Below are 43,851 nucleotides of genomic sequence, written 5' to 3' on the forward strand. Positions count from 1 at the left end.
GAACTGCTCCGCACGGATACGCTGCATACCGACACGGAGAAGAACGATGTGGTAATTTACAAAAATGATAAGAACGGGAACCGGCTTGCTACCGTGAACCGCTCTGAAATTCCGACAGAAGCAAAGGATACGTCTTACATCGATGTCGATGTGACGCTGGGAGACAATCAATTGAACGATAATGTAGTAAACCATTATAATGCTTTGAATCAGCTGACCGAGACGCTTACGAAAAACTACAAAGTAAGCTTTACTTATGATGCCGAAGGACTTCGTACCGGAAAGACGGTAAACGGAGAAAAAACGGTTTATGTCTGGGACGGAGACCAGGTGGTAATGGAACTGTCAAAGGGAGGAGCCGTACAGAAACGTTACATCCGTGGAAATGATTTAGTGTATGCCGATAAAGGGGAGAATACGGAGAAAACGTATTATGTCACAGATATGCACGGCAATGTAGTGCAGCTTTTGGATGAATCCGGAAATGTCACAAAGACATATGAGTATGATTCCTTTGGAAACGAAGTAAAACCGGAGAAAAAGGATGAGAACCCGTACCGTTATTGTGGGGAATACTACGATAAAGAGACGGAGGAAGTCTATCTGCGGGCAAGATACTATGAGCCGGGAGTAGGAAGATTTATCACAAGAGATACCTATACCGGGGAAAGTGATGAGCCGCTTAGTCTGCATTTATATACCTATTGTGAGAATGATGGGGTGAATATGGTGGACCCGAGTGGGCATTGGGGAAGACGAGCAAGTGGTTCATATGTTCATCAGGAATTAACGAGAGAGGCTATTAGAAAATATGATAATGATGGTTTGCGGTTTAGACAAATTCATGATTGTAGCATGATGCAAAACATAATTATGGATGGTGTTATTTTGCCTGATTATCTTCAGTCTAAGCACAAAAAGAGTTATGGGCAACAATATATACATACATACAAGAAATATTTAAATAAAAAATTGTGTGGAATTACGCTTTATGTAAAAGGGAAAAAAGGTGAAAGAATAAAAGATAAATTACATGGAAAAAGTAAAAATAAAATGCTTAAGTTCAGAGATACAGTTTTAAAAAAAATAAAAAAATATGGATTGTGTAAAAAAACGTATTTGCTTATCGGATGTTATCTTCACTCTGTGCAGGACTATTCAGCACATAGTTATTGTGCAGCTGTAAAAAACGTTGATTTAGCAAAATATAAAGCAACCTCCAAAACAGAAAGAAAAAAATATTCAGATGCTGTAAATGGATTCCATAAAGATTGGGAAGACAAGGATAATCAAGAGAAATTGCATAAAAAATTTAAAGATAATCCTTCAGCAGTATTTGATAAGAATATTAGGACTGGAAAGTATCAATGGAGAATGCTTTTTGATTCTAAGGAAAAAAATCCGCGCTGTGAAAAAGCAATTAATGATTCGATTGTTTTTTTAAGAAAAGCATTTAGCTATATGCAGTAAGGGGGGAAAATCGATTTATGAAGGGAATTATGGTAGAATGGATATGTCTGTTAGGAATTGTATTACTTTGCTCGTGCAGCAATACGTCGGTATCCGTAGCGCCGAGAAGCGAAGAAACACCTCGTGCGACGGAAGAAAAATCAAAATCACATGAAACGAAAACGGAAAATGTTAATACCGATAAAATGCAAGGGGTTTATCTACGCAGCTGCAAACCGGTTTGGCAATATTCTCAGGTGTATGACGGAGATTACTATTATTTAGTAACGGATGGTAATTGGAACTATACGGTAATGAAAAATAAAGAACCCATTGGAAAGTTTTCAATTCCCAAAGGCGGAATCATGGGGACTTTTGCGGTAGAAGGCGATAAGGCGTATGCTATCATATATTCAAATGATGAGGATGAATTATACCCTACATATTTAGCGCAGATAGATTATAAGAAATCCAGTATTAAGAAAATAGATATTGATTTTACTATATTAGACCGTGTGTATGGTGATGATAGGTTTGATTACATGCAGATACAAGATGAAAAAATATTTTTTGATAATCGTGAGAAGTATCCGGACGATATTTATCATTTGAATCCATATAAAAGTGGACAGTTTAGCATGTATGATATAAAAAAAGAAAAAATGACAGCACTCAATATACCAAAAGAGATGCAGAAGGCATTGCCCCATGTAAATTTAGTTGGAAATGCTTTTTGGTATGCAAATGAAATCAAGGGGAAAGTTGCTATCTATACTTATAATTGGAAGACAGGGGAGCAAAAGAAAGCAGCATCGAGTAAAATAGACAAAAAAGCAAAAGGAAATTTGATGATATATGTGGATGAGGATTACATATATTGTAGTGAGCTGGCAATTCCAAGACATGGTGGAAAAGCGAAAAGGCTTTTGAAAAATGCAGTAGTGTGTCCCGAGTATTGGTATGGCAATAGGTCGGGCAGCAGGTTTTTTTCGTCAAATTCTAAATATCTTTACTATTTAGATAAAAACTATCATTTGAAGAGATATGACAAAAGAACCGGATCGGTGAAAGGGTATGGGAAAGAGAAGTACATGAGTGTGGATTGTACAGAAAATGGAGTGTATGTAAAAAAATATAAAAAAGTTATGTTTCCGGGCTATACCGGGTCGGGGTGGTATTACGATGATGATATCGAGGATCCTGATGTAAAAGAAAGAACAAAACTAAGATTCTTTAAGGAATAAACAAGGAGAGTTAAACATGCTTTGATGCTAATAGAGGAAGATATTGCAACATTTTTGAAGGGTGAATCGTTGTATTATATAAAAGGGAAAGAGTTGACAGAACAAAAAGACTGCTAAAAGAAAGGGAGGAACAAAAGGGATGGCAATTCGGTACAATAAAAAGTTAGTTATAATAATGATTATGTTAATATTGTTTAGTTGTACAAGCTGCGGTGTGAAGCAAAATACGGATAAACAAGAGGTAAAGAAAAAGATAACGTGGGAGGGGGATTATCCCTATGCAAATTCTACGGATATATTTTGTGTGGAGAAAAATAATTTATTTTCATATGACATAAACGGAGAAAATAAGAGAAAGCTAAAGGCAACAATGGGGGAAGGGTGCTTGATTCGAGTAACGGATGAATGGTTGTATTTTAAGAAGGAGATTAAAAAAAATACCCAATATGGGATAGAAATTGAAGCAGTATGCCGCATTCCTTTAAAGAAGGGGAGAGGTGGGAGAAGTGTATTAGCAGGCAAAGAGCAAAAAGTTGTAGATCATTTGGATGGAGTAACTGAAGCAATAGTCGTAGATAAGTATCTTGTTTATTTACGCTCTGCATCATGTGTAAACTATAATAATTCTTTAGTGGGGAGTTATATTATACAACAAGAAGATGAGATTTTTTTAGTTGATCTGAAAAATAATAAAACAAAAAAGTGCATCGTTCCAAAAGAAATAACAAGTCTAAAAATACTGGAGTGGCAAGTGTTTGGAAGTTCGTCGAAAGGAATTGTATGGGGAGAAGAGGCTTTGTTTTATTATGATATTAAACAAAACAAAGTTAGTTTAATTAACGAAAAACAGACAAGTAATGTGGCATTTGACCCATTAAAGGATGAAGTTTATTATTGCAAAGAAAATCGCCCTCAAATAATAGAGAAATATAGTATTAAAACGGGTGAAAAGAGTGCGATAATAACCAAAAAAGAAGTTTTACCGGTGCTTGTTAATTGCCTGTGTGTTTCTATGGATGATATAAAAAAATTTAGCATAGAGGAATTGTATTATAGTAAAGAAAAGATTTATTTTTCGGTAAAAACAAAAGTGAAGGGCGGTTACAATAGAGAGGTATTGTTATCCTATCAAGTAAATAAAAATTTAGTGCTTTATGAGCCGGAATTGGATAATGCAAAACATTTATATTTGTCGTGGAATGAGAAAAATGTATTTATGATATTGTTAGGTTGTGTTCAAGGCAAGTGGTTTTGGCAGGACGAAAATGGGTTGCTAAAATATGATAGCAAAACAGGAGCTGTCCGGTTATGTGATAGAGATGGAATGGATAATGAAATTTATGCAATTAAGAGTATGAAAGAGTTGAGAAAGTGGGATGAGTAAGATTAAAAAAATTGGTTTGGCAGGAGTGGTACTTGCAATTGTTTTTGTAGTAGCTTTTATCTGCTTTAATAGAAAAGAGAAAAATAAAATAGAAGAAAAGGAAACAAAGAAAAATGAATGTGCAGAAATGCAGTTGTTTGAGTATCCAACACAAATTCCGGATATCAATGCACAATCAGAGGGTTTAAAGATGATTTGTGCAGATAGAACGGCAAAGTATTGGCAGGTTAGCGAAGGAAAATGTTATACGATGCAGTCCGATGGTGATAGAAATTATATAGTTCTTTGCAATGGAAATACAATTGGCGGTTTTTCTTTGTCTGATGGTTATATAGCAGGACTTGTAAGATACAAAAAAGAGTTTTATGCACTGCGAATATGTGCCAGTGAATATACGGATAAAGACACCAAATTTGAGGAGGCCGTTTATAAATGGAGTATTGGAAAAATAGATTTTAAGAACAATGCATTTGTAGAAATCTTTAATGCTAGTGAAAGCAGGTCGGACTCCCAGATACCGGATGTTTATGATGTGTGTGTTTATAAGGATAAAGTTATTCTTTATTACCAAGAGAAAATACATATTTGGAACATGACAGGAAAGAAAAACAAAGCCGTTATAAATGCGCCACATCTACCGCAAGGGGATTCGGATTATACGGTATATGATAATAAGATATTTTATGGTATCCACGATGAAAATAAGATAAATTTGTACTATTTTGATATGCAGAATAATATGGAAAAGAAATTTTATTCATATGTTAGCAAAAATGCAGTTAAAAATTGTTCTGTCAGTATTAAATTTGATAATGAAAATTTGTACGTGTCAAATTGCATGGTAAATAGAGAGGACGGAACAAAAAAACAAATCTTTAACAACTCTGTCAAAGATGGCGAAGATGTATTGTTTTCATACACAAATAAAAATATATATTATTTGGATAAAGACCATAAGGTGCATAAAATAAACAAGGCGAGTTTAGCGGATACAATCGTATATAAGAAAAAGGCGTCCGATGTACAGACATCAAAAGATTGTTTGTTTATTAAGAAATATGACGAAGAACTGGAACCTGATTATGAGACTGATTATGGTGAAATACAAAATTGGGATGTGCCGGACAAATGTAGAGTTGTTCAGATGTCAGAGCGTGGGGGAAAAGCAGTGCAGGTGGGAAAAATCAATGAAAATATGGCGGACTGTCCGGATGTGAATGCGAATAATTATTTCCAAAGTGTTTGTGATGCTTCGCAGTATTCACAGGTAGTAAATGGGAACTACTATTACCTCCGTATGGACAAAACGAAAAATAAGTATTTTGTGTATAAAAATAGGAAAAAGATTTTGACGTTTACATTGGGAAATCAAGAAAGACTAATTGCCTTTGTAAGATATAAGAATGCATTTTATTTTGTGAAACAGCGCGACGATGATTGGGAGGACTTATTTAACATATATTCTGCAACTATATACAGGATTTCTGAAGAAAGCCAAAGACCGGAAGTTTGCTTTGAATGGAAAACGAGAATTGGATTTTTGGTCACTTTGGACGAACAATCATCATTTTTTAATAAATGTTTTCTTAGTGGTGGAAAATTTTGTTTTGTAAGACGAAATTTCCTTTATGGAATTCGGTTGACAGATGGAAAACTGGTTGATTTTAATAACGTATCGAAAGGCACGAAAAAGAGACTTGGTATCTCTTATAAAACTAAAGTACAGTATAGTTCAGTGCTTCGTGTAAAAAAACGTATGTTAAAAAGTGCATATATTCAAACAAGAACTTTATATGATTTTAGCAGTAAATATTTGCTTTACATAGATAAAAAGTTTAATCTGTGCAGATATGATATGAGTAATCAAAGTGAAACGGTAATTGCAAAAAAATGTGTTGGAGTGGCCTGTATAAAAGGGAATATATGTGTACGAAAATACAAGGCTAATATGGCATATTTGAAATGTGATGAAGATGATGAGGCAGAGAGCATATATGACAGTGATTGTCCAATTTATCAAATGACGATGGATGGAAAGGGCATTTGTACATTACGTTAAGCTGATTCGGCTGAAGTAATTTAATTATGACGATTCTCGTGGTGGAATTTTTTGATTACCGAAGCGTTATTGATTAATACGGAGGATGTAAATGAAAAAGAGGAAAATAAAACAGAAGAAAAGAAAATGGCTTTATGTTAGGGGCTATTCAAAAGAATGGGAATTTCTTGAAGATAGCGATAAGAAAGTATCCGATGAATGGAGTGATGCACTGTATCGAATTCGCTGCATGGATGGAAAAGTTGAGAAACTGGAAGAAAATAACCCGGTAGAATAAACAGAAATGAGATGAATTGTAGCTGTGGAAAATAAATATATCCAATACGATGCAACATATTGAGGGCTAAATTGTTGTATTTGAGGAAAACATAAATTGACAAAATCTGTGCTTGTTAATATAATAAATATAGTTTTTATATTGCTAAAGCGTTATATATCAAATGATATGAATTAATGAGGAGGGTGTGTATTATGAAAAAAATAAAAACTAAAAATATTCTAGTTACGGTAGGAATTGTAATTTTACTTGCGGTGATAGTCTATGTTCGTAGCAGGATTTCTCCATTGTTTGGTAATTATAGTGTTGAAAAGAATGAAAAAAAGGTCGAAGCAAAACCAACGATGGACACAAAATCACAAGAAACAAAAAAGTCTCAGGAGAAAACGGAGACTTTATCAACAGGCATCAATTCGTATTGGAATATGCAAGGAAGTGGTAAAGTTAAATTTGATGTGAGTGCAGGTTTTTATGATGAATGGGGAGATATTCCGGCTTTGAAGTATAAAACAAAAATGAATTTTATAAAGATTGCAAAACTAAAAAAAGGTATTCTGTATCACTTGAAGATTGAACAGGCATCAGAGCTTAAGATTCCAACAAAAAGGCTTAGCCTTGGTTATTTTTATGTGCAAAAAAATAGGATAATGCGTATATGGGAAAATAACGATTATGAGGCACAAGGAAATGTTTGGACGCTGTCGAAGAAAACGTTAAATAGAATCATAAAGACCAGTGAGATTCCAAAGTATAGTACAATTGTTTGGCAGAAAAAGACATATAAAGATACATTAAAACACGATAAGATAGACTGGCATCAGTACTTAAAAAAGATTCAAGATTCGCCTAAAAAGAGACTGCGTTATGGTGGCTACTATCAATATCCACAGCATTCAGGATATTGGGAGACTTTTATTTGGGAAGAAGGAACTGGGTTGATTTTTTACCAGAGTGGATATAGAGATGGGGTGGAATGTATTAGGTTGAAAAGAAAAGGAGTGAAACTTCCAAGTGATGTATGGTATGATTGAGGTGATTTTACTGCAACATTCCGAAAAGGCGAATCGTTGTATTTGAGAAAGTGTTGATTTATATGAGGGGGTATCCGAATGAAAAAAATATTGTTTTGCCTGTTTTTGGGCATCAGTTTACTTGTTAATGTTGTTTTGAGTATATTTGTATTAAATAAAGAAAAAACATATGTGCAATTATCGCAGGACAAAGTAGTTTCTGTAGATAATGCTAATCCGATTGACAGCTATTTTGATAAGGTGATGAAACAAGATATGACATACGCTGAAATCAGGGGCAAGCAAAGATTATACGGGAAATTATGGAAAACGGAATATGAAAATGTGATACACTGGTTGAATGAACGGTGTAAATATGAGGATGATAAAAAAAGCATAGAAAAATTTGATTATCAGGTGAAAAAATACATAAAAGAGGCACAAGCTGTTTTGCAAATAAGTAAAGCAGAAACAAATTCGTTGAATAAATCACCGAGTGAAAGAGTAAAATCCTTGGGTGAAACAGCAGAAACTTTACGTGATGAAGGAGAACTTTACCGAGATATTTGTTTACAAATAATAGAGAAGTCCGGTAACAAGTATAGTTTTTTGAAAAGAGATTACGATAAAGTAATTATAGAATAGTTGGTGCACAAGTAAATGCTGTACCTGAGTTTATGAAAGATTACAATTTGGGTGGCATAAATTACAGTGAGCCATTTTCAAAATTAAGTGTGGAGGGATAAAATGGAGGAACTGCGTTACAGCAAAAAAAGAATAAGGATTTATATTGGTACTTTATTGGGAGTTATTCTGGCAATAGGTTTGATAATAGTATGTAATCACTGTGTATCTGAAAAGAAAAGTGATAGCAAATATAATGAAAGCATAGAAACTAATGGGAGTATTTTAAACAATATTGTTTTTGGTGGAGAACTGGCAGAAGAAAGTGGAAAAATCTATTATTCAAATGCAAACGATAATTGGAGTTTATATCGTAAAAATTTAAAAGGAGAAACAGAACAAAAACTGCATGATAATAGATGTGACAATATAAATATAGGAAAGGGATGGTTATTTTGCAGAGATGTTAAAAATCATCAAATTATTAAAATGAGATTGGATGGTAGTAAAAAACAGGTTATTTATAAGGGAATAATTGACAATTTGGCTTATTATGGAGATTACCTATATTTTTTAGAGGAAAGAGAGGGAATACAACATATAGCCAAAATTCGATGTGATGGAAGTGAAAAAACATACATTTATTCCAATCGTGAAGATAGAATTTGCAATCTTATTTTAGTACAGGACTGGATTTATTATTACAGCATGAATGATAAAATGATAGAAAAGGTAAACATTGATGGTTCATCTAATACAAATGTTGTGAAAGCGGAAATGGATTTTTTTATAGCGGACAAAAAAGGAATTTATTTTGCCGACAAAGAGAAACAAAAAGTTTGTTATGTGGATTATGACGGAAAGTACTTATCTGTAATCAGTAATAGTTGTCCAAGGTATATGTACATTTTTGAAGGACAGCTATATTATTGCAATGGAAATGATAGTATATGGAAAGAAGAACTTCGAGAAGATAAATCCGAAAAATATGTTGATAAAAAAGTGTTACGTTTTTACAAAACCGACAATGTATTGTTATATTATTATATAGAAAAAAGCGGTAGAGAGGAAAAAATATGTCAACAAATTTTAAGCCGTGAGAGTATACAGCCTGTTAAGGTTACAGATGAAACGGGAAAAAAATGCACGTTGAAACTTGCTAAATTAAATGAAAAAGATACGGGAGTATATTTTAGAGAGGCTGATCCCACGAGTGTGTTCGGGCAGATTGATAATGGGCATTACTATTATTTGAAATCAAATAGCAAAAGGGACTATGAAATTTTTAGAGATGAAGATGTTTTTGTGGGAGAATTTACGCTGGAATATGGCTACATATCCAGTTTTGCTAAATATCAAAATGATTTTTATGCTTTTATAACAATAGAAGAAGGAGAAGCAGAGGTGGAGACAACGAGACAAGCGCTTGTTCGTGTCGATTTGAAAAACAAAAAAGTTCAGTCAATTATAGATGATTATGAAAAAACAGAAAATGCGGATTCACAGGACAATTATTTTTGGGATGATCATTTATATGATTATTCAGCACTTTATCAGCAATACATATATCATGATTCAAGAGATGAAGTGATAGACAAAAAGTTGGATTATCAACCATATAAATCCGGCAAATCATTACAAAGATTTAGTATTAATAATAAGAAAAGGACAGAGAAGATTTTATCTACATCGAATATGAACGAGGCTAAGCCGTACCTGACTTTTGTTGATGGACAGATTTTGTATGGAAGGCAGAAAGGGAAAAAAGTATATTTATATGCTTATGATTTAAATACAAAAAAGAAAGTGAAATATTATGTTATAAAAGAAAAAAGACATATAAATGTTATGGAGTGCCCCCCTTTCATCCAACTAACTACGATTGTGTTTTTGTGACAATGGATGAAACATATATTTATTGTCAGGAGTTCGCAATTCCCCGCAAAGGTGGGAAAATGCGGCCATTATTGAGAAATGCTGGAGAATATTGGGGAGGTCAATTTGCATTTTCTACTAATAGAAAAAATATTTTTTATTTGGACAAGAAGTATCGGCTTCATCGAGTTGATAAAAAGACAAGAAAGGATGTTAAATTATCAAAGAAAAAATGGATGTCAGTGTATGCCACAGATGAAAAGATATATCTAGTGGAGTACGATGAAGATATAGTGGGAGCATATTGGCAGGAAGATGAGGGGGATGTAGTACAGGACCATGATTATCCGGGTGAAAATGCTTTATATTGCATGGATTTCCAAGGTGATATGAAGAAAGTAGGATGAAACATTTATGAAGGGAGATAAAATGAGAAAAAAGGGGAAATTAATAATTATTTGCTGTATTTTATTTGGAATTATGTTATTTATAGGATTGGCATATTGGATATTGATTTTTATTCCAAGAGAGAGGATGAAAGGATGCTATTTTGGTTATGAACAAATGCCAATAATGTCAAACGAAAAATATACTGGTAAAATTGATGCAAAAATGGAACATATTCTAATTGAAGATCATGCCGGAACAAAAGTTACAGAGCTTGATTTATTAGGTAATAGCCCAGATCAAGTGGTGTTAGGGGAGAAGACCTTTTTTTTACTATATCGATGGGATGACCAAAAAGGAACTGGAAAAATTGTTCAATATGATTACAAGTCAAATAAATTAAAAGAATGTAGGGTGTCTAATGTTGCAACAATCGCATGGAAAGACAACTATTTATTTTTTGGAAATTGGGATTTAAAGGATGATTACCGTTATTATTTTGAATCTTATTATAAAGGATTTTATGCAAATTGTTATATAGAGGAAGAGAAATTTGGAAAACAGCCGAAAAAAATAATAAAGAATCATGACTGGGGATGCAAAATTGGAAATACCAAGATGTATTATCATGAAGAGGGCTTTTTTTCAACAGAACCTTCATGGTTAGATTATGCAGGAACCTCAACGGGAAATTTTACGTTGGATGATGTGAAATCTAATTATCAGGCAGAAACAAAGCAAGAGAAGATTAATCGAACTTTACTTGTGAAGGAAATAGGGCAATGTGGTATTTCAAACCCTAATTATTTAATAGTCGAATACCAAATGGGAGATAAGATTTATGGTGTTTGTAATGTGTTACGAGAGTATATTCCAGCATATCCGATTGAGTCAAAGGATGTGGTTATGGCGTGCTGTTATAAAATTAGTAAAAAAAATAATAAGTTGAAGATATTAAAAAAGCAAAGTTCCAGTATTGCAATAATAGCAGAAAATGATGAATTTGTTTATCAAACTGACAATAAAATTATCAAGAAAAATTTAAAAACAGGAGATACACAAACAATATTTACATTTAGCAAGTATTTTTCTGCAAATATAGATGTGCAAGGGGATTATTTGCATATTTATGAGGGAGATAGGAGCAGCTACATAAAGTGGACGTAGAAGGAGGTAGATTGTTGTCAATGAAAACAATGAGAATGTGGCGGAAACGTATGGCTATAATCTTTTGTTGTGTAAAATCAAAAAAGAACTTTCGCAGAACAATACAGATGGCAGTGCTAGTTACCAGATCGTAGTAAACGAATATGATAAGTCTGGCAAACTCGTGGAAACAAAAAGCAAACAGTCTGTATTGGTGTGAAGGAGAGGAGAAATTAATGCAAAGTATTTTAGTTCAATTATTAATGAATAAAGAATTGTTATTAATATATGAGATAGCATCATTTGCTATTGGAATTATACTTCTTTATGTAACAGAGAAAACACAAATATACTATGATATATGCATTTTTCTTGTTGTTGCGTTTGATTGTTTTATGATAGGGTCCTTTTTGGGGGAACAATTATTTTATAATGAGGTCTCTTTTTTTGTAGGAGGACTTATTGGGATGTTTCTTTTGATATATATACATTTTAAAAGCAAAAGTGTCATTAGAGAGATTTTTTCAATGTTGACAATAGCGAAAATTTTGATAATTATAAAAAATTTTACGACGCCTCATGAGTTGCCGGAGCAGGAATTAGAAGTTTTTAAGATATCTTTTATAGGTGCTCTTTTGGCAATTATAGTTATTGTAATTATAAGAGAAGTTATTAAGCGGCGCGGAATGTATGACTTCAAAACAAATGATAGTTACTATAAAATATTGTGTGTGCATTAGACTGGAATGAAAATTCAAGTGGCTTATTTTTTATCCTTAATACCATATTAAATATAAGAGAATTTTGGTATGTGATATTGTAGCCGTTACCGTTGTTTGTGGTGTTGGTACTGTTTATTGCAAGTAAATTGTCAGTAAAAGCGGTAGTTGGAATGTGTATTGCAGACTATGTTTTATTCGTAGGAAAAGAACTTTTTTATGCAAATCATGGGGGACTATGTTTTTTTGAAGTTTATGGCGTGGTAGAAATTAATCTTTTGAGAATTGCATTGTGTGTTATGTTTAGTCTTATAGTAATGACATACAGAATTTTGTTACAGCAGTTGACAAACTCCCCAAATTAGACTAACATAACAAGTGTTATGATGAAAAACAAAGAAGAAACCATTGAAAAAATCAAACAGGCAGCATTAGAAGAGTTTTACGCCAATGGATATGCAAAAGCAAGTCTTAGGACAATCTGCCGCAGGGCGGGTGTTACGAAGGATTCCGAGAGCGTGTTGAAAAAATGATGGAGCAGTCATTTCTTACATATTACCGGAGCAAACTTAAGACAGTGCCGGATAAAGGCTTGATAAAAATATTGGCAGGGTAGCGATTAGACAGTTGTTTGCAGATTGTAAAAGAGGATTATGACATGGAATACAGCCTGTATTTAGTGAAACAGATTGGTGTTTACGCAGGAGGCGGAACAGAAAGATTAATAGAGAGTTTAAGAAAGCTTCACAGAGACTAACTGTGGAGCTTTTTTTACAACATAACAATTCATAACAAACGTTACGAAAGGATGATACGATGAAAGAGAAAGTAAGTGTGACCGGTGTGCCGGAAACAATGATTCAGACTTTATATGCGAGGGCAAAGGAATCAGAGAAAGACAATCCGATGATTCGGGATGATATGGCGGCAGAGATTGTGTCAAAGCTGGATTACGACTTTTCAAATGCCAATAAAGATAAGGCGATGAATTATGGTGTAATCGCGAGAACAATTGTGCTGGATGAGATGGTAGGGCGGTATCTGGGTGAACATCCAAAAACAGTTGTGATAAATATTGCCAGTGGCATGGATACAAGATGTTACCGGATGGAGGGAAAGTATCTGCGCTGGTATAATATCGATTTGCCGGAAACAATGGAGATAAGAGAAAAGTTTCTTACAGAAAGCGGACCAATTTATCAGATTGCCAAGTCGGCAATGGATGCATCCTATATGGATGAAATTGTAAGTGATGGTGAAAATGTATTGGTTGTGATTGAAGGACTTTCCATGTATTTAAGCGAAGAAGATGTGCTGCAAATGTTTTCCATTATTGAAAAAAACTTTCCGGAGGTTACCGTTATGGTTGAAACAATGTCTCCGTTTGTCGTGCGTCATATAAAGGAAAAATCAATTGAAGGCAGCAATGCAAAATTTACATGGGGCATTAAAAATGGAAAATTGCTGCAGCAGCTTGTTCCGGCATTTACATATAAGGGAGAAGTGAGCTTGGTTGAAGGTATGAAAAAAATGATGCCGATATATCGTATTATTGGTAAAATTCCTGCAGTCAAAAATTTTTCAAATAAAATTATTGTTCTTGAAAAAGAATAAAAGTTAATGAGGTAAAAGTACATAGCCTATTGACTTAGCATTGCCATCTGCCTTATGATAGAGCAAAGAATAAATGAAAAGAGGAAAATTATGAACATCGATGAAATGTTAGAAATTAGCGATTGTCCATTATGTGATGGCGGTGCGTTATTAGAAGAGGAATGTGGATGTAGTTATTATGTATCATGTCTGGATTGTGGATGTCATACGGTAAATATTGATTTCCGTTCGGATGAAGAGCGCTTGGATGCCGCCAAACGTGCAGTTATGCTTTGGAATACCGGAAAGGTAATATCAAGCAGTCCTGGCGAATGAGAGGCTGCCCGTGAATGTCCTTATGAACCGTTTCTAAAAAGCTTTCATACAATAAAATAAGAAACATAAGGCGGGCAGATACCGATGAAGGAAAGGACAAAAGTAATTGTGGACGACACAACCATTTATGAGGTGGATTTAGCGTGTTATGAATCTTTGACGCCGGAGGAAAAAAGAAAATATTTCCCGCAGGCATGGAAAGAGGAGAACGGTTCTATTGGACGGAATCATTCATTTCAGACGAATCGTAAATAAAAAATGAGGCGGTTATCCGCCCCATTTTTTTGCATTAAGCAATTTTCAATTAGCAGCCGCAGCCGAATCCACCGAATCCGTTATTGCCTCCACAGCAGCAGAGGATAATGAGAATCCAAATGATGCAGCTGCAATCACCGCCCATGCCGCCGCCAAAGCCGTTACCACAGCCGCCGCAGCAAAGAAGTAAAAGGATAATAATCCAGCAGCAGGAAGAATTGTTCTCGTTGCAGGAGCATCCTCCGCCACAGTTTGTTGCTGACAAATCACTCATAGGTTTGCCTCCTAAATTTCATTTACACTGTTATCCTATGCAGGGTGGCTTGGGTGATTTACACAAAAAAATGAAAAAAAAGGTGGAAATATTTTATTTGCATATAGACAGAGAATATACTATAATATTGACAGCATTATGATTAGTGATAATATGGCTTTTTTGCGTTAGATAGTGAGAGAAAAAAAGATAAAATGAAAAAGAGGGATTCACGACGATGAAACGATATCAGTGGATGGGGATTATGCTGAGCCTTGTTTTGCTTCTGTGCTCGTGCGGTACGGACAAAGAGGTTGAGAAGAAAGCCGGCGAAAGTACGAGTACACCGTCTGCAACAGCGAGCGTTACGCCGTTGATTTCAGAGGATGAGGCTTTTTCGGAGGCAGAGAAGATTGTAAAAACAATGACAATTGAACAAAAAGTAGGACAGATGTTTTTGGTGGATTTACTGCAGTTAGATGCATCACCATCGGTGGACGGAACCGCTTATAAGGCGACGGACAGCATGAAACAGGCAATTATTGATTATCACCTGGGTGGCGTCTATCTTACGAAGGAAAATATTAAGTCGCAGAAGCAGACGAAAAAACTCGTGCAGAATTTACAGGCGAGCGTTGTATCAGGAAGTGCGCTTTACGTTGCCGTAGAGGAAGACGGCGGTGGAGAAAATTCCATTTCTGCCAAAGTTGAGGATTTAAAAGATACCGGTTATGTTACCCCAAAAGAAATGGGACAAAATATGACGGCAAACCAGATTTATGAATCGGGGAAAACGATTGCCGGAGAATTGACGAAAATCGGTATAAATCTGAATCTGGCACCGGTGGCGGATTTGGCTAGTGACCAAAATCCATCGTATGCAATGCGCTGTATGGGAAGTGATGCGGATGCTGTGGCAGATTTGTTAGATGATTTTGTAAGTGGTATGCGCGAGGGCGGAATTTCTGTGACGCTTCGGACTTTCCCGGGGATTGGTAATGTTTCTGCGGATGTGACGGAGTCAATTGCCGAAAATACAGACAGTCTGATGACGATACGTGATACGAATTTTGTGCCATATGCGAGCGGGATTCAGGCGGGCGCTGACTGCGTGATGGTGAGCAATGCCGCATACAGTAAGCTGACGGTAAAAAAAGTACCAGCATTTATGTCGCAGGATATTGTGACGAAACTTTTACGGGAAGAACTCGGATTTGATGGAATTGTTATGACAAGCCCACTCAATGATAATGTGATAGAGAACAATTATACAAATGAATTTGCCGTAGTGGAAGCGGTAAAAGCAGGATGCGATTTAATCGTCCTGCCGGGGAATTTCAAGGAGTGCTATGAGGCTTTAATTACTGCCGTAGAGGAAGGCAGGATTGATGAAAAAGTGATTAACACATCCGTCCGGCGGATCTTACAGAATAAGATTCAAAGGGGCATACTTGTGTTAGAATAAACAGCAAAAGGAAGGACTTGAAATGAACTCACAGGTTGATGAAACTTATTACGATGGACTGCATGAAGAGTGTGGTGTTTTCGGTGTCTATGATTTGGATGGCGGTGATGTTGCCTCCACAATTTACTATGGACTTTTCGCTTTGCAGCACAGAGGTCAGGAAAGCTGTGGTATTGCGGTCAGCGATACAAAAGGACCGAAAGGAAAAGTATTGTCTTCAAAAGGCATGGGACTTGTCAATGAAGTCTTTGATTCTGAAAAACTTGAAAAACTCAAAGGAAATATCGGGGTTGGACATGTCCGCTACTCGACGGCAGGTGCGAGCAATGGACAGAATGTACAGCCGTTAGTATTAAATTATGTCAAAGGTATTCTTATGTTAGCACATAACGGAAATCTGGTAAATGCGCCGGAACTCCGCAAAGAACTGGAATACACAGGAGCTATTTTCCAGACGACCATTGATTCGGAAGTTATTGCGTACCACATTGCGAGAGAGCGTTTGAAAACGGGTACGGTAGAAGAAGCTGTGAAAAATGCGATGAAGAAATTAAAAGGTGCGTATTCACTTGTGATTTCCAGTCCGAGAAAATTGATTGGTGCCCGCGACCCATTTGGTTTTCGTCCTCTGGTGATTGGAAAACGGGATAACAGTTATCTGCTTGCCAGCGAAACCTGTGCACTCGATGCGGTTGGTGCAACATTTGTCCGGGATGTAAAACCGGGGGAAATTGTCATGTTAGACAAAAACGGTATTACATCGGATGAAAGTCTCTGCACGGTAAAACCGGCAAGATGTATTTTTGAATATATTTATTTTGCAAGACCGGACAGCTATGTGGATGGCGTGAGTGTTTATAATTCGCGTATTATGGCAGGAAAAATTCTTGCCCAGATGCATCCGGCAGAAGCGGATATTGTCATTGGAGTGCCGGATTCCGGAAATGCGGCTGCGATGGGATTTGCCCTGGAGTCAAATATTCCGTATGGCGTTGGTTTTATCAAGAACAGTTATGTTGGAAGAACGTTTATTAAACCCAAACAGTCTGCCCGTGAGTCCAGTGTAAACATTAAATTGAATGCCTTGAAAGAAGTGGTTAGTGGCAAGCGTGTTGTGATGGTCGATGATTCGATTGTGCGCGGTACGACGAGCGGCCACATTGTAAAAATGCTCAAAGATGCCGGAGCGACTGAGGTGCATGTAAGAATCAGTTCGCCGCCATTTTTGTTTCCATGCTATTTTGGAACCGACGTGCCAAGCTGCGACCAGCTGATTGCACATGACCACACGGTATCCCAGATTTGTGAGTTGATTGGAGCGGATTCGCTTGGTTACTTAGATGGCGAGAGACTGCCGGAATTGATTGAGGGAGACACCGGTTACTGTGATGCGTGCTTCTCCGGAAATTACCCGGTAGAGCCGCCAACCGAAGATATTCGTGGAAGTTTTGAACCGTAAATAGGTGTTAAGGAAAAGCCCTGGCACTATTTTATAAAAGGATAGAGAAAGGAAAGAAAGAATATGAGTACAGACAGATATGTAAGCCCGTTGTCGGAGAGATACGCCAGCAAAGAAATGCAGTTTATTTTCTCGCCGGATATGAAATTTCAGACTTGGAGAAAATTATGGATTGCATTAGCAGAAACCGAGAAAGAACTTGGCTTAAAGGATGCAGATGGAAATCCACGTATTACAGACGAGCAGATTGAGGAGTTAAAAGCACATGTGACAGATATTAATTATGATGTTGCAAAAGCTCGCGAAAAAGAGGTGCGCCACGACGTAATGAGCCATGTATATGCATATGGCAAACAGTGTCCAAAGGCAGCAGGAATCATTCATCTCGGAGCAACTTCCTGCTATGTTGGTGATAATACAGACGTCATTATCATGACCGAAGCACTTAAATTAGTAAAGAAAAAACTGGTGAATGTCATTTCCGTATTATCTGATTTTGCAATGAAATACAAAGACCTTCCGACGCTTGCATTTACTCATTTCCAGCCGGCACAGCCGACAACAGTTGGTAAGCGTGCAACGCTTTGGATTCAGGAACTTGTGATGGATTTGGAAGATTTGAATCACGTGCTGTCTCATATGAAACTTCTTGGTTCGAAAGGAACTACCGGTACACAGGCAAGTTTCCTTGAGCTGTTTGACGGTGATGAGAGCAAATGTAAAGAAGCGGACAAACTGATTGCAAAGAAAATGGGATTTGACGCATGCTTCCCTGTTTCCGGACAGACATATTCCCGTAAATTAGATACCCGCGTGGTAAATGTGCTTGCCGGCATCGCAGCCAGCGCACATAAATTTTCAAACGATATCCGTCTTCTTCAGCATTTGAAAGAAGTGGAAGAGCCATTTGAAAAGAGCCAGATTGGTTCCTCTGCAATGGCATACAAGAGAAACCCAATGCGAAGCGAAAGAATTGCATCCCTGTCCCGCTATGTAATGATTGATGCCTTAAACCCAGCCATTACATCGGCAACCCAGTGGTTTGAGAGAACGCTCGATGATTCCGCAAATAAGCGTCTGAGCGTAGCAGAAGGCTTCCTCACAATCGACGGTATTTTGGATTTGTTCTTAAATGTAGCCGATGGACTTGTTGTTTACGATAAAGTAATTACAAAACGTCTCATGTCCGAACTTCCATTTATGGCAACTGAAAATATCATGATGGATGCCGTAAAAGCCGGCGGCAACCGTCAGGAACTGCATGAGAAGATTCGTGAGCTTTCCATGGAAGCAGGCAGAAATGTAAAAGAGCGCGGCTTAGACAACAACCTCTTAGAGTTGATTGCCGCAGACGATGCCTTCCCAATGACTTTGGAAGAATTGCAGAAGACCATGGACCCAAGCAAATACGTTGGTCGTGCACCAAGTCAGGTAAAAGAGTTTGTTGAAGACGTGGTCACACCAATTCTCGATGAAAACAAAGACTTGCTTGGAATTAAAGCAGAGATTAACTGCTAATTAAGGAAAGTAAGTATTATGTAGACAAAGTTGGTGCTAGGACTGTTCTGTTGTCCCAGCACCATTTTTCTTTGTTTGTGGGTTTGCAGCAGTTGTGGAGCAATGGAGAAATCCATTATATATAAGCATCAAAAGTCTTAGGCAACGCTAATCCGTTCAAAATTAAAAAAGAGTTGTACAAAATAGAAAACCACTTGCAAGCAAAGCAACCATAAAGTAGAAAATCTGGGAAAAGAGTTGTTTTGTCTGGAAAAATTCGATTGGAATTTTAACAAAGTTGAGATTGAATGAATAAGTTTGTGCTAAATGTTCGCTGTTAATTCCTTTGGATTCCAGTAATTCCGTAGAAAAACTTTGTGACTCGTGGGTTTGAGTACGTCGGTATGAAGCACTGGTAGTTTCAGTGCCCATACCGCTACGCACTCAACGAGCGCAAGCGCCCACGAGACGCAAAGCTTTTCTACGGTATTACGGAAAACAAAAAAAGTCCCACCGAACACTTGACACAAACTGACACAAACACCCACTAGTTTCTTCCCTCATCTTATGATATAATCATACCAAATGACAAGGAGGTGGCGTTATGCCATTATTAAATAAAGAAAAAATGATGGATGGTTTTGGCAAGGCAGTTGACGCCGTGAACAATGCGGCAGACAAAGCCGGCAAGTACGCCAAAGAAAAAGAACTAGACAAGAAAATTGACCATGCCGCAGAGGTTGTCACAAAAGAGGCAAAAAAAGTTGGCAAAGAAATCAAGAGTGTATTTTCAAGCGAGAAAAAATAGAAGAAGAGGATTGTAAATTATGTGGATTGCAGATGGATGGAACGATTATGAAGTCTTAGATACTTCGGCGGGAGAAAAATTAGAGCGGTGGGGCGACTATATTCTTGTGCGCCCGGACCCGCAGGTGATTTGGAACACACCGCACAAAGTGAGAGAGTGGAAACAGAAAAACGGACATTACCACAGAAGCAATAAAGGCGGCGGACAGTGGGAATTTTTTGATTTGCCGGAGCAGTGGGAGATTTCCTATGGAAATCTCAAATTTCATTTGAAACCATTTCATTTTAAACATACCGGACTTTTCCCTGAGCAGGCGGTAAACTGGGAGTGGAGCGGAAATTTGATTCGCGAGGCAAAGAAGAAAAATCCGGGAAAAGAAATTAAGGTGCTGAATTTATTTGCATACACGGGTGGCGCGACAGTGGCATGCGCCGATGCGGGGGCAGCTGTGACGCATGTGGACGCATCTAAAGGGATGGTTACATGGGCGAAAGAAAATGCGGCAGCGTCCGGGCTTGCCAATGCGCCGATTCGCTATCTGGTGGATGACTGCGTGAAATTTGTGGAGCGTGAGATCCGCCGCGGCAATCATTATGATGCGATTATTATGGACCCGCCTTCCTATGGAAGAGGTCCCAAAGGCGAGATTTGGAAAATAGAAGAAAAAATTTTCCCACTGGTACAGCTTTGCACGAAGGTACTTGCAGACAAGCCATTATTTTTCCTGATTAATTCTTATACAACAGGATTACAGCCGGCGGTGCTTTCTTATATGTTAAATTTGGAATTAAAAAGCCGTTTTGGCGGAACGGTTGAAGCAGATGAAATCGGATTGCCGGTGCGCGGTAAGCAGGGACTTGTTTTGCCGTGTGGCGCAAGCGGAAGATGGAGCCGTAAAGAGAGAGAGTAAGAGGAAGGGGTGAAGCGATGAAACTGATTCATTGTGCGGATTTGCATTTGGATTCAAGCATGACGACGCATTTGACAAAGGAAAAAGCAAAGGAGCGAAAAGCAGAATTACTCGCTTCTTTTAACCGGATGATGGAGTATGCCGACAGGGAAAATGTGTCGGCGGTTTTGATTGCGGGTGATTTGTTTGACCGGAAAAATATTTCGGCAACGGCACGCAATGCAGTTTATCATGCGATTTCGACACGCCCTGAGATGACATTTTATTATCTGAAAGGAAATCATGATGTGCGTCTTTTTTTGCCAAATGGCAAAGAATGTCCTGAAAATTTAAAATTGTTTGGCGAAGAGTGGACCGCTTATGTGCAGGCGGATGAGGGATGCCGTCTTGTGATTAGCGGCGTTGAGTTGTGTGAGGAAAATCATGCGCTGATAGCCAATTCGCTGACTTTAAACCGTGAGGATGTAAATATTGTGATGCTTCACGGACAGGAAGCGGAATACGCTGCACAGGACAAGGCGGAAGTCGTGCCGCTGCGTGATTTGCGCGGCAAGGGCATTGATTATCTGGCACTTGGACATGTGCATGGTTATAAAAAGGAAACACTGGATAGCCGAGGTGAGTATTGCTATCCGGGGTGTTTAGAATGCCGTGGCTTTGATGAATATGGGGAGCATGGCTTTGTTCTTTTAGATGTGGATTTGGAAGAGAAAACCGTGGCGAGTGAATTTATCCCATTTGCCCTTAGAAACGGACATTATGTGGAAGTCGATGTCAGTGACTGTATGAGCACGGCAGAGATTATGGATGCCATCAACGAGACCGCACAAAGGGAGCATCTGCCGCATGAGGATTTTGTGAAATTTGTATTGGTTGGCGAGATGGCGCTTGCCAGCGAAAAAGATTTGGATTATTTGAATCAATGGATTCAGGATGATTATTATACCGTGAAAGTGACGGACAAAACAAAAATCCGAATTGACTATGAAGATTATCAAAACGATGCGTCACTTCGCGGCGAGTTTGTTCGTCTGGTACAGGCGGATGAGAAACTTTCTGACGAGGAAAAGGCGCAGATGATTCAGTATGGCATACGAGCTTTGGAAGGGGAGGAAATCGAGTGAAATTATTACAGTGTAAAATAGAAAATTTCGGTAAATTAAGCGATGTCTCCTTTGACTTTTCAGAGGGTGTCAATACATTCTGCGAGGAAAACGGATGGGGAAAAAGTACGCTTGCGAATTTTGTCCGAATTATGTTCTTTGGCTTTTTAAATGGTAATAAACAGGACAAACTGGTAAATGAAAGAAAGCGTTATTTCCCGTGGCAGAGTGCGAAAGGCGTGTATGGCGGAAGCGTTAAATTCGAAACAGAGGGAAAAAGTTATCAGCTTAACCGCGTGTTTGGGAAAAAAGACAAAGATGATATTTTTGAACTCTATGACCTTTCGACAAACCTTCCGTGCGAGGACTTTTCCGAGAATATCGGTGTTGAATTATTTGGTATTGATGCGGCATCCTTTGGCCGCACAGTATTTTTTTCACAGAAGGACTGCGAGTCTGCACCGACCGACGGGATTCATGCGAAACTTGGCAATCTGATTGAGCAGACGGATGATATCCACAATTTTCAAAGTGTGTATGACAAATTGAAAGATACCACGAATAAAATGACGCCAAAAAGAAAAACCGGTTCGCTGAACAGAGAAAAACGTGAAATCGAAGAAAGAGAGCAGAAACTTCGTGAAGAAGAAAGCATCCGGCAGGGGATTTTAGAGGCGGAAACTTATTACAAGCAGTGTGAAGAAAAAGAAAAAGAGCTTTCCGAGGTGATTGCTGCGGAGCAAAAGAAGCAGGAAAAACTTAGTAAGGCAATGGACTATGCGGTAAATAGAAAAGAGTATGAGACACTTGTGTCTGCTAAAGAACAGGCGGGAAAACAGTGGGAAGACAGTAAAAATGCATTTCCTTACGAGGATAAAATTCCTTCGATGGAGCAGATGGAAAAATGGCAGAAGCAAAGACGGGAGTGCGAACAGTTCCGTGAGCAGATGGTGAGAAATCAGCTGACTGGCGAGGAAAATGCACTTGTGTCTTCTGTCAAACAGCGGTTTGGACAGGAGATTCCGGAGGATGCAGCACTGCAGTCGATGGAGGAGGCTCTTACCGAATATGAATCGCTGAAACAGACCATTCGCAAAGGAGAGTTTACACCGGCAGAACAAAATGAGTGGGAAACTCTGAAAAAACGCTATCCGAATGGGATGCCGGGGAAGGAAGAATTGCTGAAATTAAATCGAATCTGTGAAGATGTTCGACATAGAGAAGATCAGCTTGCAAATGCGCAGACAACAGCCCGTGCATTAAAGCAGGTGGCGGCACAGAAAAAGCCGGAAAAAGCGTCACCGCTTCTACTTGTTCTTGGCTGTCTTGCGTTGGTTCTTGGTGTGGGGCTTAGCTTCGTACAGGTGATTGCCGGCGTGGCAGCATTTGTTGTTCTGGCGCTTGTTGCTGTGGTCCTTTTTGTACAGCAAAAAGGGAAAAAACAGGAAGAAGATTTAAGTGAGCAGCCGCTTTTGGAACTTGAACAGGAGATGGAACGGGCAAAAAGAGAGATAGAGCAGGGAAATGAAAAGATTTCTTTCGTGCTTTCTGCCTATTTCCCGGAAGGAATTTCCGGCGATTTCCGCGATGTGATTCAGCAGATGCAGATGGATACGATAGCCTATGAGACGCATCAGGCAAAGAGCGAGGCGGTAGGCGAAGAAGATGAGGTTCGTTATCAGACTCTTCAAAAATCGCTTCGTGAGTTCATGGATGGTTATGTAGAAATGGGAATTTCAGAAGAGCGGTTTGCATTTGGCTTGTCAAAGCTTCGCAGCGAACTGAAACAGTACCGTCGTCTCTGTGAAAAACTGGAAAGTTTTTTGGGGGCAGAAAAGAAATACGAGCAGGCAAAAGAAGAATTTGTACTTGGCGGAAAAGAGTATGGTCTGATTTTTGAAGAGCCGTTTGACGAGGAACTGCAAAAGATTGCCGGGGCGATTAACCGGGTTCAGGTGGCAGAGCAGTCATGGCAGACGGCAGGAAAAAAGTTGTCACAGTTTGAAAATGACCACGATATGGAGCGTATTCGCGAGACAGAGGAGGCCGGGGAAAACGAAGGGCTGAGTGAAAGCCATGAGCGTGAAAAACGGTGGATGACCGAGCAGGAAAACAATCGAAAAAATATGGCTGCATACGAGAAACAATTAGAGCAGTTAGAGGAAAAACTTGATGAACTTGCAGAAATCCGTCTTGAGTTAGAGGAGCGAAAAGAGCATTTTTTAAGCGGCAATAAGAAGTACGAACTTTTGCTAAAAACAATGGACAAGTTACAGCAGGCAAAAGACACGCTGACCGCGCGTTATATTGAACCGGTGCAGAAAGGATTCACGAAATATTACCAAATGGTAGGTGGTGGCGATGCTAAAGACTACCGATTTGATGCTGGCGTAAATTTGACTGTGGAGGAAATGGGCATGCCGCGGGAAATTCGTTTTTTGAGTGAGGGACGCAAAGACCTCGCCGGAATCTGTGCGCGTATGGCAATGGTAGATGCCATGTATGAAAAGGACAAACCATTTCTTGTTTTTGACGATTCCTTTGTGAATCTGGACGACGAAAAAATGCGTCATGCGCTTACCTTTTTGAAGGAAGTCGGAAAAGAATATCAGGTTATGTATTTCACATGCCGGGAAAACAGAAAGGCATAAAAAGGAGGAAACCATGCGTTTTGTAATACAAAGAGTCAGCAGTGCTTCTGTCACAATCGACGGAAAAGTACGTGGAGAAATAGGAAAAGGTTTTGTTGTGTTAATCGGCATTGGAGAGGATGATACAAAAGAAATTGCAGATAAACTTTTACACAAACTTTTGAATATGCGTATATTTGAAGACGAAAATGGGAAAACAAATCTTGCCCTAAAAGATGTGTCCGGCGAACTGCTTATGATTTCCCAGTTCACCTTATATGCCAACTGCAAAAAGGGAAATCGTCCATCTTTTACAGACGCCGGCAGACCGGAGATGGCAGAGCCGATGTATGAGTATATATTGGAAGCCTGCCGCAAAGAAATCCCGGTGGTCGAGCAGGGGGAGTTTGGTGCCGATATGAAAGTTGCCCTTGTGAATGATGGGCCGTTTACAGTCGTGCTTGACAGCAGGGATTTGATGTAGGATACTTATAAAAACATAGAAAAAGAAGCTTATTCGTGAGAGACTATAACGCAAAGCGTTATCCCGTCTCGATACGAATAAACTTCTTTTTCCATTATATTCAGAACTTTTATGTACCCCTGTTCGCTTTTTCTGGTGTAGCTCTCTATATACACAAGTTCCTTTAAACACTTTCTCTCGCCACCGATACTGTAATATATAACGGATATATCACAGAACGCATCTACCCAAATTGCTTCTGAGAAGTCAAGGTCCCTGCTTATTCGCTTTTCCTGAAATTATGTAGTGAATATCATCCTCCCTTCTGAAAATTTCAACTCCGTTTATTATCATAGCACATTATGAGCACCGTGAATCGTAAAAGTCGTGAACGGCACAAAATTGGGAGTGAACGGACACTTTTGTATAAAAAATGTTATTTTTTGCATAATATACATTACAAATATTCCCTATTTTGGGACGAAAATAGATGTTGAATGTAAATTCTTGCAGGAAAAAATTTTTCAAGGGTGCTTGACACATTTTTTTCGCTGTGCTACAATACATGGCAAAGCAATGAAGGAAACGATTGTTTATGCAGTGACTTTACGACAGGGAGAGGCGTCATGGACTGCGAGCGTCTTGCGGAAGCGGTAAACAGGAGAACATTCCGGAGCTGATGAGTTGAAACGATTATAAGAGGTAGGCTCATCCGGGTGACACCGTTATTGGTTGAATGAGTGGAGATACGACGGGGTGTCTCAATGCGGGTGGTACCGCGGGTTTTTAGGCTCTTATTTTGATGAACATTTTTCCCGTCCCAGAAGGCAGAGATGCTTTGCTGGGACGTATTTATTTCAAAGCAATCTGTCGAAGGCAGGTTGCTTTTTTTGCAACCTTCAAAATCATTTGGTGGAATCATGTGAAGACACATGGGAATGGAGGTTACTATGGAATATTTAACAGGAAAGACAGAAAAAAAGACACTTGGCATTCAAGACATTTTAGCCGGTGAGTATGAGGGAAAAGAAGTAACGGTAAATGGTGCAGTTCACAAAATCAGAGACATGGGCGATGTGGCGTTTGTGGTTTTGAGAAAGAGCGAGGGGCTTTTGCAGACCGTTTATGAAGATGGCGTTACGGATATTTCGCTGAAAGAATTGCAGGAAGAAGATACCGTTTGTGTGACCGGTGTTGTGGCAAAAGAGGAGCGTGCACCGCATGGATTTGAAATCCGCCTGCGTACCGTAACCATTTTGTCAAAGCCAACGGAACCAATGCCGATAGCTATTAACAAATGGAAAATGAATACCTCGCTGGAAACAAAATTGGATTTGCGTCCGCTTTCTCTGCGAAATGTAAAGGAGCGTGCGAAATTTAGAATCCAGGAAGGAATCATCCGTGGATTCCGGGATTTTCTGCATGAGCAGGGCTTTACCGAAATCCATTCGCCAAAAATCGGCGCCAGAGGTGCTGAGGGCGGTGCAAACTTATTCCGTCTCGAATATTTTCATAAACATGCTGTGCTTGCACAAAGCCCGCAGTTTTACAAACAGATGATGGTTGGCGTGTTTGACCGTGTCTTTGAGGCGGCGCCGGTATTTCGTGCAGAAAAGCACAACACAAAGCGTCATTTGAATGAGTATACTTCTCTTGACTTTGAGATGGGCTATATTGACAGCTTTGAAGATATTATGGAGATGGAAACCGGATTTTTGCAGTACACGATGGAACTTTTGCAAAAAGAGTACAAAAAAGAATTGGATCTTTTGAAAGTCACACTGCCAAAGGTTGATAAAATTCCACAGGTTCGGTTTGACAAGGCAAAAGAACTCGTGGCAGAAAAATACAACCGGACAATCCGCAACCCATTTGACTTAGAGCCGGAAGAGGAAGCACTGATTGGACAATACTTTAAGGAAGAAATGGATGCCGATTTTGTGTTTGTTACCCATTATCCTTCAAAAAAACGTCCGTTCTATGCGATGGATGACCCGGAAGATACGACGTATACACTGAGTTTTGATTTATTGTTCCACGGACTTGAAATCACAACCGGTGGACAGCGTATTCACGATTACCAGACGCTTGTGGACAAAATCGCGGACAGGGGAATGACGCAGGAAGGCATGGAGCAGTACATGATGATTTTCAAACATGGCATGCCGCCACATGGTGGACTGGGAATTGGAATGGAGCGCTTAACAATGAAACTGTTAGGGGAAGAGAATGTTCGTGAGACGACCTTGTTCCCAAGGGATTTGAACCGTCTCGAACCATAAAAGAAAGGAAGTGTTTGTATGGCAAATCATATTTCAGATGAAACAATTGAATATGTAGGAATTTTAGCAAAACTGGAATTGAATGAAGAAGAAAAAGAGCAGGCAAAAAAGGATATGGAAAGTATGCTCGATTACATTGACAAATTAAACGAACTTGACACCGAGGGCGTGGAACCTTTGTCTCATGTGTTCCCGGTTCACAATGTGTTCCGTGAGGACGAAGTGACAAATGGAGATGATAGAGAGAACATGTTGAAAAATGCACCGCAGAAAAAAGAAGGAACATACATGGTGCCAAAAACCTTTGCTTAATAAGCGGAATGGAGGAAGCATATGAGTTTAATGAGTTTGACGGCGGTTGCACTCGGTAAAAAGATTCAAGCCGGGGAAGTGACCGTAGAAGAGGCAGTATTGGACGCCTTAGAGCAGATTGAGAAAAAAGAAGATGCGATTCACAGTTATGTTACGGTGTTAGAGAAAGAAGCTATTTTAGAAAAAGCAAAAGAAATACAGAAAAAAATTGATGCCGGTGAGCTGACAGGCCCGCTTGCGGGAGTCCCGGTGGCAATCAAAGATAATATGTGTACTGAGGGCGTGCTTACAACATGCAGTTCCAAGATTTTATATAATTTTGTGCCAACGTATACATCGGAAGCAGTAAAAAATCTGGAGGCAGCAGGAGCAGTTATCATCGGAAAAACAAACATGGATGAGTTCGCGATGGGAAGTACAACAGAGACCTCTGCTTACGGAATTACGAGAAACCCACACAATACAGAGCATGTACCGGGCGGTTCTTCCGGTGGTTCCTGTGCGGCAGTTGCGGCGGAGGAATGTTCCTTTGCCCTTGGTTCAGATACCGGCGGTTCTATCCGCCAGCCAAGTTCATTCTGTGGTGTGACCGGAATCAAGCCAACGTATGGTACGGTTTCCCGTTACGGGCTGATTGCTTACGGTTCTTCACTTGACCAGATTGGTCCAATTGCTAAAGATGTAACCGACTGCGCAACAATTTTGGAAGCAATTTCTTCCTATGATAAGAAGGACAGCACCAGTGTGGCACGTGAGGATACCGATTTCACATCAGCACTTGTAGATGACGTAAAGGGAATGAAAATTGGTATTCCAAAAGACTACTTTGGAGAAGGACTTGATTCCGAGGTAAAGGATGCGATTTTCAAGGCAGCAGAAGTTTTGAAACAAAAAGGAGCAATTGTCGAGGAATTTGACTTAAGTCTTGTTGAGTATGCAATTCCGGCGTATTATGTCATTGCTTCCGCTGAGGCAAGTTCCAACTTGTCCCGCTTTGACGGTGTAAAATACGGTTACCGCACAGAAGAATACGAAGGACTTCATAATATGTACAAAAAGAGCCGTTCCGAAGGCTTTGGTCCGGAAGTAAAACGTCGTATTATGCTTGGTTCCTTTGTTTTAAGCAGTGGTTATTATGATGCTTACTACTTAAAAGCACTGCGTACTAAAGCATTGATTAAAAAGGCGTTTGACCGTGCATTTGAAAAATATGATGTGATTTTATCACCGGCAGCGCCAACGACAGCACCTAAAATTGGAGACAGCTTAAGTGACCCATTGAAAATGTATTTGGGTGATATTTATACGATTTCTGTAAACCTTGCCGGTCTGCCGGGAATGACAGTTCCTTGTGGAACGGATAAAAATGGTCTGCCGATTGGTTTGCAGCTTATCGCTGATTGTTTTAATGAGAAGAAAATGATTCAGACGGCATACACATATGAACAGGCAAAGGAGGCGGAGTAATCATGGCAAAACAGTACGAAACAGTGATTGGACTGGAAGTCCATGTGGAATTAGCAACGAAAACGAAAATTTTCTGCGGCTGCTCAACGGCATTTGGCGGTGCGCCAAATACTCATACCTGTCCGGTGTGTACCGGTATGCCGGGTTCTCTGCCGGTATTAAATAAACAGGTTGTAGAATATGCGATGGCAGTTGGTCTGGCATTAAACTGCGACATTAACCAGTATTGTAAATTTGATCGAAAAAACTATTTTTACCCGGATAACCCACAGAACTATCAGATTTCCCAGTTGTATCTGCCAATCTGTATCAATGGACATGTTGAAATTGAGACAGCCGGCGGCAAAAAAAATGTTGGTATCCATGAAATTCATATGGAAGAGGATGCCGGAAAACTGGTACATGATGATTGGGCAGACTGTTCCCTCGTGGATTATAACCGTTCCGGTGTACCTCTGATTGAAATTGTGTCAGAGCCGGATATGCGAAGCGCAGATGAAGTAATTGCATATCTGGAAAAACTTCGTATGACGATTCAGTATCTTGGCGCATCCGATTGTAAATTAAATGAAGGTTCCATGCGTGCGGATGTCAACTTGTCAGTGCGTGAGGTTGGTGCGAGTGAATTTGGTACCCGTACCGAGATGAAAAACTTGAATTCCTTTAAAGCAATTGCCCGCGCCATTGAAGGAGAACGTGCGCGCCAGATTGAGTTGTTGGAAGACGGCAAAAAAGTTGTGCAGGAAACAAGACGATGGGATGACAATAAAGAATATTCCTATGCCATGCGTTCCAAAGAGGATGCGCAGGATTACCGTTACTTCCCGGACCCGGATTTGACACCGATTGTCATTTCCGATGAATGGATTCAGAAGATTAAGGACAGCGAACCGGAGTTTCAGGAGCAAAAGGCAGCACGCTACGAAAAAGAATTTGATATTCCTGCCTATGATATTTCGATTCTTACGGCGAGCAAGAAGATGGCAGATTTGTTTGAGCAGACGGTTTCACTTGGAGCAAATCCAAAGAAAGCATCAAACTGGCTGATGGGCGAGACGATGCGCCTTTTAAAAGAGAAAGAAATGGAGCCGGAAGATATTACTTTTGCCCCGGAGAATCTCGCAAAGTTAATTGCCCTTGCGGATAAAGGAACGATTAACTCCACCGTAGCAAAAGAAGTCTTCGAAGTTGTTTTCACAGAGAATACAGACCCGGAGCAGTATGTCAAAGAGCATGGACTTGGTACGGTCAGTGACGAAGGAGCTCTGCGCGAAACGATTGAGAAGATTGTAGAACAAAATCCACAGTCTGTTGCCGATTATCAGGCAGGGAAGAAAAAAGCAATTGGTTTCTTGGTTGGCCAGACAATGAAAGCGATGCAGGGTAAAGCAAATCCGGGTATGGTAAATCAGATATTGACAGAGATTCTTGATCGGAAATAATAGAGCCGGTATTTTTTGGGATTCCGGTAATTTAGGAGAAAAACATTTGCGTCTCGTGGGCGTTCTCACTAGTTGAGTGCGTAGCGGTATGGGCACTGAAAGTACCAGTGCCACATACCGACGTACTCAAACCCACGAGACGCAAATGTTTTTCTCCTAAATCACTGGAAGCCCAAAACCGTACCGTAATTACCTACTATGAGGATGAAGTATCGCCGGATGAGATGGTTATGTGTTGCTAATAGATGCGGTTATAAGGTAAAGAGAAACTGAGTCTGGAATGATGGGGTGACAAAGGTTTTCTACGAAATTACGGAAAGTTTAAAAGCGGCAATGAGCATTTGATACAAATCAATCGTATGCAACCTAAATTGCTGTCAAACAAAAAAAGAGTTGCATAATTTTTTGTGATTTTCTGAAAAAAACAACTATGAAGAAGAAAATTGGCAAAAAACGTTGTTTTAACAGCCTAATTTTCTCTGCTTGATTGAGATTATGACGCCAAGATGCAACCATATAGGACAAATTAAGGAAAAAGAGTTGTCTAGGGAGGAGATAGCAGGTGTGTGACAAATGTTTTCTACGAAATTACGGAAAATTCAAAAGTGCCAACGAACACTTGACACAAACAATAATATGGAATATTTGACAATAAAATGACACGTATGATAAAATGATGATATCTGTGAAGTGATTCGCAGATGCCATTATTTATTTTAAGGGGGTATTTTATATGAAGAAAAGATGTTTTAGGCTGTTCGCCGGGGTGTTAGCGCTTGCGGTTATGATGACCTACACGGTTATCTGGAATCCGAGCCAGGCAAAGATGACAAAGAGCAAAGATGTAAAAAAAGTTGAGGTTACGAATGTCCAAGACAAAAATATCACACTTGGTAAAGGCAAGAAACTGAAACTTTCCGTGAATGTTATTCTAAAAAAAGGAAGTAAGGCAAGCAAAGCGGTCAAGTTTGAGTCTTCCAAAAAATCGGTTGTTACGGTTTCTAAAAAGGGCGTTTTGAAAGCCAAAAAAATAGGAAAAGCTAAGATTACAGTGAAATCCAAAGCGAATCCGGCGAAACAGGTAAAATTTACTGTTACCGTTGCAAAAAAGAATGTTTTGATTAAAAAAATCAGCATGAAGAAAAAGTTAACACTCCATATGCCATTGGTTGAAGAAGAGGACGATTCCGATGATGATTCGGATGATGACATAGAGGATTCTGATGAGGATTCGGATGATGAAGACGATGAGGATGAAGATGATGAGGACGAAGAAGATTATGAATTTGAACCTCGCATTTCTCCATCCAATGCAACAAATCAGACATTGAAATGGACCAGTTCCAATAAAAAAGTGGTTAAAGTAGATGAGGATGGTTATGTTTATATCGTAGATGCCGGTAAGGCAGTGATTACGGCAATGGCAACTGACGGAAGCGGTGTAAAAGCAAAATGTACCGTTACTGTTATAGATGATGCAGATACAGATGATGAAGATGACGATGAATAATGGAGGCTTATTATGATTGAGATGAGAAGAGAAAAACGCTGGCCGGCAAAATTGAATTTGGAAATTTCCAATTTATTTAAGCAGGATCACGTAAAGGTGGAAAATATTAATGCACCGATTGAGGTAATTGATGTTTCCAAAGCGGGCATTGGTTTTCGTTCAGCCAGTGTACTGCCGATGGGGTATTACTTTAATGCGAGACTTACTTTGGCAGAAAATGATTCGCTCAATTGTGTTGTTCGAATTATCCGTCAGCAGAAAAGCGGAGATGACTATATTTATGGATGTGAAATTGTAGGAACGGCATCCATTATGGATTATGTAATTAATGATTATGCTGCGTCTCTGCAAAAATAATAAGAATGAAACAATGCACCGGTGCTTAGAAGGAGCCTTTTTTGCACCGGTGTTTTTATTTTGAAAAAAATTTTTACAAACCCTATTGACAAAGGTAACACAAGGTGGTATCTTTAGTTTAGTCAATGATTAGCACTCTTTGATAGTGAGTGCTAACAAAAAGAAATCGAGGTGGTATTTTGGAACTGAATGAGAGAAAACAAAAGATACTCGAAGCGATTATTCGTAATTACATGGAGACAGGCGAGCCGGTTGGTTCCCGAACTGTTTCTAAGTACACGGATTTGAATCTTAGTTCCGCAACCATCCGTAATGAGATGTCGGATTTGGAAGAGATGGGTTACATTTTACAGCCACACACTTCTGCCGGCAGAATTCCTTCGGATAAAGCATACCGACTATATGTAGACACGATTTTACAGAGAAAAGATGAAGAAGTGTCTGAGATGAAGGAGTTGATGGTCGAGAAGGCAGATAAGATTGACCTTCTGTTACAGCAGGTTGCAAAGTTACTTGCACAGAATACGAATTACACTTCCATGGTGACCAAGCCAAAGTATCAGCATAAGCGGATTAAGTTTATCCAGCTAAATCAGATGAGTGAACGACAGCTGCTTGTGATTGTTGTTCTTGATAACAACCACGTAAGCAACAAGTTCATTAACCTTATGACGGATGCCGATGAGAATGTGATTGCTCAGATGAATTTTTTGATGAACACGGCACTCACCGGACTTGATTTTACTGAGATTAACATGGCGATTATGCAGCAAATCAAAGAAAAAGCCGGGGAATACGGAGAATTGGCATCTAGCATTTTGGATTGTATTTCGGAAGTTATGACAGAAGAGGATGACTCAGAGATTTACACATCGGGCGCCACGAATATTTTGAAATATCCGGAGTTATCGGATAAGGAGAAAATGACCGGACTGCTTTCCACATTTGAAGAAAAACAGATGTTGTCAGCATGGGCCAACGATGAACCACCGGAGGATGACAAGGAACATGGCATTCAGGTGTACATTGGTGAGGAATCACCGGTAGAGTCAATGAAAGATTGTTCCGTTGTAACTGCCACGTACCGAATTAAAGAAGGCGTTTATGGAAAGATAGGTATTGTCGGACCAAAGCGTATGGACTACGAAAAAGTAGTTGGCACATTGGAAAACTGCATGCAGCAGCTAGATGACATATTTAAAAAGAAATAGCGAGGTGAAGTGAATTGGCTGAAGAGATGAAAAACGAAGACGTTAAAGAAGAAGTAAAGGAAGAAGAAACTGTAGAAGAAACGGTGGAACAAGCTGATAAAGAAGAAACAAAAGAAAAGAAAAAAACGGAAAAGTCAGAAAAAGCGGTTAAGAAGAAAGCAAAAAAAGACAAAAAAGATGAAAAGATTGAAGAGTTGAATGACCGCCTGATGAGAAATCTGGCAGAGTTTGAAAACTTTAGAAACCGCTCGGAAAAAGAAAAAAGTGCCATGTTTGAAATTGGTGCGAAGTCAGTTGTTGAAAAGATGCTTCCGGTTGTGGATAACTTGGAGCGAGGTTTTGACGGACTTTCCGATGAAGAAAAAGAGACACCATTTGCCAAAGGAATTGAGGCCGTTTACAAACAGCTTCTTACCGGATTAGAAGAAATCGGTGTGACACCGATTGAGGCAGTTGGTAAAGAATTTGACCCGAATTTCCATAATGCCGTTATGCATGATGAAGATGATTCAGATGCATCCAATCAGGTCATTGAGGAATTCCAAAAGGGTTATATGTATAAAGATTCAGTAGTCAGACACAGTATGGTTAAAGTGTTAAACTAATAAAGAAAATAACAGTCATGGTATAGACAGAAAGGAAGTATTATTATGAGCAAGATTATTGGTATTGACTTAGGAACAACAAACAGTTGTGTAGCAGTAATGGAAGGTGGCAAACCGGTTGTTGTAGCAAACGCTGAGGGCGCAAGAACAACCCCATCTGTTGTAGCATTTACAAAGACTGGTGAGCGTTTGGTTGGTGAGCCGGCAAAACGTCAGGCAGTAACAAACGCAGAGAAGACTATTTCTTCTATTAAGAGACATATGGGTACGGATTACCGTGCAGCAATTGATGATAAGAAATATACACCACAGGAAATTTCCGCTATGATTCTTCAGAAATTGAAAAGTGATGCAGAGAATTACCTTGGTGGTGAGAAGGTAACAGAGGCTGTAATTACAGTTCCTGCTTACTTTAACGACGCACAGCGTCAGGCAACCAAAGATGCAGGTAAAATTGCAGGTTTGGATGTAAAACGTATTATCAACGAGCCAACAGCAGCAGCGCTTGCTTATGGTTTGGATAATGAAGGCGAGCAGAAGATTATGGTATATGACCTTGGTGGTGGTACATTTGATGTTTCCATCATTGAGATTGGTGATGGTGTCATCGAAGTACTTTCTACTTCCGGTGATAACAAACTTGGTGGTGACGACTTTGATAATAAAGTATGTGACTACATGGTTTCTGAATTTAAGAAGGCAGAGGGTGTTGACCTTTCTACTGATAAGATGGCAATGCAGCGTTTGAAAGAAGCAGCAGAGAAAGCAAAGAAAGAGTTGTCTTCTGCAACTACAACAAACATTAACCTGCCATTTATCACAGCTACAGCTGAGGGACCAAAGCACTTTGATATGAACTTAACACGTGCAAAATTTGATGAATTGACCGCTGACCTTGTAGAGAGAACAGCAACACCGGTTCAGAACGCATTGAAAGATGCCGGTATTACCGCTTCTGAATTAGGAAAAGTATTGTTAGTTGGTGGTTCAACACGTATCCCTGCTGTACAGGATAAAGTAAAACAGTTGACCGGACATGAGCCGAACAAATCCTTGAACCCGGATGAGTGTGTAGCACTTGGTGCTTCGATTCAGGGTGGTAAACTGGCTGGAGATTCCGGTGCCGGCGACATCCTTCTTCTGGATGTAACTCCATTGTCACTTGCTATCGAGACAATGGGTGGTGTGGCTACCAAACTTATCGAGAGAAATACAACAATTCCTACTAAGAAGAGTCAGATTTTCTCTACCGCAGCAGATAACCAGACCGCTGTAGACATTAACGTAGTACAGGGCGAGAGACAGTTCGCTAGAGATAATAAATCTCTTGGACAGTTCCGCTTGGATGGTATTCCTCCGGCAATGCGTGGAGTACCACAGATTGAGGTTACATTTGATATCGATGCCAATGGTATTGTAAATGTATCCGCTAAGGACTTGGGAACAGGAAAAGAACAGCACATCACAATTACTGCTGGTTCTAACATGAATGATGAAGAAATCGAAAAAGCAGTTAAAGAAGCTGCTGAATTCGAAGCACAGGATAAGAAGAGAAAAGAAGGCATTGATGCCCGCAACGAAGCTGACAGTATGGTATTCCAGACTGAGAAAGCATTGCAGGACGTTGGCGATGGCGTAGATGTAGCAGAGAAAGAAAAAGTACAGGCTGAGATTGATAAAGTAAAAGCAATCTTGGAGCGTACAACACCGGAGAACATGAGCGATGCCGATGTTGATGAGTTGAAAGCTGCAAAAGAATCTTTGATGACAAATGCACAGCAGGTATTCGCAAAAGTATACGAGCAGGCACAGCAGGCTGCCGGTGGTGCACAGGGAGCAGGCCCTGACATGAGTGGCGCAGGTGCCGGACCAAACCCTGGAGCCGGTGCAGCTCAGGACAATAGCGGCGATGACGTAGTAGATGGGGATTACCGCGAACTGTAATGAGCCGTGCGACAAGGAAACAAATGATTTTCTTGTGCTTGCACAAGAGAAAAACATTTGTTTCCTTGTCATAGGGCGAATGCCCGCGATGATGAGCAGCGAAGCTGCGAAGAATCACGGCTCATTAGAGAACTGGGAGCTGAGAAGGGCGAATGCCCGCGATGATGAGAATCACGCGGGTTATTTGCACGTAAAAGGATAGAAAGAGAGTGGAGGAGACATGGCAGACAAGAGAGATTATTACGAAGTCCTTGGCGTAGACAAGAATGCCGATGAGGCAGCGCTGAAAAAGGCCTATCGTGTATTAGCCAAAAAGTACCACCCCGATACGAATCCGGGTGATAAAGAAGCAGAAGCAAAATTCAAGGAAGCTTCTGAGGCTTATGCCGTATTAAGTGACCCGGAAAAGAGACGCCAGTATGATCAGTTTGGTCATGCCGCTTTTGATGGTGGTGCCGGTGGCGGCGGTGGATTCACCAATATGAATATGGATGATATCTTTGGCAGTTTCGGAGATATTTTCGGAGATTTATTCGGTGGAGGATTTGGCGGCGGCAGAAGCCGGCGTGCAGATCCGAATGCCCCACAGCGCGGAGCAAATCTGCGGACACAGGTAAAAATTACATTTGAAGAAGCTTGTTTTGGCACGGAAAAGGAAATTGAAATTCCATCCAAAGTTGAATGCAAGACTTGTGGGGGAAGCGGAGCCAAAGCAGGAACTAGCCCGGTCAAATGTGAGCGATGCGGCGGACGAGGACAGATTGTTCAGACACAGCAGTCACTTTTCGGAATGGTGCAGAATGTTACTACATGTCCGGCTTGTGGCGGTAAAGGTACAATTATTAAGGAAAAATGTCCGGATTGTCACGGACAGGGTTATACAAGCAAAAAAGAGAAATTGCAGGTCAGTATTCCGGCAGGAATCGACCACGGACAGAGCGTTCGTCTGCGTGGCAAAGGAGAACCGGGCAAAAATGGCGGTGCCCGCGGTGATTTGCTTGTAGAAGTATATGTAGAACGCCACAAAGATTTCCAGCGCATGGATTATGATATTTACTCAACCGTACGGATTTCTTATCCAAGAGCTGTTCTTGGCGGAGATGTGGTTATCCCGACAATTGATGGCGATGTCGCATACAATGTAAAGGCAGGAACGCAGACCGGTACAAGAGTTCGTTTGCGTGGTAAGGGAGTTCCGTCCCTTCGTAACCGCAAAATGCGAGGCAACCATTATGTGGATTTGGTTGTGGATGTGCCGACAAAGCTTACCAAAGAGCAGAAAAAACTGTTAGAGCAGTTGGATAAGTCGATTGAGGACGAAGAAAATAAGAAAAATAAAAAGCACAAAAAATAATTGTATAGGAAAGAAGCCTTCTGTTTATACTAATCGAAAACAGGAGGCTTTTTTATGATACAGGCATTTCGAATTAATACGATACGAGGAAGAGAGATTTTAGATTCCAGAGGAAATCCAACGATTGAGGTGGAGGTAAAATTGTGCGGAGGGGCAGCGGGCAGAGCATCCGTTCCCTCCGGGGCGTCTACGGGGGCGTTTGAAGCAGTGGAACTGCGAGACAGTGAATTGCCGCGTTACCGTGGAAATGGCGTAAAGCGTGCGGTAGAAAATATTAATGACATTCTTGCCGATAAATTGGAAGGGAAAAATGCATTGAATCAGGTGGAAATTGATACGCTGATGATACGTGAAGATGGTACCGCAAACAAAGCAAAACTGGGTGCTAATGCAATTTTGGGGACATCGCTTGCTGTGGCAAAGGCGGCAGCAAAACAGCTCGGTGTTCCGTTGTATCAGTATCTGGGCGGACCAAATGCGCGTGTTATGCCGATTCCGATGATGAATATTATGAATGGCGGAAAACATGCGGACAGTAGTTTAACGATTCAGGAGTTTATGATTATGCCGATAGGAGCATCTTCCTTTCATCAGTGTTTGGAGTGGTGCGCGAATGTATACGCTACCTTGAAGAAACTGTTGGCAGAAAAGGAATTTGCCACCTCCATTGGTGATGAGGGTGGATTCGCACCGCATCTTGCTCATGAGGACGAGGCGCTTTCTTTTATTACAGGGGCTATTGAAAAAGCAGGATACCGTCCGGGCGAGGATTTTTCGATTGCTATGGATGGTGCCAGCACAGAAATGTATGAGGAGGCTGTAAAGGCAGGAAGACCGGGCGAATATTTATTCTGGAAATCCGGTGAGTACAAAAGTACAGATGAAATGATTGATTTTTGGTGTGATTTGTGCCGCAGGTACCCAATTGTTTCGATTGAAGACGGACTGGCAGAAGAAGATTGGTCGGGCTGGCAGAAACTCATGGATAAATTAGGAGATAAAGTGCAGCTTGTTGGTGATGATTTGTTTGTTACAAATACCAAACGTATCGAAAAGGGAATTAAACTTCAGGCGGCAAATGCGGTCTTAATCAAGCCAAATCAGATTGGAACCGTGACAGAAACTCTCGAGGCGATTCGAATGACACAGACGACCGGATGGAATGCCATTGTCAGTCATCGTTCGGGTGAAACGGAAGACACTACGATTGCAGACATTGCAGTCGGCATGAATGCCGGGCAGATTAAAACCGGCGCACCGGCGCGCACAGACCGGGTGGCTAAGTATAACCAGCTTCTTAGAATTGAAGAAGAACTTGGCGAGTGCGCTGTGTATGGTGGGTAAAGAAAAAACCGAAAAAAGTAAAATAAAAATGGCTGTGTCAACAAGTTTTGACACAGCCATAAATTTATTTGCATGGGAAAGCCCGTTTCATTAAATTATACAATCCGTGCAGATAAACGACATTTTGGTGGCCGCCACCTCCGCGGTTTACAGCATCTCCGCCCATGGTTTCATAATAAATGTGCGGAACATTATTTTTTTCCAAGGCCTTATGGTAAAGGATTGGATTGTTACCTACCATTGTGTCATTTTTCCCTTTTACAATCATAACTAACGTGTTTTCTTTATAAGCATCCGGCAGTGTGAAAGTATCTTCGGTAAAAATCCCTTTTTCTGCACTATATGGGAGAACGCCCGGAGCGGGACAAAAGGCACCGATATAACCAAATTTATCCGGATGTTTAAATCCTGCATTCAAAGCTTCTCTGCCACCCATTGAGAATCCCCAGACGGCTGTATTGAGGCGTCCGGTTTTGACGCTGTAATGTTTGTTAATAGCAGGCATTAAGCAGTTTACGATATCGTTCACACAATTGTCATAGGCGTCATAAGTTTCTTGGCTGTAACCGTTTCCCTGACCGGATTCATTGGCACAAATATTAGGGAAAACCATAATTACTTCTTCCATAACATCATTGGCATAGCCGTTCCAAACAACATCTGTGGCACCATCTTGGGCAAGATTATAGATGCCCCAGCCATAACCGTGTAAACCGTAGACAACCGGATATTTTTTCTTTGGATTGTATCCATCCGGAAGTCCAACTAAGGCTTTTCTTGTCACTGTTTTTCCTTTTGCTACAGCAGTGGACTCGTATTCGAATTCTTCTGTTGTTCCTTTTACTCCATCTTTTCTTAATGCACCTGCCGGAACAGTTACATTTGGTTTGAAAATATTTTTCATAAAATTGTAGAAACCATGCTGGTAAACTGCTTTTTCATGGTTGCCACTGCCGCTGCCGCTTGGATCACCACCCATCGTTTCGTAGTAAACATGAGGTGTGTTTGTTTTTTGCAGAGCCTGATGATACAAAAGTGGGTGCTGTTTTACAACATCATCTTTAAATCTTTTTGTTATCTGTACATAAGTGTCATTTAAATATTCGCTTGGCAGCGTAAATGTGGAATCCGTATAAAATCCGGGTTCAGTAACTCCATTCATCGTGTAAGGCAAAAGACCCGGAGCCGGACAAAAAGCACCAATGTAACCAAATAAATCCGGTCGCTCAAATCCAATTTGCAAACTTACACGTCCACCCATAGAAAAACCGCAGACAGCAGTATTTTCACGACCTGTCAGTGTAGAATATTTTTTGTTGATAGCAGGCATAAGGCATTTTGTTAAGTCATTGATAAAGTTGTCATAGGCTTTGTAATGCTCCAAACTAAAGCCGGTTCCTTTTCCTTCTTTGTTTGCACAAACATTAGCAAAAACAACAATGGAATCTTTCATATCATCATTTGCCATAGCGTTCCAGGCAACATATTGTGTATTGTCTCCGGTAAGAGAATATTCGTTACCGAAAATACCGTGCTGCATATAGATGACAGGGTATTTTTTTGATTCTGTGTATCCTTTTGGCAGTGCAACGAGTGCATGACGTTTTACTGTTTCGCCCTCTGACACTTCTGTAGAATCGTAGTAGAATTCTTCCAGAGTGCCACTGTTAGCCTCGTTTTTTTTCATGAATCCGGATGGCAGATCAGAATAATCCGGATTTTCTGTTGGACGTGGGGTGGCAGTAGGCTTCGGAGAGCCGGTTGGAGTAGGGGGCAGTGTTGGTGTGGCTGATGCTGTTGGTGCAGTCGTTGGTTTTTTACCGGTATTTCCGGAATTTGTGGCTGCCGGCTGCGCACTTGCGATCGACTTTCTATTTGATACTTTGCTCTTTATTATAATTGTAACGACCCCAATCTTCTTAGTTTTTTTCTTAAGTTTTTCCTTTACGGTAATTTTTGTTTTTCCGGCTTTTTTTGCGGTAACAACTCCTTTTTTGTTTACCGAAACTTTTTTGTTAGAAGCCTTAAATGTGTACTTCGCTTTTTTCTTTTTTCCCTTTATTGTAATCTTTTTCTTTTGTCCTACGGTTAATGTGATTTTTGTTTTTGCTAACTTTGCCTTTGCAAAAACATCTGCCGAGAACAACGGGTTCAGGGCAGATGCTAAAAGTGCAAAGGACAAACTGAAGCAGAGAAATGTTTTTTTCATGTTTCAGAATCCCCTTTCTTTTTTACTTGAAAATACGTTTTAAGAAATTATACAAACCATGATGATAAACGGTTGCCCAGTGGCCACCGTTTCCTTTGCCTGCAGGGTCGCCGCCCATTGTTTCATAGTAGGAACATGGGATGCCGGCAGCCTTTAGTGCATTGTAATAATTGGTTGGATTACTGCCAACAACTGTGTCGGTAGCACCTTTTGTAATCTGAATGTAAGTACTGTTTATGTACTCATCGGCAAGTTTTAAATCTGCCTTTGTAAGCATGTCACCGCCATCTAAAGCACCCGGTGCCGGGTTAAATAATCCGATACCGCTAAATAAATCAGGACGTCTTATACCAATGTTCAATGTCTCGCGTCCGCCCATAGAAAATCCACAAACCGCCGTGTTTTCTCGTCCGGTCAGTGTGGAATATTCTTTATTAATGGCAGGCATTAATACTTTTGTTAAGTCATTAATGATGTAGTCATAATAAGAGGCTGTTTTTGCATCTGTGTTAAAATTGCTTTTTCCTTCTTCGTTACAGCATACACATGGGTAAACGACGATACATTCTTTGACATCACCATTGGCAATGGCATTCCATACCACATACTGTGTACCTGCACCATCGTTAAGAATTCCGTTTCCGACCATGGATTCCGGCGTGTCGCTTAATCCGTGGAGCATATAAACAACCGGATATTTTTTTGCCTTTGAATAGTCTTTTGGAAGAACAACCATAGCATAGCGGTCAATTGGTGTCTTTTTTGTAGATTCATCGTCACTGATGTATTCTGTTGATTCATATTCAAAGCGTTCTACTTCTCCTTTGTTAGCCTGATTTTTTGCGGTATAACCTTTTGGAATATTTGAAAATTCAGGGTCCTCAGGAAATGGAGTAGGGGTGACTTTTGGAGTCGGTGTTGCAGTTGCAGTAGCGGTAGCGGTCGGTTCGGTAGTTGGTTCATTGCTCGGAGACGCCGCCGGGGTAGCTGTAACGACAGGTGTTGGCGTATTAAGTGCCGGAACTGTCGTGTTTTGTGCTATTTTCTTTTTGATAGTAACCGTAATGGTTCCCACCTTTCTTGTTTTTTTCTTCAACTTCTCTTTTACGGTAATTTTAACTTTGCCGGCTTTTTTTGCCGTGATAACGCCGGATTTACTTACGGAAGCTTTTTTGTTGGAAGCTTTGAAAGAATATTTTGCTTTTTTCTTTTTTGATTTTATCGAAATCTTTTTCTTTTGTCCAACGGTTAATGTAAGTTTCTTTTTGACCAGTTTTGCTTTTGCAGCCGCTGTTGCCGGAGTAAAGGCACTAAGTGTCGATACGGCAAGCGCAAAGCATAAACCGATGCTGATGGTTTGTTTTTTTAATATGTTCATGATAAATCCTCCTCATATAATTTTATGGTTATACTTTAGCATAGTGTGATTAGCATGAACATGATTTATCATGTCAAAAATATGAATTATTCACGCTTTTTGTAGAGGATGATTTGACTACTGTTCACTATTATGCAACAAATACGGAATTAACTCCGATTGATAAATGGATTGTAAAGATTCAATTGGAAGATTTATAAAAACTTTGAGCGTAGAACGCCCCTTCTATTGGGGGTGTCGTTTTACGCTCTTTTTATATGCCGAAATTTGGCGTGTTTTGCATAATTTATGACTCTTTTTGAGGGGCGTAAGTCGCCTGACAATTGTAAGCAAATATATTGACTTTGTACTTTGATTGTGCTAGTATATATACAAACAAGGGTGGGGCGCAGATGTTCTCCTTGTAGTGATAGAAATAAAAGAATTTAGGTAATTAAGGAGGATACTGTTTGGGAGCAAAAGATTTAGCAGAGAAAAATTTACTACAATACAAAGATGTATTTTCAGACATTGTAAATGTAAACTTATTTGGTGGCAGATGTTATGTGTCGGCGGAAGAGTTGTCGAGAGAACCCGGCGAGTTGATTACGAAAGCCGTATCGGATGATAAACTTCGGCAGTTACAGATGGATGTGCCGATGAAGTGTAAGAAGCACAATAGAAGTTTTTTCTTATGTCTGGAAAATCAGAGTGACAGAAACAACGTTATGCCGGTGCGAGATATGGGATACCAGCACGCCAAATATATGGAGCAGATAAAGGAAGTGAAGGAAAGTAATCGAAAAACCGGCAATTATCCAAACCCGATGACAAAGGAACTTAACGATTCACAGAAATTAAGTCCGGTCATCACTCTGGTTTTGAATTACAGTCAGAATGAATGGGGAAAGCCAAGATGTCTGAATGATATGCTGGAATTTCCGGAAGACATTGGTGAGGAACTTACAAAATGGATACCCTCGTATTCGGTTTGTGTGATTAACCTTGCCAGTCAGCCGGAAACGACAATTCGCCAGTATCAATCGGATTTTAAATACATAGTCCGTTATCTGTCCTGTGGAAATGACAGAAGAAAACTGGATGAATATTTCCAAACAACGGAGTTTCAATTAGACCACCCGGAAGCATTTTTAGATTGGCTGTCTGCGGTGACAAATGACAGGAGATATCGGAAAGCAAAAGAATTAATTGAGACAACAGAAGGAAAAGGAGGAAAAATCGATATGTGTGTATTGTTAGATATGTATGAAGAACGTGGAGAAGCGCGAGGAATAGAGAAAGGGATTGCTCAAGGAGAGGCACGTGGAATAGAGAAAGGGATTGCTCAAGGAGAGGCGCGTGGAATGGCAAAGGGGATTTCGCAAGGGATTTTACAAGGAATTTCACAGGGAATCGAGGAAATTAACGCATTATACCAATGCTTGTTGGCGGATAACCGAATGGAAGATATACAAAAAGCAATCATGGATACAGACTACCAAAAAGAATTG

Annotated in this window: 39 protein-coding genes; 36 read left to right on the forward strand and 3 right to left on the reverse strand. The window is 39.9% G+C overall.

The features are described from left to right. The 16 genes from DW005_RS10495 to DW005_RS13870 all read left to right on the forward strand — a co-directional run. The coding region (locus DW005_RS10495) for an RHS repeat-associated core domain-containing protein (RefSeq protein ID WP_147324437.1) at window positions 1-1,470 on the forward strand (1,470 nt) is incomplete at its 5' end. Window positions 1,471-1,487: 17 nt separating this feature from the next. After that, window positions 1,488-2,693 (forward strand): hypothetical protein, encoded by a 1,206-nt coding sequence (locus tag DW005_RS10500; protein WP_117479275.1) that lies wholly within the window; start codon window positions 1,488-1,490, stop codon window positions 2,691-2,693. Window positions 2,694-2,997: 304 nt separating this feature from the next. After that, window positions 2,998-4,077, forward strand: coding sequence for a hypothetical protein (locus DW005_RS10505; protein ID WP_147324438.1), 1,080 nt, complete (start codon window positions 2,998-3,000; stop codon window positions 4,075-4,077). Then, entirely contained in the window at window positions 4,070-6,136 is a 2,067-nt protein-coding gene (locus DW005_RS10510) for a hypothetical protein (protein WP_117479277.1), read from the forward strand. The genes DW005_RS10505 and DW005_RS10510 overlap by 8 nt, the downstream gene beginning before the upstream one ends. A 91-nt stretch (window positions 6,137-6,227) precedes the next feature. Next, entirely contained in the window at window positions 6,228-6,413 is a 186-nt protein-coding gene (locus DW005_RS10515; RefSeq protein WP_117479278.1) for a hypothetical protein, read from the forward strand. 194 nt (window positions 6,414-6,607) lie between these two features. Then, window positions 6,608-7,444, forward strand: a complete 837-nt coding sequence (locus DW005_RS10520; RefSeq protein WP_117479280.1) for a hypothetical protein — start codon at window positions 6,608-6,610, stop codon at window positions 7,442-7,444. 78 nt (window positions 7,445-7,522) lie between these two features. Then, window positions 7,523-8,068 (forward strand): hypothetical protein, encoded by a 546-nt coding sequence (locus DW005_RS10525; protein ID WP_117479282.1) that lies wholly within the window; start codon window positions 7,523-7,525, stop codon window positions 8,066-8,068. A 102-nt stretch (window positions 8,069-8,170) separates the two neighbouring features. Then, a complete protein-coding gene (locus DW005_RS10530) occupies window positions 8,171-9,943 on the forward strand; it encodes a DUF5050 domain-containing protein (RefSeq protein ID WP_117479284.1) in 1,773 nt (590 codons plus the stop codon). Between the two features lie 59 nt (window positions 9,944-10,002). Next, the gene (locus tag DW005_RS10535) at window positions 10,003-10,329 is read left to right on the forward strand and encodes a hypothetical protein (protein WP_117479286.1); all 327 of its coding nucleotides are present in this window, start codon (window positions 10,003-10,005) and stop codon (window positions 10,327-10,329) included. Between the two features lie 7 nt (window positions 10,330-10,336). After that, on the forward strand, window positions 10,337-11,476 hold the full coding sequence (locus tag DW005_RS10540; protein WP_117479287.1) for a hypothetical protein: 1,140 nt from the start codon (window positions 10,337-10,339) through the stop codon (window positions 11,474-11,476). Window positions 11,477-11,513: 37 nt separating this feature from the next. Beyond that, window positions 11,514-11,675: a hypothetical protein gene (locus DW005_RS13865; RefSeq protein WP_181975029.1), complete on the forward strand. Its 162-nt coding sequence runs from the start codon at window positions 11,514-11,516 to the stop codon at window positions 11,673-11,675. 16 nt (window positions 11,676-11,691) lie between these two features. Beyond that, window positions 11,692-12,195 carry a hypothetical protein gene (locus tag DW005_RS10545; RefSeq protein WP_117479289.1) on the forward strand — a complete coding sequence of 168 codons (504 nt, stop codon included), beginning with the start codon at window positions 11,692-11,694 and terminating at the stop codon, window positions 12,193-12,195. Window positions 12,196-12,557: 362 nt separating this feature from the next. Further along, window positions 12,558-12,707: a TetR/AcrR family transcriptional regulator gene (locus DW005_RS10555; protein ID WP_242989428.1), complete on the forward strand. Its 150-nt coding sequence runs from the start codon at window positions 12,558-12,560 to the stop codon at window positions 12,705-12,707. A gap of 283 nt (window positions 12,708-12,990) precedes the next feature. Beyond that, window positions 12,991-13,788 carry a class I SAM-dependent methyltransferase gene (locus tag DW005_RS10560; protein WP_117479295.1) on the forward strand — a complete coding sequence of 266 codons (798 nt, stop codon included), beginning with the start codon at window positions 12,991-12,993 and terminating at the stop codon, window positions 13,786-13,788. A gap of 90 nt (window positions 13,789-13,878) precedes the next feature. Next, window positions 13,879-14,103 carry a Lar family restriction alleviation protein gene (locus tag DW005_RS10565; protein ID WP_181975030.1) on the forward strand — a complete coding sequence of 75 codons (225 nt, stop codon included), beginning with the start codon at window positions 13,879-13,881 and terminating at the stop codon, window positions 14,101-14,103. 84 nt (window positions 14,104-14,187) lie between these two features. Beyond that, window positions 14,188-14,358, forward strand: a complete 171-nt coding sequence (locus DW005_RS13870) for a hypothetical protein (protein ID WP_181975031.1) — start codon at window positions 14,188-14,190, stop codon at window positions 14,356-14,358. Between the two features lie 45 nt (window positions 14,359-14,403). Here the strand turns inward: DW005_RS13870 and DW005_RS10570 are convergent, their stop codons facing one another. Continuing rightward, the gene (locus DW005_RS10570; protein ID WP_181975032.1) at window positions 14,404-14,628 is read right to left on the reverse strand and encodes a hypothetical protein; all 225 of its coding nucleotides are present in this window, start codon (window positions 14,626-14,628) and stop codon (window positions 14,404-14,406) included. A 221-nt stretch (window positions 14,629-14,849) separates the two neighbouring features. Here DW005_RS10570 and DW005_RS10575 point away from each other — a divergent pair, with 221 nt between their 5' ends. The 19 genes from DW005_RS10575 (at window position 14,850) to eno (ending at window position 38,774) form a co-directional block, all read left to right on the forward strand. Next, on the forward strand, window positions 14,850-16,076 hold the full coding sequence (locus tag DW005_RS10575; RefSeq protein ID WP_117479299.1) for a glycoside hydrolase family 3 N-terminal domain-containing protein: 1,227 nt from the start codon (window positions 14,850-14,852) through the stop codon (window positions 16,074-16,076). 22 nt (window positions 16,077-16,098) lie between these two features. Further along, window positions 16,099-17,535, forward strand: coding sequence for an amidophosphoribosyltransferase (purF, locus tag DW005_RS10580; RefSeq protein WP_117479301.1), 1,437 nt, complete (start codon window positions 16,099-16,101; stop codon window positions 17,533-17,535). Window positions 17,536-17,598: 63 nt separating this feature from the next. Beyond that, entirely contained in the window at window positions 17,599-19,053 is a 1,455-nt protein-coding gene (gene purB, locus DW005_RS10585; RefSeq protein ID WP_117479303.1) for an adenylosuccinate lyase, read from the forward strand. Window positions 19,054-19,636: 583 nt separating this feature from the next. After that, entirely contained in the window at window positions 19,637-19,840 is a 204-nt protein-coding gene (locus tag DW005_RS10595; RefSeq protein WP_117479307.1) for a hypothetical protein, read from the forward strand. 19 nt (window positions 19,841-19,859) lie between these two features. After that, on the forward strand, window positions 19,860-20,750 hold the full coding sequence (locus DW005_RS10600; RefSeq protein WP_117479309.1) for a class I SAM-dependent methyltransferase: 891 nt from the start codon (window positions 19,860-19,862) through the stop codon (window positions 20,748-20,750). Between the two features lie 17 nt (window positions 20,751-20,767). Then, window positions 20,768-21,874 carry a metallophosphoesterase gene (locus DW005_RS10605; protein WP_117479311.1) on the forward strand — a complete coding sequence of 369 codons (1,107 nt, stop codon included), beginning with the start codon at window positions 20,768-20,770 and terminating at the stop codon, window positions 21,872-21,874. Then, window positions 21,871-24,504, forward strand: coding sequence for an AAA family ATPase (locus DW005_RS10610; protein WP_117479313.1), 2,634 nt, complete (start codon window positions 21,871-21,873; stop codon window positions 24,502-24,504). Before DW005_RS10605 ends, DW005_RS10610 begins: the two co-directional genes overlap by 4 nt. Before the next feature lie 13 nt (window positions 24,505-24,517). After that, the gene (gene dtd / locus DW005_RS10615; protein WP_022376425.1) at window positions 24,518-24,967 is read left to right on the forward strand and encodes a D-aminoacyl-tRNA deacylase; all 450 of its coding nucleotides are present in this window, start codon (window positions 24,518-24,520) and stop codon (window positions 24,965-24,967) included. 929 nt (window positions 24,968-25,896) lie between these two features. Continuing rightward, window positions 25,897-27,228, forward strand: coding sequence for an aspartate--tRNA(Asn) ligase (gene aspS / locus DW005_RS10620; RefSeq protein ID WP_022376427.1), 1,332 nt, complete (start codon window positions 25,897-25,899; stop codon window positions 27,226-27,228). Window positions 27,229-27,246: 18 nt separating this feature from the next. Beyond that, window positions 27,247-27,540 carry an Asp-tRNA(Asn)/Glu-tRNA(Gln) amidotransferase subunit GatC gene (gene gatC / locus DW005_RS10625; RefSeq protein WP_117479315.1) on the forward strand — a complete coding sequence of 98 codons (294 nt, stop codon included), beginning with the start codon at window positions 27,247-27,249 and terminating at the stop codon, window positions 27,538-27,540. 21 nt (window positions 27,541-27,561) lie between these two features. Beyond that, window positions 27,562-29,007 (forward strand): Asp-tRNA(Asn)/Glu-tRNA(Gln) amidotransferase subunit GatA, encoded by a 1,446-nt coding sequence (gene gatA / locus DW005_RS10630; RefSeq protein ID WP_117479316.1) that lies wholly within the window; start codon window positions 27,562-27,564, stop codon window positions 29,005-29,007. A gap of 2 nt (window positions 29,008-29,009) precedes the next feature. Continuing rightward, entirely contained in the window at window positions 29,010-30,449 is a 1,440-nt protein-coding gene (gatB, locus tag DW005_RS10635) for an Asp-tRNA(Asn)/Glu-tRNA(Gln) amidotransferase subunit GatB (RefSeq protein WP_117479318.1), read from the forward strand. A 733-nt stretch (window positions 30,450-31,182) separates the two neighbouring features. Next, complete coding sequence (locus tag DW005_RS10640) at window positions 31,183-31,959, forward strand: Ig-like domain-containing protein (protein ID WP_117479320.1); 777 nt, start codon at window positions 31,183-31,185, stop codon at window positions 31,957-31,959. Between the two features lie 12 nt (window positions 31,960-31,971). After that, window positions 31,972-32,316: a PilZ domain-containing protein gene (locus tag DW005_RS10645; protein ID WP_022376432.1), complete on the forward strand. Its 345-nt coding sequence runs from the start codon at window positions 31,972-31,974 to the stop codon at window positions 32,314-32,316. Window positions 32,317-32,495: 179 nt separating this feature from the next. Continuing rightward, window positions 32,496-33,527 (forward strand): heat-inducible transcriptional repressor HrcA, encoded by a 1,032-nt coding sequence (gene hrcA / locus DW005_RS10650; RefSeq protein WP_022376433.1) that lies wholly within the window; start codon window positions 32,496-32,498, stop codon window positions 33,525-33,527. 14 nt (window positions 33,528-33,541) lie between these two features. Further along, window positions 33,542-34,132 (forward strand): nucleotide exchange factor GrpE, encoded by a 591-nt coding sequence (grpE, locus tag DW005_RS10655; protein WP_347461664.1) that lies wholly within the window; start codon window positions 33,542-33,544, stop codon window positions 34,130-34,132. 45 nt (window positions 34,133-34,177) lie between these two features. Beyond that, window positions 34,178-36,076: a molecular chaperone DnaK gene (dnaK, locus tag DW005_RS10660; protein ID WP_117479322.1), complete on the forward strand. Its 1,899-nt coding sequence runs from the start codon at window positions 34,178-34,180 to the stop codon at window positions 36,074-36,076. 220 nt (window positions 36,077-36,296) lie between these two features. Then, entirely contained in the window at window positions 36,297-37,430 is a 1,134-nt protein-coding gene (gene dnaJ / locus DW005_RS10670; RefSeq protein WP_117479326.1) for a molecular chaperone DnaJ, read from the forward strand. 54 nt (window positions 37,431-37,484) lie between these two features. Then, the gene (gene eno, locus DW005_RS10675) at window positions 37,485-38,774 is read left to right on the forward strand and encodes a phosphopyruvate hydratase (RefSeq protein WP_117479328.1); all 1,290 of its coding nucleotides are present in this window, start codon (window positions 37,485-37,487) and stop codon (window positions 38,772-38,774) included. A 64-nt stretch (window positions 38,775-38,838) separates the two neighbouring features. Here the strand turns inward: eno and DW005_RS10680 are convergent, their stop codons facing one another. Beyond that, entirely contained in the window at window positions 38,839-40,983 is a 2,145-nt protein-coding gene (locus DW005_RS10680; protein WP_117479330.1) for an alpha/beta hydrolase-fold protein, read from the reverse strand. Window positions 40,984-41,005: 22 nt separating this feature from the next. Further along, window positions 41,006-42,361, reverse strand: coding sequence for an alpha/beta hydrolase-fold protein (locus DW005_RS10685; protein WP_117479331.1), 1,356 nt, complete (start codon window positions 42,359-42,361; stop codon window positions 41,006-41,008). Window positions 42,362-42,810: 449 nt separating this feature from the next. On the opposite strand from DW005_RS10685, the gene DW005_RS10690 reads away from it, so the two are divergent. After that, on the forward strand, window positions 42,811-43,851 hold a 1,041-nt coding region (locus DW005_RS10690; RefSeq protein ID WP_117479333.1), incomplete at its 3' end, for an Rpn family recombination-promoting nuclease/putative transposase.

Origin of the sequence: Clostridium sp. AF36-4 (assembly GCF_003435975.1) — a bacterium.
In the GTDB taxonomy this organism is placed as follows: domain Bacteria; phylum Bacillota; class Clostridia; order Lachnospirales; family Lachnospiraceae; genus Eubacterium_F.

What these genes read in the sequence shown, in the direction of transcription:
- DW005_RS10560 (WP_117479295.1), top strand. Translation starts at nt 12,991, where the DNA reads ATGAAAGAGAAAGTAAGTGTGACCGGTGTGCCGGAAACAATGATTCAG.
- DW005_RS10595 (WP_117479307.1), top strand. Translation starts at nt 19,637, where the DNA reads ATGCCATTATTAAATAAAGAAAAAATGATGGATGGTTTTGGCAAGGCA.
- dnaJ (WP_117479326.1), top strand. Translation starts at nt 36,297, where the DNA reads ATGGCAGACAAGAGAGATTATTACGAAGTCCTTGGCGTAGACAAGAAT.
- eno (WP_117479328.1), top strand. Translation starts at nt 37,485, where the DNA reads ATGATACAGGCATTTCGAATTAATACGATACGAGGAAGAGAGATTTTA.
- DW005_RS10680 (WP_117479330.1), bottom strand. Translation starts at nt 40,983, where the DNA reads ATGAAAAAAACATTTCTCTGCTTCAGTTTGTCCTTTGCACTTTTAGCA.
- DW005_RS10515 (WP_117479278.1), top strand. Translation starts at nt 6,228, where the DNA reads ATGAAAAAGAGGAAAATAAAACAGAAGAAAAGAAAATGGCTTTATGTT.
- purB (WP_117479303.1), top strand. Translation starts at nt 17,599, where the DNA reads ATGAGTACAGACAGATATGTAAGCCCGTTGTCGGAGAGATACGCCAGC.
- purF (WP_117479301.1), top strand. Translation starts at nt 16,099, where the DNA reads ATGAACTCACAGGTTGATGAAACTTATTACGATGGACTGCATGAAGAG.
- DW005_RS10525 (WP_117479282.1), top strand. Translation starts at nt 7,523, where the DNA reads ATGAAAAAAATATTGTTTTGCCTGTTTTTGGGCATCAGTTTACTTGTT.
- gatC (WP_117479315.1), top strand. Translation starts at nt 27,247, where the DNA reads ATGGCAAATCATATTTCAGATGAAACAATTGAATATGTAGGAATTTTA.
- gatB (WP_117479318.1), top strand. Translation starts at nt 29,010, where the DNA reads ATGGCAAAACAGTACGAAACAGTGATTGGACTGGAAGTCCATGTGGAA.
- DW005_RS10535 (WP_117479286.1), top strand. Translation starts at nt 10,003, where the DNA reads ATGCGGCCATTATTGAGAAATGCTGGAGAATATTGGGGAGGTCAATTT.
- DW005_RS10565 (WP_181975030.1), top strand. Translation starts at nt 13,879, where the DNA reads ATGAACATCGATGAAATGTTAGAAATTAGCGATTGTCCATTATGTGAT.
- DW005_RS10600 (WP_117479309.1), top strand. Translation starts at nt 19,860, where the DNA reads ATGTGGATTGCAGATGGATGGAACGATTATGAAGTCTTAGATACTTCG.
- DW005_RS10530 (WP_117479284.1), top strand. Translation starts at nt 8,171, where the DNA reads ATGGAGGAACTGCGTTACAGCAAAAAAAGAATAAGGATTTATATTGGT.
- gatA (WP_117479316.1), top strand. Translation starts at nt 27,562, where the DNA reads ATGAGTTTAATGAGTTTGACGGCGGTTGCACTCGGTAAAAAGATTCAA.
- DW005_RS10685 (WP_117479331.1), bottom strand. Translation starts at nt 42,361, where the DNA reads ATGAACATATTAAAAAAACAAACCATCAGCATCGGTTTATGCTTTGCG.
- DW005_RS10645 (WP_022376432.1), top strand. Translation starts at nt 31,972, where the DNA reads ATGATTGAGATGAGAAGAGAAAAACGCTGGCCGGCAAAATTGAATTTG.
- DW005_RS10510 (WP_117479277.1), top strand. Translation starts at nt 4,070, where the DNA reads ATGAGTAAGATTAAAAAAATTGGTTTGGCAGGAGTGGTACTTGCAATT.
- DW005_RS10575 (WP_117479299.1), top strand. Translation starts at nt 14,850, where the DNA reads ATGAAACGATATCAGTGGATGGGGATTATGCTGAGCCTTGTTTTGCTT.
- dtd (WP_022376425.1), top strand. Translation starts at nt 24,518, where the DNA reads ATGCGTTTTGTAATACAAAGAGTCAGCAGTGCTTCTGTCACAATCGAC.
- DW005_RS10500 (WP_117479275.1), top strand. Translation starts at nt 1,488, where the DNA reads ATGAAGGGAATTATGGTAGAATGGATATGTCTGTTAGGAATTGTATTA.
- dnaK (WP_117479322.1), top strand. Translation starts at nt 34,178, where the DNA reads ATGAGCAAGATTATTGGTATTGACTTAGGAACAACAAACAGTTGTGTA.
- DW005_RS10555 (WP_242989428.1), top strand. Translation starts at nt 12,558, where the DNA reads ATGATGAAAAACAAAGAAGAAACCATTGAAAAAATCAAACAGGCAGCA.
- aspS (WP_022376427.1), top strand. Translation starts at nt 25,897, where the DNA reads ATGGAATATTTAACAGGAAAGACAGAAAAAAAGACACTTGGCATTCAA.
- DW005_RS10640 (WP_117479320.1), top strand. Translation starts at nt 31,183, where the DNA reads ATGAAGAAAAGATGTTTTAGGCTGTTCGCCGGGGTGTTAGCGCTTGCG.
- DW005_RS10520 (WP_117479280.1), top strand. Translation starts at nt 6,608, where the DNA reads ATGAAAAAAATAAAAACTAAAAATATTCTAGTTACGGTAGGAATTGTA.
- DW005_RS10605 (WP_117479311.1), top strand. Translation starts at nt 20,768, where the DNA reads ATGAAACTGATTCATTGTGCGGATTTGCATTTGGATTCAAGCATGACG.
- DW005_RS10545 (WP_117479289.1), top strand. Translation starts at nt 11,692, where the DNA reads ATGCAAAGTATTTTAGTTCAATTATTAATGAATAAAGAATTGTTATTA.
- DW005_RS13870 (WP_181975031.1), top strand. Translation starts at nt 14,188, where the DNA reads ATGAAGGAAAGGACAAAAGTAATTGTGGACGACACAACCATTTATGAG.
- DW005_RS10540 (WP_117479287.1), top strand. Translation starts at nt 10,337, where the DNA reads ATGAAGGGAGATAAAATGAGAAAAAAGGGGAAATTAATAATTATTTGC.